The 57,671-nt window shown below is 50.6% G+C and carries 58 protein-coding genes, 1 pseudogene and 1 other annotated feature (2 of these 60 only partly in view); of the genes and pseudogenes, 28 read left to right on the top strand and 31 right to left on the bottom strand.

Annotation, left to right across the window (positions count from 1 at the left end; translation table 11 throughout):
• From oppA to OGX92_RS16605, 6 genes are all read left to right on the top strand, one after another.
• Positions 1-1,145, top strand: partial view of an oligopeptide ABC transporter substrate-binding protein OppA gene (gene oppA / locus OGX92_RS16630; RefSeq protein WP_191215717.1) — the 3' portion only. Its footprint begins 487 nt before the window's first position; only the last 1,145 of its 1,632 coding nucleotides appear in the window; its start codon lies beyond the left edge, outside the window; the stop codon is at positions 1,143-1,145.
• 233 nt (positions 1,146-1,378) lie between these two features.
• Entirely contained in the window at positions 1,379-2,299 is a 921-nt protein-coding gene (gene oppB, locus OGX92_RS16625) for an oligopeptide ABC transporter permease OppB (protein WP_003020708.1), read from the top strand.
• Positions 2,300-2,313: 14 nt separating this feature from the next.
• A complete protein-coding gene (gene oppC / locus OGX92_RS16620; RefSeq protein ID WP_003833365.1) occupies positions 2,314-3,222 on the top strand; it encodes an oligopeptide ABC transporter permease OppC in 909 nt (302 codons plus the stop codon).
• A gap of 11 nt (positions 3,223-3,233) precedes the next feature.
• Positions 3,234-4,247, top strand: a complete 1,014-nt coding sequence (gene oppD / locus OGX92_RS16615) for a murein tripeptide/oligopeptide ABC transporter ATP-binding protein OppD (protein ID WP_003833364.1) — start codon at positions 3,234-3,236, stop codon at positions 4,245-4,247.
• The gene (gene oppF / locus OGX92_RS16610; protein WP_003833363.1) at positions 4,244-5,248 is read left to right on the top strand and encodes a murein tripeptide/oligopeptide ABC transporter ATP-binding protein OppF; all 1,005 of its coding nucleotides are present in this window, start codon (positions 4,244-4,246) and stop codon (positions 5,246-5,248) included. Before oppD ends, oppF begins: the two co-directional genes overlap by 4 nt.
• A gap of 45 nt (positions 5,249-5,293) precedes the next feature.
• Positions 5,294-6,130, top strand: a complete 837-nt coding sequence (locus OGX92_RS16605) for an ion transporter (RefSeq protein WP_003833361.1) — start codon at positions 5,294-5,296, stop codon at positions 6,128-6,130.
• 37 nt (positions 6,131-6,167) lie between these two features.
• On the opposite strand, the gene OGX92_RS16600 is transcribed toward OGX92_RS16605, so the two are convergent.
• The gene (locus OGX92_RS16600; protein WP_003020691.1) at positions 6,168-6,497 is read right to left on the bottom strand and encodes an HI1450 family dsDNA-mimic protein; all 330 of its coding nucleotides are present in this window, start codon (positions 6,495-6,497) and stop codon (positions 6,168-6,170) included.
• A 34-nt stretch (positions 6,498-6,531) separates the two neighbouring features.
• The gene (gene cls, locus OGX92_RS16595; protein ID WP_003020687.1) at positions 6,532-7,992 is read right to left on the bottom strand and encodes a cardiolipin synthase; all 1,461 of its coding nucleotides are present in this window, start codon (positions 7,990-7,992) and stop codon (positions 6,532-6,534) included.
• A 142-nt stretch (positions 7,993-8,134) separates the two neighbouring features.
• Here cls and OGX92_RS16590 point away from each other — a divergent pair, with 142 nt between their 5' ends.
• Positions 8,135-8,308 (top strand): YciY family protein, encoded by a 174-nt coding sequence (locus OGX92_RS16590; protein WP_003020684.1) that lies wholly within the window; start codon positions 8,135-8,137, stop codon positions 8,306-8,308.
• A gap of 51 nt (positions 8,309-8,359) precedes the next feature.
• Here the strand turns inward: OGX92_RS16590 and OGX92_RS16585 are convergent, their stop codons facing one another.
• Positions 8,360-8,656, bottom strand: a complete 297-nt coding sequence (locus OGX92_RS16585) for a YciI family protein (protein ID WP_003020675.1) — start codon at positions 8,654-8,656, stop codon at positions 8,360-8,362.
• Positions 8,657-8,871: 215 nt separating this feature from the next.
• Between OGX92_RS16585 and tonB the strand changes: the two genes are divergently transcribed.
• Complete coding sequence (tonB, locus tag OGX92_RS16580) at positions 8,872-9,600, top strand: TonB system transport protein TonB (protein WP_286586847.1); 729 nt, start codon at positions 8,872-8,874, stop codon at positions 9,598-9,600.
• A 64-nt stretch (positions 9,601-9,664) separates the two neighbouring features.
• Here tonB and yciA read toward each other — a convergent pair whose 3' ends face one another.
• The 4 genes and pseudogenes from yciA to OGX92_RS16560 all read right to left on the bottom strand — a co-directional run.
• Positions 9,665-10,066, bottom strand: a complete 402-nt coding sequence (gene yciA / locus OGX92_RS16575; RefSeq protein ID WP_003020670.1) for an acyl-CoA thioester hydrolase YciA — start codon at positions 10,064-10,066, stop codon at positions 9,665-9,667.
• Between the two features lie 165 nt (positions 10,067-10,231).
• On the bottom strand, positions 10,232-10,771 hold the full coding sequence (locus OGX92_RS16570; protein ID WP_003020667.1) for a septation protein A: 540 nt from the start codon (positions 10,769-10,771) through the stop codon (positions 10,232-10,234).
• A 54-nt stretch (positions 10,772-10,825) separates the two neighbouring features.
• Positions 10,826-11,569, bottom strand: a complete 744-nt coding sequence (locus OGX92_RS16565; protein ID WP_003020663.1) for a YciC family protein — start codon at positions 11,567-11,569, stop codon at positions 10,826-10,828.
• A gap of 28 nt (positions 11,570-11,597) precedes the next feature.
• Positions 11,598-11,675: pseudogene (locus tag OGX92_RS16560) on the bottom strand (YkgJ family cysteine cluster protein); the annotation flags it as partial.
• Between the two features lie 299 nt (positions 11,676-11,974).
• Between OGX92_RS16560 and ompW the strand changes: the two are divergent.
• Entirely contained in the window at positions 11,975-12,613 is a 639-nt protein-coding gene (ompW, locus tag OGX92_RS16555; protein WP_003833354.1) for an outer membrane protein OmpW, read from the top strand.
• A 426-nt stretch (positions 12,614-13,039) separates the two neighbouring features.
• Complete coding sequence (locus OGX92_RS16550) at positions 13,040-13,756, top strand: YebC/PmpR family DNA-binding transcriptional regulator (RefSeq protein ID WP_063940825.1); 717 nt, start codon at positions 13,040-13,042, stop codon at positions 13,754-13,756.
• Positions 13,757-14,189: 433 nt separating this feature from the next.
• Here OGX92_RS16550 and OGX92_RS16545 read toward each other — a convergent pair whose 3' ends face one another.
• Complete coding sequence (locus OGX92_RS16545) at positions 14,190-14,627, bottom strand: hypothetical protein (RefSeq protein ID WP_240389314.1); 438 nt, start codon at positions 14,625-14,627, stop codon at positions 14,190-14,192.
• Positions 14,628-14,886: 259 nt separating this feature from the next.
• Between OGX92_RS16545 and OGX92_RS16540 the strand changes: the two genes are divergently transcribed.
• Both OGX92_RS16540 and OGX92_RS16535 read left to right on the top strand, forming a co-directional pair.
• The gene (locus OGX92_RS16540; RefSeq protein ID WP_063940823.1) at positions 14,887-15,162 is read left to right on the top strand and encodes a hypothetical protein; all 276 of its coding nucleotides are present in this window, start codon (positions 14,887-14,889) and stop codon (positions 15,160-15,162) included.
• 186 nt (positions 15,163-15,348) lie between these two features.
• Complete coding sequence (locus OGX92_RS16535; protein ID WP_286586841.1) at positions 15,349-16,821, top strand: GGDEF domain-containing protein; 1,473 nt, start codon at positions 15,349-15,351, stop codon at positions 16,819-16,821.
• Positions 16,822-16,853: 32 nt separating this feature from the next.
• On the opposite strand, the gene trpA is transcribed toward OGX92_RS16535, so the two are convergent.
• The 6 genes from trpA to trpL all read right to left on the bottom strand — a co-directional run bounded on the left by trpA (position 16,854) and on the right by trpL (position 23,522).
• Positions 16,854-17,660 carry a tryptophan synthase subunit alpha gene (gene trpA / locus OGX92_RS16530; protein ID WP_063940822.1) on the bottom strand — a complete coding sequence of 269 codons (807 nt, stop codon included), beginning with the start codon at positions 17,658-17,660 and terminating at the stop codon, positions 16,854-16,856.
• Positions 17,660-18,853, bottom strand: coding sequence for a tryptophan synthase subunit beta (gene trpB / locus OGX92_RS16525; protein ID WP_003020645.1), 1,194 nt, complete (start codon positions 18,851-18,853; stop codon positions 17,660-17,662). The genes trpA and trpB overlap by 1 nt, the downstream gene beginning before the upstream one ends.
• 10 nt (positions 18,854-18,863) lie before the next feature.
• A complete protein-coding gene (trpCF, locus tag OGX92_RS16520; protein WP_482889981.1) occupies positions 18,864-20,225 on the bottom strand; it encodes a bifunctional indole-3-glycerol-phosphate synthase TrpC/phosphoribosylanthranilate isomerase TrpF in 1,362 nt (453 codons plus the stop codon).
• Positions 20,226-21,821 (bottom strand): bifunctional anthranilate synthase glutamate amidotransferase component TrpG/anthranilate phosphoribosyltransferase TrpD, encoded by a 1,596-nt coding sequence (gene trpD, locus OGX92_RS16515; RefSeq protein WP_003020639.1) that lies wholly within the window; start codon positions 21,819-21,821, stop codon positions 20,226-20,228.
• Positions 21,821-23,383 (bottom strand): anthranilate synthase component 1, encoded by a 1,563-nt coding sequence (locus OGX92_RS16510; RefSeq protein WP_279275902.1) that lies wholly within the window; start codon positions 23,381-23,383, stop codon positions 21,821-21,823. The genes trpD and OGX92_RS16510 overlap by 1 nt, the downstream gene beginning before the upstream one ends.
• 23 nt (positions 23,384-23,406) lie before the next feature.
• Positions 23,407-23,501 (bottom strand) — a sequence feature (Trp leader region).
• On the bottom strand, positions 23,478-23,522 hold the full coding sequence (gene trpL / locus OGX92_RS16505) for a trp operon leader peptide (RefSeq protein WP_012905981.1): 45 nt from the start codon (positions 23,520-23,522) through the stop codon (positions 23,478-23,480). (Overlaps the previous feature by 24 nt.)
• Before the next feature lie 135 nt (positions 23,523-23,657).
• On the opposite strand from trpL, the gene rnm reads away from it, so the two are divergent.
• From rnm to rluB, 3 genes are all read left to right on the top strand, one after another.
• On the top strand, positions 23,658-24,536 hold the full coding sequence (rnm, locus tag OGX92_RS16500; protein ID WP_286586839.1) for an RNase RNM: 879 nt from the start codon (positions 23,658-23,660) through the stop codon (positions 24,534-24,536).
• Positions 24,533-25,153 carry an L-threonylcarbamoyladenylate synthase gene (locus tag OGX92_RS16495; protein ID WP_003833336.1) on the top strand — a complete coding sequence of 207 codons (621 nt, stop codon included), beginning with the start codon at positions 24,533-24,535 and terminating at the stop codon, positions 25,151-25,153. The genes rnm and OGX92_RS16495 overlap by 4 nt, the downstream gene beginning before the upstream one ends.
• A 100-nt stretch (positions 25,154-25,253) precedes the next feature.
• Positions 25,254-26,129: a 23S rRNA pseudouridine(2605) synthase RluB gene (gene rluB / locus OGX92_RS16490; protein ID WP_003020625.1), complete on the top strand. Its 876-nt coding sequence runs from the start codon at positions 25,254-25,256 to the stop codon at positions 26,127-26,129.
• Positions 26,130-26,212: 83 nt separating this feature from the next.
• On the opposite strand, the gene cobO is transcribed toward rluB, so the two are convergent.
• Entirely contained in the window at positions 26,213-26,803 is a 591-nt protein-coding gene (gene cobO / locus OGX92_RS16485) for a cob(I)yrinic acid a,c-diamide adenosyltransferase (protein ID WP_286586838.1), read from the bottom strand.
• Complete coding sequence (locus OGX92_RS16480) at positions 26,800-27,561, bottom strand: YciK family oxidoreductase (protein ID WP_003833331.1); 762 nt, start codon at positions 27,559-27,561, stop codon at positions 26,800-26,802. Before OGX92_RS16480 ends, cobO begins: the two co-directional genes overlap by 4 nt.
• A 221-nt stretch (positions 27,562-27,782) precedes the next feature.
• Here OGX92_RS16480 and sohB point away from each other — a divergent pair, with 221 nt between their 5' ends.
• Entirely contained in the window at positions 27,783-28,829 is a 1,047-nt protein-coding gene (gene sohB, locus OGX92_RS16475; protein ID WP_032934465.1) for a protease SohB, read from the top strand.
• A gap of 108 nt (positions 28,830-28,937) precedes the next feature.
• Here sohB and OGX92_RS16470 read toward each other — a convergent pair whose 3' ends face one another.
• Positions 28,938-29,189 carry a YciN family protein gene (locus OGX92_RS16470; RefSeq protein ID WP_003020616.1) on the bottom strand — a complete coding sequence of 84 codons (252 nt, stop codon included), beginning with the start codon at positions 29,187-29,189 and terminating at the stop codon, positions 28,938-28,940.
• Between the two features lie 398 nt (positions 29,190-29,587).
• Between OGX92_RS16470 and topA the strand changes: the two genes are divergently transcribed.
• From topA to acnA, 5 genes are all read left to right on the top strand, one after another.
• Complete coding sequence (gene topA / locus OGX92_RS16465; RefSeq protein WP_003833325.1) at positions 29,588-32,185, top strand: type I DNA topoisomerase; 2,598 nt, start codon at positions 29,588-29,590, stop codon at positions 32,183-32,185.
• Between the two features lie 208 nt (positions 32,186-32,393).
• Positions 32,394-33,368, top strand: coding sequence for an HTH-type transcriptional regulator CysB (cysB, locus tag OGX92_RS16460; RefSeq protein WP_003020610.1), 975 nt, complete (start codon positions 32,394-32,396; stop codon positions 33,366-33,368).
• 314 nt (positions 33,369-33,682) lie between these two features.
• Entirely contained in the window at positions 33,683-33,823 is a 141-nt protein-coding gene (locus OGX92_RS16455; protein ID WP_213194281.1) for a YmiA family putative membrane protein, read from the top strand.
• Between the two features lie 2 nt (positions 33,824-33,825).
• On the top strand, positions 33,826-33,996 hold the full coding sequence (locus OGX92_RS16450) for a YciX family protein (protein ID WP_286586836.1): 171 nt from the start codon (positions 33,826-33,828) through the stop codon (positions 33,994-33,996).
• Positions 33,997-34,304: 308 nt separating this feature from the next.
• On the top strand, positions 34,305-36,980 hold the full coding sequence (acnA, locus tag OGX92_RS16445; RefSeq protein ID WP_164562740.1) for an aconitate hydratase AcnA: 2,676 nt from the start codon (positions 34,305-34,307) through the stop codon (positions 36,978-36,980).
• 49 nt (positions 36,981-37,029) lie between these two features.
• Here acnA and ribA read toward each other — a convergent pair whose 3' ends face one another.
• Positions 37,030-37,620 (bottom strand): GTP cyclohydrolase II, encoded by a 591-nt coding sequence (gene ribA, locus OGX92_RS16440; RefSeq protein WP_003020601.1) that lies wholly within the window; start codon positions 37,618-37,620, stop codon positions 37,030-37,032.
• A gap of 201 nt (positions 37,621-37,821) precedes the next feature.
• Between ribA and pgpB the strand changes: the two genes are divergently transcribed.
• The 5 genes from pgpB (at position 37,822) to yciH (ending at position 41,474) form a co-directional block, all read left to right on the top strand.
• Positions 37,822-38,586 (top strand): phosphatidylglycerophosphatase B, encoded by a 765-nt coding sequence (gene pgpB / locus OGX92_RS16435; protein WP_003833318.1) that lies wholly within the window; start codon positions 37,822-37,824, stop codon positions 38,584-38,586.
• A gap of 149 nt (positions 38,587-38,735) precedes the next feature.
• A complete protein-coding gene (locus tag OGX92_RS16430; RefSeq protein ID WP_003020595.1) occupies positions 38,736-39,044 on the top strand; it encodes a LapA family protein in 309 nt (102 codons plus the stop codon).
• Positions 39,045-39,050: 6 nt separating this feature from the next.
• Entirely contained in the window at positions 39,051-40,220 is a 1,170-nt protein-coding gene (gene lapB / locus OGX92_RS16425) for a lipopolysaccharide assembly protein LapB (protein ID WP_003833317.1), read from the top strand.
• 189 nt (positions 40,221-40,409) lie between these two features.
• Positions 40,410-41,147: an orotidine-5'-phosphate decarboxylase gene (gene pyrF, locus OGX92_RS16420; protein WP_126319799.1), complete on the top strand. Its 738-nt coding sequence runs from the start codon at positions 40,410-40,412 to the stop codon at positions 41,145-41,147.
• Positions 41,148-41,474, top strand: a complete 327-nt coding sequence (yciH, locus tag OGX92_RS16415) for a stress response translation initiation inhibitor YciH (protein ID WP_003833315.1) — start codon at positions 41,148-41,150, stop codon at positions 41,472-41,474.
• 91 nt (positions 41,475-41,565) lie between these two features.
• Here the strand turns inward: yciH and osmB are convergent, their stop codons facing one another.
• The 7 genes from osmB to fabI form a co-directional block, all read right to left on the bottom strand.
• Positions 41,566-41,784, bottom strand: a complete 219-nt coding sequence (osmB, locus tag OGX92_RS16410) for an osmotically-inducible lipoprotein OsmB (protein ID WP_043016156.1) — start codon at positions 41,782-41,784, stop codon at positions 41,566-41,568.
• 268 nt (positions 41,785-42,052) lie between these two features.
• Positions 42,053-42,805, bottom strand: a complete 753-nt coding sequence (gene yciT / locus OGX92_RS16405; RefSeq protein ID WP_003020580.1) for a DNA-binding transcriptional regulator YciT — start codon at positions 42,803-42,805, stop codon at positions 42,053-42,055.
• Positions 42,806-42,900: 95 nt separating this feature from the next.
• A complete protein-coding gene (locus tag OGX92_RS16400) occupies positions 42,901-43,083 on the bottom strand; it encodes a YciZ family protein (protein ID WP_003833313.1) in 183 nt (60 codons plus the stop codon).
• Positions 43,084-43,265: 182 nt separating this feature from the next.
• Entirely contained in the window at positions 43,266-45,257 is a 1,992-nt protein-coding gene (gene pdeR / locus OGX92_RS16395) for a cyclic di-GMP phosphodiesterase (protein ID WP_063940813.1), read from the bottom strand.
• A 265-nt stretch (positions 45,258-45,522) separates the two neighbouring features.
• On the bottom strand, positions 45,523-47,457 hold the full coding sequence (locus tag OGX92_RS16390) for an exoribonuclease II (protein ID WP_057067367.1): 1,935 nt from the start codon (positions 47,455-47,457) through the stop codon (positions 45,523-45,525).
• Positions 47,458-47,546: 89 nt separating this feature from the next.
• Complete coding sequence (locus tag OGX92_RS16385; RefSeq protein WP_003833301.1) at positions 47,547-48,692, bottom strand: carboxymuconolactone decarboxylase family protein; 1,146 nt, start codon at positions 48,690-48,692, stop codon at positions 47,547-47,549.
• A gap of 213 nt (positions 48,693-48,905) precedes the next feature.
• Complete coding sequence (gene fabI / locus OGX92_RS16380; protein ID WP_020996373.1) at positions 48,906-49,694, bottom strand: enoyl-ACP reductase FabI; 789 nt, start codon at positions 49,692-49,694, stop codon at positions 48,906-48,908.
• 442 nt (positions 49,695-50,136) lie between these two features.
• On the opposite strand from fabI, the gene OGX92_RS16375 reads away from it, so the two are divergent.
• Positions 50,137-50,829, top strand: a complete 693-nt coding sequence (locus OGX92_RS16375) for an EAL domain-containing protein (protein WP_286586835.1) — start codon at positions 50,137-50,139, stop codon at positions 50,827-50,829.
• 38 nt (positions 50,830-50,867) lie between these two features.
• Here OGX92_RS16375 and sapF read toward each other — a convergent pair whose 3' ends face one another.
• Genes sapF through sapA form a run of 5 tightly spaced genes read right to left on the bottom strand, consistent with a single transcriptional unit; the run spans position 50,868 to position 56,150 of the window.
• Positions 50,868-51,674 (bottom strand): peptide ABC transporter ATP-binding protein SapF, encoded by an 807-nt coding sequence (gene sapF / locus OGX92_RS16370; protein ID WP_003020558.1) that lies wholly within the window; start codon positions 51,672-51,674, stop codon positions 50,868-50,870.
• 1 nt (position 51,675) lies between these two features.
• Positions 51,676-52,668, bottom strand: coding sequence for a peptide ABC transporter ATP-binding protein SapD (gene sapD, locus OGX92_RS16365; RefSeq protein ID WP_003020556.1), 993 nt, complete (start codon positions 52,666-52,668; stop codon positions 51,676-51,678).
• The gene (gene sapC, locus OGX92_RS16360) at positions 52,668-53,558 is read right to left on the bottom strand and encodes a peptide ABC transporter permease SapC (RefSeq protein WP_003833291.1); all 891 of its coding nucleotides are present in this window, start codon (positions 53,556-53,558) and stop codon (positions 52,668-52,670) included. The genes sapD and sapC overlap by 1 nt, the downstream gene beginning before the upstream one ends.
• A complete protein-coding gene (gene sapB, locus OGX92_RS16355) occupies positions 53,545-54,510 on the bottom strand; it encodes a peptide ABC transporter permease SapB (protein ID WP_286586832.1) in 966 nt (321 codons plus the stop codon). Before sapB ends, sapC begins: the two co-directional genes overlap by 14 nt.
• A complete protein-coding gene (gene sapA / locus OGX92_RS16350) occupies positions 54,507-56,150 on the bottom strand; it encodes an ABC transporter substrate-binding protein SapA (RefSeq protein WP_003833288.1) in 1,644 nt (547 codons plus the stop codon). The genes sapB and sapA overlap by 4 nt, the downstream gene beginning before the upstream one ends.
• A gap of 533 nt (positions 56,151-56,683) precedes the next feature.
• Here sapA and OGX92_RS16345 point away from each other — a divergent pair.
• The gene (locus tag OGX92_RS16345) at positions 56,684-57,136 is read left to right on the top strand and encodes an SgcJ/EcaC family oxidoreductase (protein WP_063940811.1); all 453 of its coding nucleotides are present in this window, start codon (positions 56,684-56,686) and stop codon (positions 57,134-57,136) included.
• 41 nt (positions 57,137-57,177) lie between these two features.
• On the opposite strand, the gene OGX92_RS16340 is transcribed toward OGX92_RS16345, so the two are convergent.
• Positions 57,178-57,671: the 3' portion of a quinolone resistance pentapeptide repeat protein QnrB78 gene (locus tag OGX92_RS16340; protein WP_065825699.1), read on the bottom strand. 151 nt of this gene lie beyond the right edge of the window; the window shows 494 of its 645 coding nt (coding positions 152-645); its start codon lies beyond the right edge, outside the window; it ends in the stop codon at positions 57,178-57,180.

Here is a 57,671-nt window from a genome sequence, read left to right as displayed (position 1 = left end):
AAGCTCTCGACGATCATACTTTTGAAGTTACCCTCAGCGAACCAGTTCCTTATTTCTACAAACTGCTTGTGCACTCCTCCGTTTCACCGGTTCCCAGAGCGGCTGTTGAAAAATTCGGCGAGAAGTGGACCCAGCCCGCTAACATCGTTACTAACGGTGCGTATAAACTGAAAGACTGGGTTGTCAACGAGCGCATTGTGCTTGAGCGTAATACCAACTATTGGGACAACGCCAAAACGGTTATTAACCAGGTAACCTACCTGCCTATTTCTTCTGAAGTGACTGACGTTAACCGCTATCGCAGCGGTGAAATCGACATGACCTATAACAACATGCCGATTGAGTTATTCCAGAAACTGAAAAAAGAGATCCCGAACGAAGTCCACGTTGACCCCTATCTGTGCACCTATTATTACGAAATCAACAACCAGAAAGCACCGTTCAACGATGTTCGTGTTCGTACCGCCCTGAAGCTGGCGTTGGATCGTGACATTATCGTCAATAAAGTGAAAAACCAGGGTGACCTGCCAGCATATAGCTTTACTCCTCCATACACCGATGGTGCGAAACTGGTTGAGCCAGAGTGGTTCAAGTGGTCTCAGGAAAAACGTAATGAAGAAGCGAAGAAACTGCTGGCTGAGGCCGGATATACCGCTGAGAAACCGCTGACCTTTGATCTGCTGTATAACACCTCAGACCTGCATAAGAAGCTGGCTATTGCCGCGGCATCTATCTGGAAGAAAAATCTGGGGGCTAATGTGAAGCTGGAAAACCAGGAATGGAAAACGTTCCTCGATACGCGCCATCAGGGCAACTATGATGTTTCACGTGCGGGCTGGTGTGCGGACTATAACGAACCGACGTCCTTCCTGAATATGGTGCTGTCCGACAGCTCCAATAATACCGTCCACTATAAGAGCCCGGTATTTGATAAGCTGATTGCGGATACGCTGAAAGTGACGGATGAAGCGCAGCGCAGCGAACTGTATTCGAAAGCGGAACAGCAGTTGGATAAAGATTCTGCGATTGTACCGGTTTATTACTATGTTAATGCCCGCCTGGTGAAACCATGGGTTGGCGGATACTCCGGTAAAGACCCGATGGATAATATCCACGTTAAAGACTTGTATATTATCAAGCATTAATGGCAAGACGTGGGGCGATCAAAGTTGCCCCACAGTGTCTTTTTCTTCGAACTATAAATACCTCTTTAGACAAAGAGAGGTATACCCTAAACACTTCACGTTGCAGGAAGGCGGCAACGCAGCGAATCGCCAGGAGCTTACTTAAGTAAGTGACTGGCGTGAGCGAGTAAAGCCAACGCACCTGCAGCTTGAAGTATGACGGGTATAAAGGCACACGCCAGAAGGTACGGGCAATGTTAAAATTTATATTACGTCGCTGTCTGGAAGCGATTCCGACTCTGTTTATTCTTATTACGATTTCATTCTTTATGATGCGCCTTGCGCCCGGAAGCCCATTCACCGGAGAACGCGCGTTACCGCCAGAGGTGCTGGCGAATATCGAAGCGAAATATCATCTTAACGATCCCATCTCGACGCAGTACTTCAGCTATCTGAAACAGCTGGCGCACGGTGATTTTGGACCATCCTTTAAATATAAAGACTACACGGTTAACGACCTCGTTGCCTCGAGCTTTCCGGTTTCTGCGAAGCTGGGTGCGGCAGCCTTTATTCTGGCGGTGCTCGTCGGTGTTAGCGCCGGAGTGATAGCCGCGCTGAAGCAAAATACACGTTGGGACTATACGGTGATGGGGGTGGCTATGACCGGGGTGGTTATCCCCAGTTTCGTGGTCGCTCCCTTATTGGTCATGATATTTGCCATAACCTTGAAATGGCTACCCGGCGGGGGCTGGAACGGCGGGGCGCTGAAATTTATGATCCTGCCGATGGTGGCCTTGTCACTGGCCTACATCGCCAGTATCGCCCGTATTACTCGCGGTTCGATGATTGAAGTACTGCACTCTAACTTTATTCGTACCGCGCGCGCTAAAGGGCTGCCGATGCGGCGGATTATTTTCCGTCATGCGTTAAAACCAGCGCTGTTGCCAGTGCTGTCCTATATGGGACCGGCATTTGTCGGCATTATCACCGGTTCGATGGTTATTGAAACCATTTATGGTTTGCCGGGTATTGGCCAGTTGTTCGTCAATGGGGCGTTAAACCGCGACTATTCGCTGGTTCTTAGTCTGACCATACTGGTGGGTACGCTGACCATCGTGTTTAACGCGATTGTCGATGTGCTGTATGCCGTTATCGACCCGAAAATTCGTTACTGATACTGGAGCTCGCTATGATGTTAAGTAAGAAAAACAGCGAGGCGCTGGAGAATTTCAGTGAAAAGCTGGAGGTCGAAGGCCGTAGCCTGTGGCAGGACGCGCGTCGACGCTTTATGCATAACCGCGCGGCGGTAGCAAGCCTGGTGGTGCTGATAATTATTGCGCTGTTCGTAACGCTGGCACCGATGTTGTCGCAGTTTACCTACTTCGATACCGACTGGGGCATGATGTCCAGTGCGCCGGATACGGAATCAGGCCACTATTTCGGTACTGACTCGTCGGGACGCGACCTGTTGGTGCGTGTGGCAATTGGCGGGCGCATTTCGCTGATGGTCGGCATTGCGGCGGCGTTAGTCGCGGTGGTTGTTGGTACGCTGTACGGTTCTCTGTCGGGCTACCTCGGCGGAAAAATCGACTCGGTGATGATGCGTCTGCTGGAAATCCTCAACTCCTTCCCGTTCATGTTCTTCGTGATCCTGCTGGTCACCTTCTTTGGGCAAAATATTCTGCTGATTTTTGTCGCTATCGGGATGGTCTCCTGGCTGGATATGGCGCGTATCGTGCGTGGGCAAACGCTAAGTCTCAAGCGCAAAGAGTTTATTGAAGCGGCGCAAGTGGGTGGGGTGTCTACCGTGCGTATCGTTATCCGCCATATTGTGCCGAACGTGCTGGGTGTGGTGGTGGTTTACGCTTCATTGCTGGTGCCGAGCATGATCCTATTTGAATCCTTCCTGAGTTTTTTGGGATTAGGTACGCAGGAGCCGTTAAGTAGCTGGGGCGCGTTGCTCAGTGATGGTGCCAACTCTATGGAAGTCTCACCATGGCTGCTGCTGTTCCCGGCTGGTTTCCTGGTGGTCACTTTGTTCTGTTTTAACTTTATTGGCGATGGCCTGCGTGATGCCCTCGACCCGAAAGACCGTTAAGGAGTGCAGCCATGAGTGTAATTGAAACCTCAACCGCGCCGCTCGCGCAACAACAGGCTAACGCACTGCTAAACGTAAAAGATTTGCGTGTGACGTTTGCGACCCCCGACGGCGATGTAACTGCGGTCAACGATTTAAACTTTTCTCTGCGAGCTGGAGAAACGCTGGGTATTGTCGGTGAATCCGGTTCGGGTAAATCGCAAACGGCCTTTGCCCTGATGGGCCTGTTGGCGGCAAATGGTCGTATCGGGGGCTCCGCAACTTTCAACGGGCGTGAAATTCTGAATTTACCGGAACGTGAACTGAACAAACTGCGCGCCGAGCAAATCTCGATGATTTTCCAGGACCCGATGACGTCCCTCAATCCATACATGCGGGTCGGGGAGCAGTTGATGGAAGTTCTGATGCTGCATAAAGGCATGAGCAAAGCGGAAGCTTTTGAAGAGTCAGTCAGAATGCTGGATGCGGTGAAGATGCCGGAAGCGCGTAAGCGTATGAAAATGTATCCGCATGAATTCTCCGGTGGTATGCGTCAGCGCGTAATGATCGCCATGGCACTGTTGTGCAGGCCCAAATTACTGATAGCCGATGAACCGACCACTGCGCTTGATGTAACGGTACAGGCGCAAATTATGACGCTTCTGAATGAACTGAAAAGCGAATTCAACACCGCGATTATCATGATCACCCACGATCTGGGGGTCGTTGCCGGTATTTGCGATAAAGTCCTGGTGATGTACGCCGGACGTACTATGGAATACGGCAGTGCGCGGGATGTCTTTTATAAGCCCGTTCATCCGTATTCGATTGGTTTGCTAAATGCCGTACCTCGTCTGGATGCAGAAGGGGAAGAGATGCTCACTATACCGGGTAACCCACCGAACCTGCTGCGTCTACCAAAAGGCTGTCCATTCCAGCCGCGTTGCCCGCATGCGATGGAAATCTGTAGCAGTGCTCCGCCACTGGAGGAGTTTAGTCCAGGCCGCCTGCGTGCCTGCTTTAAGCCGGTGGAGGAACTGGTATGAATGCGGTGACCGAACAACGTAAAGTGCTCCTTGAGATTGCCGACCTTAAAGTCCATTTTGATATTAAAGATGGCAAACAGTGGTTCTGGCAACCGACTAAAACCCTGAAGGCGGTTGATGGCGTAACCCTGCGACTGTATGAGGGCGAAACCCTGGGCGTGGTCGGTGAATCAGGCTGCGGAAAATCGACCTTTGCCCGTGCGATTATCGGCCTGGTGAAGGCCACCGATGGAAAGGTTGCCTGGCTGGGTAAAGATTTACTGGGCATGAAACCCGATGAGTGGCGGGAAGTACGCAGCGATATCCAGATGATTTTCCAGGATCCTCTGGCATCGTTAAACCCGCGCATGACCATTGGTGAAATCATTGCTGAACCGCTGCGAACTTATCATCCGAATCTTCCTGGTCAGGAAGTCCGCGACCGTGTGAAGGCGATGATGATGAAGGTTGGACTATTGCCTAACCTGATTAACCGCTACCCACATGAGTTTTCCGGTGGCCAGTGTCAGCGTATTGGTATTGCCCGCGCGCTGATCCTCGAACCGAAGTTGATTATCTGCGATGAACCGGTTTCAGCGCTGGATGTATCAATCCAGGCCCAGGTGGTTAATCTTCTGCAACAGCTTCAGCGCGAAATGGGATTATCGTTAATCTTCATTGCTCACGACCTCGCTGTGGTTAAACATATCTCCGACCGTGTGCTGGTTATGTATCTCGGACACGCGGTGGAATTAGGGACCTATGATGAGGTGTACCATAACCCGCTGCATCCTTATACCAAAGCGCTGATGTCTGCGGTGCCAATCCCCGATCCGGATCAGGAAAGGAATAAGGTTATTCAGTTGCTGGAAGGCGAGTTACCGTCCCCGATTAATCCTCCTTCCGGTTGCGTGTTCCGTACGCGCTGCCCGATTGCTGGACCGGAATGCGCAAAAACGCGCCCGGTTCTGGAAGGAAGTTTCCGACATGCAGTTTCCTGCCTGAAAGTAGACCCGCTATAATCCTGAGGGCTGACAAAGGTCAGCCCTTTTTTTGGTGAGGTATCTGTGCCAGGTTTAGTCTCTTCTGTCCGCCGTGCGCTCTATCGCAAATTATTTGATTTAAATACCCGTTCAGGGCGTCGCTTTGAAGGTATGTGTGCACTATTTGCCTTGCTCAGCGTTATCGTTATCTTCATTGAGTCCGGAGTAGGGACGCAATACCATTTAACCTTTGAGGAATGGCGCGTTTTTGTCTGGCTGGAGATCTTTATTACTCTGGTCTTCACCCTCGAATATCTTCTGCGCTTATGTTGCTGGGCCAACCCCGCTAAATATGTGTTCAGCTTCTGGGGGATAATTGACCTTGCCACCATTCTGCCGCTGTATGTGATGTGGCTATGGCCGGAAATCAGTCTGAGCTATGTTTTCGCCTGGCGAGCGATGCGTGTCCTGCGCGTTCTGCGTATTCTCAAGCTGCTGCGCTTTATGCCTTCTCTGCGGGTGTTCTGGAATGCGTTAAAAAGCGCCCGACATCAGCTGATGCTGTTCTATTCCTTTATCGCCATCCTGATGGTGGTTTTTGGCGCGATGATGTATCTGATTGAAGGGCCAAAATATGGGTTTACTACGCTGAATGCGTCGGTGTATTGGGCGATTGTTACTGTAACCACCGTCGGCTATGGCGATATCACGCCACACACACCGTTGGGGCGCATGGTGGCGTCTGTGCTTATCCTGATTGGTTACTCGGTGATTGCAATACCGACGGGATTGATTACCACGCACATGAGCAGTGCGTTCCAGCAGCGCGGGCACCAACGAAAATGTCCGCAGTGCCAGCAGGCGCAGCACGAACATAGTGCGCAATTTTGTAACCGCTGCGGAAGTAAACTACCGGGCTAAAAATGAAAAAAGCTGCGAGAGCAGCTTTTTTGTTTGATTATTCGCGCCAGAGAATATGGCAGAGCTTATGATCTTTTTCGCGACATAATAAAACGCGCGCAAAAATATCGTTAATCTCGCCGTCTTCTGTATCTGCCAGACCAATCACCACCTCGGCAAAGAAGTCAGGGTTCAGGTCAAAATCAACATGCTCCTGCCAATCTTCTGCCGGATCGAACAACTCGGCACCGCCACGCTCTTCAAACTGCAAATTGAACAGAATGATGTCGGCTGGATCCAGATTGTCCGCAGCCAGTTCGAGAAAAATGTCGTAAGCCTGCTCAAGCGTTTCGTCTTCGGTCAGGCGATTGTTCAAATCCATATCCATAATGACTACCTGTTTACTGTCTGATGGGCACGTTTTACAGCAACGGACTAAAGAAGTAAAACAGTCGCTCTGCTATCCGCTGCCAGAGTGGTCGTTTTACCCACAAGCGGGCATCAAGCAGGCGGGAACGCGAAATATAATCATCCTGCACTGCCGCGAGATCGCCACCGAATCCGGCATCATCAATGACCAGCGTGATTTCAAAATTGAGCCACAGGCTGCGCATATCCAGGTTAACCGTCCCGACCAGGCTCAGCTCGCCATCGACCAGTACGCTCTTGGTGTGCAGCAAGCCACCTTCGAACTGATAAATTTTAACGCCAGCTGCCAGCAGCTCGGTGAAAAAGGCCCGGCTTGCCCAGCCAACCAGCAGGGAGTCATTTTTACGTGGAAGAATGATACTGACGTCAACCCCACGCTGCGCTGCCGTGCAGATCGCGTGCAACAGATCGTCGCTGGGGACGAAGTAGGGGGTGGTCATAATTAAATATTCACGCGCTGAATAAGCAGCGGTTAGCAGCGCCTGATGAATCAAATCTTCAGGGAAACCAGGTCCCGAGGCGATAGTGTGAATGGTGTGGCCGCTGGCCTGCTCAAACGGCATGATATTGACGTCTGGTGGCGGAGGCAAAATGCGCTTTCCGGTCTCAATTTCCCAGTCGCAGGAATAGACAATGCCCATAGCAGTGGCGACAGGACCTTCCATTCTCGCCATTAAATCAACCCATTGCCCGACACCCGCATCCTGTTTGAAGAAACGCGGGTCGACCATGTTCATGCTGCCGGTATAAGCAATGTAGTTATCTATCATGATCATTTTGCGGTGCTGACGCAGGTCCATACGGCGTAAAAATACACGCATCAGGTTCACCTTCAGCGCTTCTACAACCTCGATACCTGCGTTACGCATCATCGCCGCCCAAGGGCTGCGAAAGAACGCCACGCTGCCAGCGGAGTCCAGCATCAGGCGACAGTGAATGCCACGTCTCGCGGCAGCCATTAACGACTCGGCTACCTGATCGGCCATACCGCCAGGCTGCCATATGTAGAACACCATTTCGATGTTGTGGCGCGCCAGTTGAATATCACGGATCAGCGCCTGCATCACGTCATCTGAACTGGTGAGCAACTGCAGTTGGTTTCCCTTAACCCCGGCTATTCCCTGACGGCGCTCGCACAGTTTAAATAACGAAGAGGCGACGCTGCTGTTTTCCTGGGCAAAAATATGCTTGCAGGCCTTGAGATCGTTCAGCCATTTGGCCGTTGACGGCCACATTGCCCGGGCGCGTTCGGCACGTCGCTTACCCAGGTGGAGTTCACCAAAGGACAGATAAGCAATGATCCCTACCAATGGCAGAATATAGATGATCAACAGCCAGGCCATTGCGGAGGGCACTGCGCGTCGTTTCATTAGAATGCGTAATGTTACGCCAGCAATGAGTACCCAGTAACCCAGAATGACCAGCCAACTCACCACGGTGTAGAAGGTTGTCATAAATTTAAAAATCCTTTTGAAAGCGTATTGTTAAGAGTTTACGCATCAGGATTAATCTGGCAAATAAAAACAAGGGAAAACCACTGGTCTGCATTCGGTCTGGCGTTATAATGGCCGCTCAGTGACTGAAAGAGTAGTAAACATGAAGCGTAGTAGAACGGAAGTGGGACGCTGGCGGATGCTGCGTCAGGCTAGCCGCCGTAAAGCACGTTGGCTTGAAGGACAATCGCGTCGTAATATGCGTATCCACACTATCAGAAAGTGCATTCTCAACCACCAGCGTAACTCGTTGTTGTTTGCGATCCACAGCATCTGATCCCAAAAGGGCACCGCTGGCGGTGCCCAATGTCTGCTTTGCGTTCTGTTTTTAAAATACTTTCTTGTAAGGTTTTACTGAAACCTGCGCATACACGCCCGCCGCGACATACGGATCGGCTTCCGCCCACGCCTGTGCCGCCTCCAAAGATTCAAATTCGGCAATCACCGTCGAGCCGGTAAAACCCGCCGCACCGGGATCGTTACTATCGACCGCTGGCATGGGGCCCGCCGTGAGCAAACGACCTTCGTCATGAAGGAGTTGCAGGCGAGCCAGATGAGCAGGGCGCACGGAGAGACGTTTTTCGAGAGAGTCTGCAATATCTTGAGCGTAAATAACATACAGCACGGGTAGAGCTCCTTGAACGGTAAAAGTCGTTAATAACGTTATTGGAAAGGCCTAACAACTGCAACGGAAAGATAACTGATATGTTAAGGCCATACTCTGAAAGCGGTTTTTTATCATAAAATCGCGTTTTAAATGTCAGTTACCGCCACGGGCTTATTGAATATGATTGCTATTTGCATTTAAAATCAGGGCCTGGTTTTTTTACTGAAACGATTATGACTTCAATGACCCTTGATTTACCTCGTCGCTTTCCCTGGCCAACGTTACTGTCTGTCGGCATTCATGGTGCCGTAGTGGCTGGTTTGCTGTATACCTCGGTACATCAGGTTATTGAACTGCCTGCGCCAGCGCAGCCGATCTCTGTCACGATGGTCGCGCCTGCCGACCTTGAACCGCCTCAGGCCGTTCAGCCGCCGCCGGAACCCGTTGTCGAGCCTGAACCGGAACCAGAACCGATTCCAGAGCCACCAAAAGAGGCACCGGTGGTGATTGAAAAACCGAAGCCCAAGCCTAAACCGAAGCCAAAACCGGTGAAAAAGGTGGAAGAGCAACCGAAACGCGATGTTAAACCAGCAGAACCGCGCCCGGCCTCCCCACTGGAAAATAGGGCACCTACTCGCACAATGACCAATACCGCGCCGGCAACTACCAGCAAACCGGTGGTCAGTGCGCCATCAGGTCCACGCGCTTTAAGCCGTAATCAGCCTCAGTATCCGGCGCGAGCTCAGGCGCTGCGCATTGAAGGACGGGTAAAGGTCAAATTTAACGTAACGCCGGATGGTCGGGTTGAAAATGTGGAGATCCTGTCTGCGCAGCCTGCCAATATGTTTGAGCGTGAAGTGAAAAATGCGATGCGTAGATGGCGTTATGAGGCAGGTAAACCCGGTTCCGGACTCGTGGTGAATATTGTTTTCAAATTAAACGGCACAACGCAAATCGAGTAAGCATCAGGCCGTCCGGCAATCATCACTCTTGATCATTGCCGGATAGCATTACTGGCGTGTGCTATCAGGCCAACGTGGGAATTGGACGCGGTTTCCCGTCTTTATCAACGGCAACGTAGATAAACAGAGCTTCGGTGGCTTTATAGCGCTGCCCAATAGGTTCAGAAGCGACTTTCTTCACCCAAACTTCAATATTGATGCTGATTGAGGTTGTCCCGCGTTTCACACAGCGCGCGTAACAACACACTACATCACCTACGGCGACCGGCCGCAAAAAGCTCATTCCTTCAACCCGCACCGTTACCACACGACCATGTGCGATCTCTTTGGCCTGAATCGCGCCACCTATATCCATTTGTGACATCAGCCAACCGCCAAAAATATCACCATTCGCGTTGGTATCTGCAGGCATGGCCAGAGTACGTAAAACTAGTTCACCCTGGGGAGTGTTATTCGTTGTTGTCATTGTAGAACCGACTATAGAGAAAGATTACAGGCGCGATGCTACTAGAATTTGTGCGTTGAGAATAGAGGGGATGCGGCGTGCAGAGCAGATGTAAGCCAGGTTGTCAGCACAATGGAACGCGAGGGGATAAAAATTCGCCAGATCCGCAGATCTGGCGAGCATGTATTACGATTTATCTTCTTGCGGCAGATGACGGTAAATATAGACTCCACTCAGCAGCGTAAAGAATAAAGTCAGGGCGGTCAGGCCGAACACTTTGAAGTTGACCCAAATGTTCTGCGGTAGCCAAAATGCAATATAGATATTCGCCAGACCACACAGGATGAAAAAGACGGCCCAGGCTAAATTAAGTTTCGACCACACCGGCTGCGGCAGGGTCAGCTCTTTACCTAACATGCGCTGAATTAGCGGCTTTTTCATTACCCACTGGCTAACCAACAGAGCACCAGCAAACAGCCCGTAAATCACCGTTACTTTCCACTTAATGAATTCATCGTTGTGGAAAAAAATAGTCAGGCCACCAAATACGGCCACCAGGACAAAGGTGATTAACGCCATCTTCTCGACCTTGCGATAGCGAACCCAGCTGTAAATCAACACTACAGCCGTCGCGACAATCAGCGCCGAGGTCGCCGCATAGATGTCATAAAGCTTATAAAAAGCAAAAAAGACAACCAGCGGTAAAAAATCAAGAAACTGCTTCATTCTTCGATTCCGTCATCAAAAGCACCGGGTACAAGCCCGGAATGCGTTCAGGGTTTATTGGCGAATCAGCATGTACAGGCGGAACAAATAGATCAGCAACACGGCGGAGATCATATTGCTCAGCGTATTCGCCAATACCGCGCCTACATTCGGCGTAAGTACTGCAAAACTTGGCGCAAAAAGCAACAGCAGCGTTTTTGCCAGCAACCAACCGATCACTGCCGGCGCAACCAGTCGCATATTCGACCACGCCAGACGCATACTGTTGCGCATCGCGGCAAAGACACCCATTTTGTCCTGTACCAACATCACAGGGGCGAGTGCCAGCAGGATCGCCAGCAGAATACCGGGTACAACAACCAGCATAATACCGATTTGCACCAGCAGAGTAGTCAGAAAAATCAGAATAAACAGCTTCGGTAACACTGGCGCACTGGCGCCGATGGCACGTAATGCGCTGACGCGATGACCTGCTGAAATCAGCTGAATCATCAGGATGACACCCCCGGCGAGGATGGCATTACCAATCAGACCGGAAAACGTCGACGCTGCGGAAGCGCGTAGCAAAATTTGCTGTTGCTCCGGGGTCATGTTTTGCACCAGATCGAACAGCCCCACGCTGCTGGTTAACTGATCGCCTTCACTGAGTTGCGCAATTTGTGCGTCAGTGGGGGAAAAGGCATGCCCTAACACCACTGTGATAAACGCGCACAACAACGATACCAGCAAGATGGTAATGAATTGATTACGGAAAAAGTTTCCCGTGTCACGGTAAACGGATTTCGCCGTGATAGACATGCACTCTCCTTGAGTTTTGCAGGTGTTCATTTGCGGGCAATTGTACCCTGGATAACTCTACAGTGGCAGCATCGCGCGATGTATGGAAAAGCATATCTTTGTAAAGCTGCAGTAATTTTTGGCTATGACTTCAGCGTCGAGCATGAACGCTGTTTGTTATCTGCGCATCACGCGCAGATATCCATCATCCATCACCCATCAGCAATGAGCTGGAGGTACTTGCACATTGAAAATATATCAAAATTGATCTGAATTAATTTAACCAGGATTTTGAATGCAAGTTCTAACTTAATCTGGATCAATAAATGTTAAATTATCAAAGTCAATGTGATCCATGTTAGATCACTTATTACTCCAATGTGGGTATATTCGTTCCGCTTTTATAACCATAACGATGGAGCGGACATGAAAAAATTAACAGTTGCAGCATTGGCTTTAACAACTCTTCTCTCTGGTAACGCATTTGCGCATGAAGCTGGAGAGTTCTTTATTCGTGCAGGTTCTGCCACCGTCAGGCCGACGGAAGGTGCAGGTGGTACGCTGGGCAGCTTAGGTGGCTTTGATGTCAGCAATAACACGCAGTTGGGTCTGACATTTACCTACATGGCAACCGACAATATCGGTGTTGAATTACTGGCAGCTACGCCGTTCCGCCATAAAATCGGTACTGCTGCAACGGGTGATATTGCCACCGTACATCATTTACCGCCGACGTTAATGGCGCAGTGGTACTTCGGTGACTCCAGCAGTAAACTGCGTCCGTACGTAGGTGTTGGGGTGAACTACACGACCTTCTTCGATGAAGGCTTTAACGATAACGGTAAAGAAACAGGGTTATCGGACCTGAGTCTGAAAGATTCCTGGGGCGCAGCAGGGCAAGTTGGTATGGACTATCTGATTAACCGTGACTGGCTGATTAACATGTCGGTGTGGTACATGGATATCGACACCACCGCAAGCTATAAAATGGGCGGTGTACAGCAGCGAGACAGCGTACGCCTTGATCCGTGGGTGTTTATGTTCTCTGCGGGTTATCGTTTTTAAGTTTTTCTGCAAACCCCCTGCAAAACTGGTCATCAAATGGCCAGTTTTTCCATTCTTTTCCACAAGTGTCGTTGTCTTGAGCGGCCATTATTTTGCGCCTCTGGCCTGACAAAATTTGTGTGTCGATACCTCGCTATAAGCTGTACTGCGCTAACTTTAATAGCAAGTGTGTTTATCTGGAATATCACTTTTGTTTCTCTTTTCTTATGCATTATTGTTGCGGTTCATTTATTACGCACAAAAAACCTGAAGATAGTCAGGGGATAATTTATCCAAAATGTTAACTATTAATAAAATTAAAGTAACATATCGTAAAATTTGGATATTTTATTTTTCATGGACGAGGATTTATACGTCATGATATAATGTAATGCTAGGTTATTTACCTGTCGGCTATGTAAATGAATTTTTGAGGAGATCATTCCAGTGGGACGTAAGTGGGCAAATATTGTTGCTAAAAAAACAGCTAAAGACGGAGCAACGTCTAATGTATATGCAAAATTCGGTGTAGAAATTTATGCTGCTGCTAAACAAGGCGAACCAGACCCAGAATTAAATACATCTTTAAAATTCGTTATTGAACGTGCTAAACAAGCGCAGGTTCCAAAACACGTTATTGATAAAGCTATCGATAAAGCCAAAGGCGGCAGCGATGAAACGTTCGTGCAAGGGCGTTATGAAGGCTTTGGTCCCAGTGGCTCACTGATTATCGCTGAAACATTGACTTCAAATGTTAACCGTACGATTGCTAATGTCCGCTCAATTTTTAATAAAAAAGGCGGGAATATCGGAGCAGCTGGTTCTGTCAGCTATATGTTTGACAATACCGGAGTGATTGTATTTGAAGGGACAGATCCTGACCACATTTTTGAAATTTTGCTTAATGCTGAAGTAGATGTTCGTGATGTAACCGAAGAAGAAGGAAACATCGTTATTTATACGGAATCTACAGATCTTCACAAAGGCATTGCAGCTTTAAAAGCCGCAGGGATTACTGAATTCACTACCACAGAATTAGAGATGATTGCTCAATCAGAAATTGAACTTTCACCAGAAGATTTAGAAGTCTTTGCAGGGCTTGTTGATGCCCTTGAAGATGACGATGATGTTCAAAAAGTATATCATAACGTTGCAAATCTCTAATGATAGATTAAAAGAATCTGTCATTATGGCAGATTTTTTTAACTCATAGGGTTGTTATGAAGAAGAATGTCTGGCCAGATATGTTTATTCTAAAAAATAGATAAAAACCACTATCTTAAAAAAGAAAATGTAATAATTAAAATCACTGGCCTTAACTTCTTAGGTACGCGATAAACGTTATACGTCCAATACGCCCCGCGATATCCTGAATCCACTCAGCGCTGCTATGAACAATTGAGATGTTAACTCCATCATTCCAGGTCATCCTGATGCAAGCACAACGTGAGTTCCTCGCTTATCGCTGTCCCGACATTATGAGTGAAGCTTTTCATCAGACTTTTCATCAGATAGTCTGGTCCGCTTCACGCTCAGAGTCGTCCTGCGATTGACAGTCTCAGGCAGTATGGAAACAATGTGTACAAGTACACTGTTATTACAAACTCGGATATTTTCCATCGTCATCAACTAAAAAGATCTGAGATAGATACCAGGTATCATTTTCTTTGGACAATTGATATTCATAAATAGGTGAATAATACTGCCTTGATAATTTGGTCGTTACGACCGCTATTTTTTCAGTAATCTGAACCGATATGATCTTCTCTTGCTCAGGGTCATGACTAGACTCAGAACCAAAAGCTATAGGCTCGCCCTGAAAACCAGGTTTTGTATATTTTTTCAAAAGCTCATTCCAACCCTTCTGGGCCTGGAGCATAACTTCTTGCTTTCCATCGTTCTGATTTCTCAGGAATGACTGGTCATTCCAATATTTATAATCCCTCTGGAAAGCGGTGACTACCTGTTCCGGAGTATTTGCCAGTATGTCCCCAGCGCTTAAAAATCCAACGCTTAACACAACTAATTTAATCAACAGATGTCTCAACAAGTTCACCCATATTTGGTATGCTTTAAAGCAGTGTCTCGCAAGGGACTTTTTGAAGTCAACTTAATTAATAGCTGCACAACCAGGATGATTGAACTGTATAGATTCCGAGCATGCCTGACAGTAGTTAGCAACCAGGAAACATTCCCCTCGTTCTTCATTTAAACATTCTGGGGAAAACATCGTGCCTTTCTCCCCTTTGATGTAGTGCTACTCTTTAAGCAAACCAACTTTGAGGGTATTGCTGATGATGTTGACCCGCCATCTGCTACAGCAAAAAATCACACTTCTGGAACCGTTCTCCGAAGATCAAACGGCAGCGTTTGCCGTGAGTGCTGCACGTGAGTTATTACTTTACATGGATAAAATTGAGGTGCTGGAGAAAATTATTGCGACTCCAGTTACACTACCTTATTGCAGCGCAAGTCCGGTTTGCGAGATTGAGGCGGGCTATGCCGCAGGCGTAAACGACTGCCGCGAGGCCATCCGGCGGGCAGGATATCCTATCGAAGGTGATGATTAGTTTGCATTTATGTTAACAAATATGTGATTTTATTGTATAAATATGTAATCTAAGCGCGCGACTGCGGGCTACATCAACTTACCTGCTTCGGAGTGGCAAACATTCTCTATCAACGTACAACGCTGTTATGCAACAACATAAACGGGTAACCGATTTGGCAATACTGTTAACTATCAGGGTGGACTCGTGAAGATTGTGCAGGATAAGCTCAGAAACAGGCAGGCACTGCTGGTATCAGGGCTCATTACGTTGATATTTACTTCGTTGTTTCTGTTTATTATTTATGAACAGCGAATGGCCGCTGCCAGCGAAGGTGTCAACCGCCTGCAAGCGCGCATGATGGACATTTTTAACGATAACGAACTGATCGCCGATGCGATTGGTGAGCGTTATCACCATATCAAAACGGGGGAACAATGCGGCGATATTTCAAAATTTGTTCTCCGGGATGAGGATGAATGGGGAATTAACGCCGATCCAAAGCGACTGCATTCGGCGACGGGGACAATGGTTGCCCAGCAAACCAGTCACAACGCGCTGTGTATGTATACGGCGGCTGAATTTATTCGCGGTATGGTCAATGAGCTAAACCCGGGCAGCTTCGATGCACATCGTTATATCATCGCCAAAAATTCAGATTATTTTTACTGGTTTATGGCTTCCGATTCACGCAATTTCAGTTTCTCAAATTCTGAAATGGCGCGGGATATCACTCAATTTTTCTACCCGCCCGTCGATTTCTATACCCGATTACTGCAAAAAAACGTCAAAAACAAAGCCCTTAGTTCGACGAATTTTTATACCGATAAAATTACCGGTGAAAAAGCTTACAGCGTGGTGAGTTATATCTACGATCTGTCTGGCAAAGAGATATCAGACCAAATCGTAGCCTATCTGGTCTATGACCATTCAAAGCCCGAATTGCAGGAAGCGTTAGCCCAGGCATTTGACAACCAAATTCCACCGGAGCTGAACGTGGAGTTGGTGAATTTAACAAACAATGAGAGTCTCTGTTTATCCGGCAAATGTACAAGTCAATCCCGCTTTATGGTGCGCAATTTTTCGGAGAAATATGCACTGCACTATTCGCTATCATTAGGTCGTTTTATGGTACGCGACACACATGCTGGGATCGTGATTCTGCTGGCGCCGTTCTTTTTCATCATGATCAGTTTCTCACTCAAATCATGGCTGAATGAAAGCGACCTCAAGGTTTATATCGATACTCTGACCGGCTGTTTTAACCGCCGAATACTCGACATTATCAAGCGTCGGGATTTATCACACTGTTCGGTGGTGCTACTGGACTGCAATAAATTCAAGGCCGTCAATGATACCTGGGGCCACGCGGCAGGCGATCGCGCGCTGCAAATTATCGCCAACAGGATGCTGTCAAACACCCGCACCAGCCACGATATTGTGATTCGTACCGGCGGGGATGAATTTATGATCCTGCTGTTTCGATCACAGGCAACTGACGCTATAGCAATCGCGCAACGTATTAGCGGGCAGGTGACCAGTCATGTGTTCGTTGTGGACGGCCATACCGTGCCATTGTCAGTATCGTGGGGAATTGCAGAGGTGAACGATGAACTGGATGTGGCCATTCAGAATGCGGATAGCGCTATGTATAGAATGAAGCACACGAAAGAAGGGTGAAACCGCCAGCTGTCACTGGCGGTTGATTTAACTTACTGTTGGGTGGCGGTTTTCATCGCGCTGACAAACGCTTTCAGCTCAGCCAGCATCTGATCCGGTGCCGCAACATTTTTCTCAATGATCTTCACAATTGCCGAGCCGGAAATTGCGCCGGCAGCACCGGCTTCAATAGCACCAGCGACCTGTTCAGGCGCAGAAATACCAAAGCCCTGTAAAGAAGGCGGAGCATCATACTGTTTCAGCTTTTCAACCAGATGATACAGCGGTAATGCCGCACGATTTTCTGCACCGGTCACACCTGCACGTGAAAGCAGATAAGTGTAGCCACGGCCATAAGAGGCAATCTGGCGTAGCAGTTCTTCATCAGCGTTCGGAGGGCAGATGAAAATTGGTGCAATATTGTGGCGGAGCGCTGCAGTTCTGAACGGAGCTGACTCCTCAACAGGCACATCGGCCACTAACACAGAATCCACACCCACTTTTTCGCACTGGGCGTAAAACTCGTCAATGCCCTTGCTGAAGACCAGGTTGGCATACATCAGCAACCCAATGGGAATCGTCGGATGCTTCTGGCGAATCAGCGCCAGCATTTCAAAGCATTGCGACGGTGTAACGCCGGCGGCAAACGCTCGCAGGGTGGCTTCCTGTATGGTCGGACCGTCTGCCAGCGGATCGGAGAACGGAATGCCGAGCTCAAGCGCGTCGGCACCGGCTTCAATCAGCGTATCAATGATTTTCAGTGACTGCTCAACAGACGGATCGCCCAGGGTTACGAAGGGGACAAAAGCGCCTTCTTTGCGGTCCTTCAGCTGTGCAAACAGGTTTTCGTAACGTTCCATCAGATTTCCCCTCGCGCTTTCAGAATATCGTGTACGGTGAAAATGTCTTTGTCGCCGCGACCGGAGAGATTAACCACCAGTAACTGCTCTTTTTCCGGATTTTCACGCATCATTTTCAACGCGTGCGCCAGGGCATGGGAGGACTCCAGTGCCGGAATAATTCCTTCATGCAGACACAGCGTTTTGAAGGCTTCCAGTGCTTCATCATCGGTGATTGAAACATAATCTGCGCGGCCAATGCTGTTCAGGTACGCGTGCTGTGGCCCAACCGATGGGAAGTCCAGCCCTGCAGAAATAGAGTAAGATTCTTCGATCTGTCCTTCTTCGGTCTGCATCATCGGGGACTTCATGCCGAAGTAAATCCCGACACGACCATGTTTCAACGGCGCGCCGTGTTCTCCAGACTCAATCCCGTGACCGCCTGGCTCTACGCCAATCAGACCGACGCTGGTTTCATTGATAAAGTCGGCGAACATACCGATGGCATTAGAACCGCCGCCTACGCAGGCGATAACGGCGTCCGGCAGACGACCTTCTTTTTCCAGAATCTGCGCCTTGGTTTCTTCACCGATCATGCGCTGGAATTCACGCACAATGGTCGGGAAGGGGTGCGGGCCAGCCGCCGTACCGAGCATGTAGTGCGCGGTATCGTAGCTGCCAGACCAGTCGCGCAGCGCTTCGTTACAGGCATCTTTCAGGGTGGCGGAACCGCTGTGAACCGGGATGACTTCAGCACCCATCAGACGCATACGGAAAACGTTAGGCGACTGGCGTTCAACGTCTTTCGCACCCATATAAATACGGCATTTCAGACCCAGCAATGCGCTGGCGAGAGCAGATGCAACACCGTGCTGACCCGCGCCGGTTTCGGCGATAATTTCCGTTTTACCCATGCGCTTCGCCAGCAACGCCTGACCCAGCACCTGGTTGGTTTTGTGCGCGCCGCCGTGCAGTAAATCTTCACGCTTGAGATACAGCGTTGTGTTGGTGCCTTGAGTAATGTTCTGGCACTTGGTCAGTGCGGTTGGGCGACCTGCATAGTTTTTCAGCAGGTCTGTAAACTGCGCCTGAAATTCAGGATCCTTTTGTGCGCTGACAAAAGCTTCTTCCAGCTGGCGCAGGGCAGGCATCAGAATCTGTGGCACATACATACCGCCAAATTCACCAAAGTACGGATTGAGTAATGTTGTCATGTCCTTTTCCTTAATATGCGCGCAGCGTCTGAAAGACCGAAGCCAGAAGACGTGCATCTTTGATGCCCGGCTGTGACTCTACGCCAGAATTGAAATCGAGACCGGCACAGCCGGTTTTTGCCGCGTCAACGCAGTTATCTGCGCCGAGTCCGCCAGCCAGTAAAACGTTATCCAGCGATTGTCCACCTAAAAGTGTCCAGTCGAAGCGTTGACCGCTGCCGCCCTGGCCGTTGTCGAAGACGTATTTATCGACATGCTGATAATCACGGGCTGGCAACGTCTCGCTGACGCTGAGCGCCTTCCAGATTTGTACCTGTGCGGGCAGCACCTCGCGCAGGGCGTCAACATAGACCTGGTCTTCGTTACCGTGCAGTTGCACTGCAGCTAGTCCCAGCTCCGCCGCTGTTGCGCTCACGTCGGTAATATCTGAGTTGCGAAACACCCCGACGTATTGCAGCGGCGCGCCGGTCATGACCTCTCGCGCTTGTTCAACGTTGACCGCGCGCGGTGATGTGGGGACAAAAATCACGCCGCCGTAAATGGCACCCGCTTCGTATGCCGCATTTGCATCCTGAGCCCGGGTTAAACCGCAGACTTTATTCTCGCCGAGCAGTACGCGACGCACGGCGGCGTGCAGATCATCATGCGACATCAGCGCGGAGCCAATCAGAAAACCGTTGGCGAAGTGGCTGAGCTCGCGCACCTGACCATAGGTGTTGATCCCGGACTCGCTGATGACGGTAACACCGTGACCCAGTCGCGGTGCCAGTTGACGGGTACGATTCAGATCAATCGACAGGTCGCGTAAATCACGGTTGTTGATACCAACGACTTTGGCGCCCAGTGCGATAGCACGCTCCAGCTCTTCTTCGTTGCTGACTTCGGTCAGTACGCCCATTTTCAGACTGTGGGCGACGGCGGCGAGTTGACGATATTGCTCATCATTGAGCACCGACAGCATCAATAAACAGGCGTCCGCCTGGTAGAAACGTGCCAGGTAAATCTGGTAAGGATCGATAATAAAGTCCTTGCACAGAATCGGCTGCGGTGCGATGCGGCTGACGATGGGCAGGAAATCAAAGCTCCCCTGGAAATACTTCTCATCGGTCAGTACAGAGATCGCGGAAGCATAATGTTTATAGACGCCAGCAATTTGAGCCGGGTCGAAATCATCACGGATCACGCCTTTTGATGGAGATGCCTTTTTGCACTCCAGAATAAAGGCGGTGCGCGCACCTTGCAGCGCATCGTAGAAATCACGTGAGCCAGGCTGAACATCATTTTGAAAGCTGGCCAGCGGTTGTTGCTGTTTACGGGCTTCTACCCAAATCGCCTTGTCTGCGACAATTTTCGCTAAAACGGTTTGCATCATTTACCCTCTTGCTGCCAGTGCAGTGACGCGGTCATAGGCCGCACCGCTACGCAGTACATTAATCACGGTTTGCGCATTGGCTTTTAAATCTTCTTCACCGTGCAGGCGCATTAACATGGCGACATTTGCGGCAACAGCAGCCTCATGAGCGGCTTCACCTTTACCTTGTAACAAGCGACTAAGAATGTCACGGTTTTCTTCCGGCGTGCCGCCAGCCAGCTGTTCCTGGTGGTAAGGCGTCAGACCAAAGTCTTCTGCCGTCAGTTGATAACTCTTGATTTCCCCATCGTGCAGCTCTGCCACAATGGTCGGCGCATGCAGCGAAACTTCGTCCATGCCACCACTGTGAACCACGGCTGCTCGTTGATATCCCAGCACGCGCAGCGTCTCGGCAATAGGTAGCACCAGTTCCGGGCTGTAAACGCCGATCAGCGCCAGCGGCGGATGCGCCGGGTTAATCAACGGGCCGAGCACGTTAAACAGCGTGCGGGTTTTCAACTGCTGGCGTACTGGCATGGCATGGCGAAAACCGGTGTGATATTTCGGCGCAAACAGGAAGCACACCCCGAGGTCGTCTAGCGCCTGACGGGATTTATCAGCGTTCATATCCAGATTGATGCCAAATGCCGCTAACAGATCCGAAGAGCCAGACTTGCTGGAGACGCTGCGGTTGCCGTGTTTGGCAACTTTCAGTCCGCAAGCCGCCGCAACAAAGGCGCTGGCGGTAGAAATATTGATACTGTTGCTGCCGTCACCGCCGGTACCGACAATATCGGCAAACAGATAATCAGGACGCGGGAACGGCGCGGCATTTTCCAGCAGCGCGGTTGCTGCACCGGCAATCTCATTCGGGTGTTCGCCACGAATTTTCATGCTTACCAGCGCCGCAGCCAGTTGTTCCGGCTTCAGTTCACCGCGTACCACAGCAGAGAACAACTGGTGGCTTTCCTGCTGGGACAGCGTCTGGGCCTGATACAGTTTCTCCAGAATGGGTTGCAGCGTATTGGTTTGTTCAAGCTTCTGTTGCGCCCAGGCCAGCGTTTGTTCCAGCAAACGCGCGCCCTGGGTGGTCAGAATTGATTCCGGATGGAACTGGAAGCCGCAGACACGATCGGTATCGTGACGCACCGCCATCACCATGCCGTTAAAGTGGGCGTTAATGGTCAATCCAGCAGGAACGTTGCTGCCAACCAGTGAATGATAGCGTGCCACCGGCAGCGGATTCGCCAGACCAGCAAACATCGCCTGACCGTCGTGTTCAATGCTGGACGCTTTGCCGTGCAGGATTTCTCCAGCCTGGCCCACATATCCGCCATAGGCCTCAACAATGGCCTGGTGTCCCAGACAAATACCGATGATCGGCAGCTTGCCGCGCAGGCGGGTTAACAGCTCCGGCATGCAACCTGCTTCGCTTGGCGCACCAGGGCCTGGAGAGAGCATCAGCACCGGATTTTTCATCGTTGCTAAGCGGTCAATCAACGTCTGGGCCGGAATATGGTTGCGGTAAATCACCACGTTGTGACCATTAGTACGCAGCTGATCCGCCAGGTTATAGGTAAAAGAGTCGATATTATCGAGCAGCAGAATGTCAGCCATTAGAAGGTCTCCTGTGCGTGGTGCGCGGTAGCGATTGCACGCAGAACCGCGCGCGCTTTATTACGGGTTTCATCGGCTTCAGACTGCGGTACAGAATCCAGAACAATCCCGGCACCGGCTTGTACGGTGGCAATACCGTCTTCCACGAGGGCGGAGCGAATGACAATACAGGTATCCAGATCGCCATGCGCCGTGAAGTAACCTACCGCACCGCCGTAGCTGCCACGGCGACGACCCTCTGCCTCGGCGATAAGCTGCATGGCGCGAACTTTTGGCGCTCCGCTTAACGTGCCCATATTCATACAGGCGCGGTAAGCGTGCAGCACATCCAGATCGCTACGCAATTCGCCGACCACGCGCGAAACCAGGTGCATAACGAAGGAGTAACGATCGACCTTGGTGAGGTCAGCAACATAGCGGCTGCCAGGCGTACAGATGCGCGCCAGGTCGTTACGCGCAAGGTCAACCAGCATCAGGTGCTCAGAAAGCTCTTTATGGTCGGTACGCATCTCCAGCTCGATACGGCTGTCGAGATCGCGATCAAGCGAACCGTCCGCACGACGACCGCGCGGGCGAGTACCAGCAATCGGGTAGATCTCAATCTGGCGGCTGGTGGCATCGTATTTCAGCGAGCTTTCCGGGGAGGCGCCAAACAGCGTGAAATCGTTGTCCTGCATGAAAAACATGTATGGGCTGGGGTTACTTTTCTTCAGCACATAGTAGGCCGCCAGCGGAGATGGGCAGGGCAGCGAGAAACGGCGGGATGGCACCACCTGGAAAATTTCGCCCGCGCGAATCGCCTTTTGCATGCCACGAACTACGGCGCCAAACTCTTCATCGCTCTGATTGCACTCGCAGCGCATCTGTGGGACTTCAGTGACCGGCAATGGCGGCGCAGGCTCGGTAAGCTGCTGGCTCAACTGCGCCAGACGAGCGTTAATACGCTGTTTTTCCGCATCATTAGGGGAAAAAATACTGGCCTGAATACGGGTGCTTTTTTTCTGGTGGTCGATAACCATCAGCGTTTCTGCCAGATAGAAGCAATAGTCAGGGCAACGGTTGCCCGCTTCAAGCTGTGGCAACTCTTCAAAACCGGCAACCAGATCGTAAGAAAACAGACCGCCGAAGAACATCGCTTCACGTTCTTGCGCTGGAACATTCACCAGCTCCTGCAGTAAGCGAAAAGCGTCAAATACGGAAAGAGAACATAAGCGGGCGTCTTCATCCAGCAGCGGGCTGACGGCGGGGAATCGCAGATGACGACCATTCGGCTGTTGTTCGTTCTCAACGCCAGCGGGCAGGGCAGCATCCAGCAGGGGCAGCAGCGATGCGCCGTTTGCGGACAACGCCTGAATAGTGACAGTGTCACCTAGAGCGGTAATGCGTAATGCGCTGTCGACCAGCAGCAGGCTCTTCAGATCGTCTTTGCTGTCGATATCTGCAGATTCCAGCAGCAGTGTTGCTGGACGTGCGCCACACACCTGATGAAACAGCGCCGTCGGATTCTCACGGTAGGCGGCATCGCAGGCAAGCAGTTCGAGTGTCGGTTTTTGAGTTTGCATCGTTATTCTCATTAATTTTGTTCAAAAAAAAGCCCGCTCATTTGGCGGGCCGGGTATCTGGTTGCATATTGCAGACGTAAGACACTGCCCGAAATCAGGAAGTGCGCCACCAACCGTGCAGAACAAATGTTGCTTTCATCTCAGATACCTTCTTCATGTGAACTTGCGTACTAGTTAACTAGTTCAATGGAATAAAGTCAACACCTGATTTCAGTATATTTGTCGAAACCGCTATGATGGGCGTGATACGACATTTATTGAAACGGGAGCCGCCTTGAGCGACACGAATTACGCAGTGATTTATGACCTGCACAGTCATACTACAGCCTCCGATGGGCGGTTAACGCCAGAAGCCTTAGTACACCGTGCGGTAGAGATGCGAGTCGGTACACTGTCGATCACCGATCATGACACCACGGCCGGCATTGCGGCGGCAAGAGAAGAAATTTCACGTTCAGGTTTAGCCTTAAATTTAATCCCTGGCGTCGAGATATCAACGGTCTGGGAAAACCATGAGATCCATATAGTGGGTCTGAACATTGATATCGCCCATCCCATGATGTGTGAGTTTCTGGCGCAACAAACGGAACGTCGTCAGCAGCGTGCGCGCCTGATTGCCGAACGACTCGACAAAGCGCATATCCCCGGCGCGTGGGAAGGGGCGTTACGCCTGGCTGATGGCGGGGCGGTTACGCGGGGCCATTTTGCGCGTTTCCTGATGGAATGCGGAAAAGCCACAACCATGGCGGATGTCTTTAAAAAATATCTTGCCCGTGGGAAAACCGGTTACGTTCCGCCACAGTGGTGTACAATAGAACAAGCTATTGATGTCATTCATCATTCTGGCGGTAAGGCTGTTCTGGCTCATCCTGGGCGGTACGATCTTAGCGCTAAGTGGCTGAAAAGACTGGTTGCGCATTTTGCTGAACATCGCGGCGACGCGATGGAAGTAGCACAGTGCCAGCAGTCTCCCAATGAACGCACCCATCTGGCGACGCTTGCGCGTTCGCATCAACTGTGGGCATCGCAAGGGTCTGATTTTCATCTACCCTGCCCATGGATTGAGTTGGGTCGTAAACTTTGGTTGCCCGCAGGCGTAGAAGGCGTCTGGCAACTTTGGGAGCAGCCCGAGATCACAGAGAGGAAAGTATGAGCCAGTTTTTTTATATTCATCCCGAAAACCCGCAGCAGCGACTGATCAATCAGGCCGTTGAAATCGTGCGTAAAGGTGGGGTGATCGTCTATCCAACCGATTCCGGCTATGCGTTGGGCTGCAAAATTGAAGATAAAGGCGCCATGGAGCGCATTTGCCGCATTCGTCACCTGCCGGACGGGCACAACTTTACGCTGATGTGTCGTGACTTGTCTGAACTGTCGACCTATTCGTTTGTCGACAACGTGGCCTTTCGTTTAATTAAAAACAACACGCCGGGCAACTACACCTTCATCCTGAAAGGGACGAAAGAAGTTCCGCGCCGTTTGTTGCAGGAAAAACGTAAGACCATCGGCCTGCGTGTGCCATCGAATCCGATTGCGCTGGCGCTGCTGGAAGCACTGGGCGAGCCGATGCTCTCTACATCGCTGATGCTGCCGGGTAGTGAATTTACTGAGTCAGACCCGGAAGAGATTAAAGACCGTCTGGAAAAACTGGTGGATTTGATTATCCACGGTGGCTATCTCGGTCAGCAGCCGACCACGGTCATCGATTTAACCGACGATTCCCCGGTGGTGTTACGTGAAGGCGTCGGCGACGTTAAACCTTTCTTATAAGGGCGCGAACCGCTATACTACGCGGCCTTAAAATGGCGCTGACTGGCGCCGTTGATTCTCCTGTTCGACGCCTGTGAAGGCGACATCTAAAGGAAGCTCTATGAGCGAAAAGTTACAAAAAGTGCTGGCGCGCGCTGGCCACGGTTCTCGCCGTGAAATCGAATCTATTATTGCCGCGGGTCGCGTGAGCGTTGATGGCAAAATTGCTACGCTCGGCGATCGCGTTGAAGTCACTCCGGGTCTGAAAATCCGTATCGACGGTCATCTGATTTCGGTTAAAGAGTCTGCGGAGCAAATCTGCCGCGTTCTGGCCTATTACAAGCCAGAAGGTGAACTGTGTACCCGTAACGACCCGGAAGGTCGTCCGACCGTGTTCGATCGTTTACCAAAACTGCGTGATGCGCGCTGGATTGCCGTAGGGCGTCTGGACGTGAATACCTGCGGTTTACTGCTGTTTACCACCGATGGTGAACTGGCTAACCGTCTGATGCACCCAAGCCGTGAAGTTGAACGTGAATATGCGGTACGTGTTTTTGGTCAGGTTGATGATGCAAAACTGCGCGATCTGAGTCGTGGCGTACAGCTGGAAGATGGTCCGGCGGCATTTAAAACGATCAAGTTCAGCGGTGGTGAAGGGATCAACCAGTGGTATAACGTCACGCTGACCGAAGGGCGTAACCGTGAAGTCCGTCGCCTGTGGGAAGCTGTAGGTGTGCAGGTAAGCCGTCTTATTCGTGTTCGTTACGGTGATATCCCGCTGCCGAAAGGCCTGCCGCGTGGTGGCTGGACCGAGCTTGACCTCGCGCAGACCAACTATCTGCGTGAACTGGTGGAGCTGAAGCCGGAAACGACATCTAAAGTTGCCGTCGAGAAAGATCGTCGTCGCATGAAGGCAAATCAGATCCGTCGTGCGGTGAAGCGCCACTCACAGGTCGGTAGCAGCCGTCGTCCGGGTGGTCGTAGCAACAACGGTTAATCATGACCAGGCCTGATAAGCAAAGCGCTATCAGACGTTAGCGTGGAGCCGGATGCGGCGCAAGCGCCTTATCCGGCCTGGTGTCAGTAATCGATCCCTATCTGGGCCTTCACGCCCGCTTCAAACGCATGCTTGACCGGGCGCAGCTCGCTGACCGTATCCGCTAACTCCAGAATATCGCGATGACATCCACGGCCGGTGATAATCACCGTTTGATGGGCAGGGCGCGCATTTAGGGCAGTGATGACCTCTTCAAGCGGCAGATAGTCGTATGCCACCATATAGGTCAGCTCGTCCAGCACCACCATATCCAGTTCATCGTCGGCCAGCATCCGCTTGCCGTGTTCCCACACGGCCGTACAGGCCGCGGTGTCGGACTCACGGTTTTGCGTTTCCCAGGTAAATCCTGTTGCCATAACCTGAAACTCTACGCCGTGGGGTTCAAGTAAGTTACGTTCTCCGTTTGGCCACGTACCTTTAATAAATTGTACGACACCGACTTTTTTACCGTGGCCCACCGCGCGTGTGGCGGTACCGAATGCGGCGGTGGTTTTACCCTTACCATTTCCGGTGAACACGATGATGATCCCGCGCCCGTCCGTAGCGGCGGCAACGCGTGCGTCAACCCGATCTTTTACGCGCTGTTGACGTTGCTGATAGCGTTCTTCACTCATTGGGCAATTCCTGGTTTACGGCCCGGCTGGGCGTCAAAAGTCATACCGGTTTTACGGCGGCTGTCATCGCCCATCAGCCACAGGTAGAGCGGCATAATATCGGCGGGGGTTTTCAATTTTTGTGGATCTTCCGTGGGGAATGCGCTGGCTCGCATGCCAGTACGTGTTCCACCAGGATTGATACAGTTTACGCGCAGATGACGGTTTTGATACTCATCAGCCAGCACCTGCATCATCCCTTCGGTAGCAAATTTTGAGGTAGCATATGCTCCCCAATTGGCGCGTCCCTGGCGGCCGACGCTGGAAGAGGTAAAGACCAGCGATCCGGCATCGGATTTGAGTAACAACGGCAGCAATGCCTGAGTCAGCATAAAAGTAGCATTCACATTTACCTGCATTACATCCTGCCAGACCTGCGGGTTTTGTTCACTCATTGGGCAAATATCGCCGAGTAATCCGGCGTTATGCAGTACGCCATCCAGACGCGGGAAATGTGCGGCAATGCGCTGCGCAAGCTGGTGACATTCTTCAGAGGTACAGGTCAGTAAATCCAGTGTAAACCACTGTGGTTGTGTTCCGTTTTCATTGGCGATAGTGCGGGCAACCTGACGCAGTTTTTCTTCATTACGCCCAAGCAGGATAACGGTCGCGCCATAGCGTGCATAGGTCTGCGCGGCTTCGCGTCCGATACCATCGCTGGCACCGGTGACAAGAATAATGCGGCCCTGTAAAAGGTCTTGTTTAGGTTGGTAATGCACGGCTACTCCTCGGCGACGCCCTGGCCATCTCGTTCGCAATAACTTTTGGGCTTTATGCCTTAAACCCTGTTCTTTTTCAATCAGCCAAAGGCAATAACACCGCAAAATGAACGCTTTGTCATGCTTTTTACTGATTCAGCACTGGATGTATGAAGCAAGACGAGGTGACACGCCTGTTGTACACTGAGCGGAAGTCGCGTTGTTTAACCAAGGTGGGTCTTGTGGAATTGTTGTCTGAATATGGGCTGTTTTTGGCAAAAATTGTCACTGTCGTGGTGGCTATTGCAGTGGTGGTGATGCTGATCGTAAACGCGACACAACGCAAACGTCAGCGTGGGGAATTGCGGGTTATTAACCTCAGCGATCAATATAAAGAGATGAAGGAAGATCTGTCGCTGGCCTTATTGGATGGGCATCAGCAAAAATTCTGGCATAAGGCGCAGAAAAAGAAACAGAAGCTGGAGGCGAAGGCCGCCAAGGCAAAAGCGAAACTGGGTGACAGCACGTCATCTGATAAACCTCGTGTATGGGTGCTTGATTTTAAAGGCAGTATGGATGCCCATGAGGTCAGCGCATTACGCGAAGAGGTGACGGCGGTGCTGGCGGTTGTTAAACCTCAGGATCAGGTGGTGGTTCGTCTGGAAAGCCCGGGTGGTGTGGTACATGGCTATGGCCTGGCTGCATCGCAATTGCAACGTCTGCGCGATAAGCAGATACCGCTAACCGTCACGGTGGATAAAGTCGCTGCGAGCGGCGGATATATGATGGCCTGCGTGGCAGATAAAATTGTCTCGGCGCCGTTTGCTATCGTCGGCTCAATTGGCGTGGTGGCGCAGATCCCGAACTTTAATCGCTTCCTGAAAGGGAAAGATATTGATATCGAACTGCACACCGCCGGACAGTACAAGCGTACGCTGACCTTACTCGGTGAAAACACGGAAGAAGGGCGGCAGAAATTCCGCGAAGATCTGAACGAAACGCATCATCTGTTTAAAGACTTTGTGCATCGCATGCGTCCGACTCTGGACATTGAACAGGTTGCCACGGGTGAACACTGGTTTGGTCAACAGGCGCTGGCAAATGGGCTGGTGGATGAGATCAATACCAGCGATGAGGTGATCCTCGGGCTGATGGAAGGTCGTGAAGTGTTGAACGTTCGCTATCTGCAGCGTAAAAAGCTGATGGATCGTTTTACCGGTAGTGCGGCGGAGAGTGCCGATCGTTTGCTGATGCGCTGGTGGCAGCGGGGGCAGAAGCCACTGATGTAAAATTGTCATTGCCGGATAGCGCTGCTCACATATCCTATCCGGCCTACAAATATGCATCAATGTAGGCTGGATAAGGCGTTGCTGCCATCCGGCAAATTATTTCTCGTATTAATCGATCAAGTGATACTTTTCAGAAAGTACGTGCGCCAGGTGTTTAAACATATTAAACACAGCCGTACTTTTGGGCGTTGGTAGCCCTTGCTCGTCTAAAAAGTAATCTCCGCTGAAAACCAGCACGCCGTTTCGCTGCGTAACGCCGGTGGCGACAATCCCCGCCAGCGTGTCCTCATGCTCACGAATGATTTTGTTGGCTTCAATCAGCAGTGTTTCGCGATCGATGGGTTGAGTGTCTTTATGCATGATTTACTCCTTAAACAAGGACATTAGTCTACGCTGAGCCCGCCTTATGGGCAAATATTCCCTGACATAAATGAAGGTTTTACAACAGTGTTACAACTGGCGAGATTTGTTTTTGCATGCTAATAAAGTTGCGTAACGCATTTTATCAGGTACAGTGTGACGCTTTCGTCAATCTGGCAACAGATTTGCTTGACATTCGACCAATACTTCGTCGTGCTAGAGCGTTTGTGAGCAAAAAAGCCTGTTAACTCAGTTACATGAGAGTTACATTACAAGCGCAAATCAGTTTAAGGGGTTGATATCCGCCGACGCAGAGACTATATCGATGTCTCGTCGCCAGTGGAAGGTGAATCAACGTGCGACGCATTCTGGAAGAATCAAATTAGGTAAAGGTGAATATGGGTAAAGCTCTTGTCATCGTTGAGTCCCCGGCAAAAGCCAAAACGATCAACAAGTATCTGGGTAATGACTACGTGGTGAAATCCAGCGTCGGTCATATCCGTGATTTGCCGACCAGTGGCTCAGCAACTAAAAAGAGCGCCGACTCAACCTCCACCAAAACGGCTAAAAAGCCCAAAAAGGATGAACGTGGCGCTCTCGTCAACCGTATGGGTGTTGACCCGTGGCACAACTGGGATGCGCGCTATGAAGTGCTGCCTGGTAAAGAGAAAGTTGTTTCTGAACTGAAGCAACTGGCTGAAAAAGCCGACCACATCTATCTCGCAACCGACCTTGACCGCGAAGGGGAAGCCATTGCATGGCACCTGCGGGAAGTCATCGGTGGCGACGATACCCGCTACAGCCGCGTGGTGTTTAACGAAATTACCAAAAATGCTATTCGCCAGGCGTTTGAAAAACCGGGCGAGTTGAACATCGATCGTGTTAATGCGCAACAGGCGCGCCGCTTTATGGACCGTGTTGTGGGCTATATGGTGTCGCCACTGCTGTGGAAAAAAATTGCGCGTGGTCTGTCTGCCGGTCGCGTACAGTCTGTGGCTGTGCGTCTGGTGGTTGAGCGTGAACGCGAAATCAAAGCATTTGTTCCAGAAGAGTTCTGGGAAATTGATGCTAACACGACCACGCCGGGCGGCGACGCGTTGCCGCTTGAGGTGACGCATCAAAATGATAAACCGTTCCGTCCTGTAAATCGGGAACAAACGCTTGCCGCTGTTAGCCTGTTGGAAAAAGCGCGCTATAGCGTCCTGGAACGTGAAGATAAACCGACCAGCAGCAAGCCGAGCGCACCGTTCATTACCTCCACGCTACAGCAGGCTGCGAGCACGCGTCTGGGCTTTGGTGTGAAGAAAACCATGATGATGGCGCAGCGCTTGTATGAAGCGGGTTACATCACTTACATGCGTACTGACTCAACCAACCTGAGCCAGGATGCTGTCACCATGGTTCGCGATTACATCAGTGATAATTTTGGCAAAAAATATTTGCCGGAGAGCGCGAACCAGTACGCCAGCAAAGAGAACTCGCAGGAAGCACACGAAGCTATCCGTCCTTCCGATGTCGCCGTACTGGCGGAATCGCTGAAAGATATGGAGGCCGATGCGCAAAAACTGTATCAGCTGATCTGGCGCCAGTTTGTAGCTTGTCAGATGACGCCAGCGAAATATGACTCTACCACCCTGACCGTGGGGGCGGGTGATTTCCGTCTGAAAGCGCGCGGTCGTATTCTGCGCTTCGATGGTTGGACCAAAGTGATGCCCGCGCTGCGTAAGGGCGATGAAGATCGCATCCTACCGGCGGTGGACAAAGGCGATACCTTGACGCTTATCGAGCTGACACCTGCGCAGCACTTCACCAAGCCGCCTGCACGCTTCAGTGAAGCTTCGCTGGTTAAAGAGCTTGAAAAGCGTGGCATTGGTCGTCCATCCACCTATGCGTCGATCATCTCTACGATTCAGGATCGCGGTTATGTTCGCGTTGAAAACCGTCGTTTCTACGCTGAAAAAATGGGTGAAATCGTCACCGATCGTCTGGAAGAAAACTTCCGTGAGCTGATGAACTACGATTTTACCGCGCAGATGGAAGACAGCCTCGACCAGGTGGCGAATCACGAAGCCGAATGGAAGGGCGTACTCGACAACTTCTTCACTGATTTTACTCAGCAGCTGGATAAAGCCGAGAAAGATCCTGAAGAGGGCGGTATGCGTCCGAACCAGATGGTACTGACCAGCATTGATTGCCCGACCTGCGGACGCAAGATGGGTATTCGTACTGCCAGCACTGGCGTTTTCCTTGGTTGCTCCGGCTACGCACTTTCCCCGAAAGAGCGTTGCAAAACCACCATCAACCTGGTGCCGGAAAACGAAGTATTGAACGTGCTGGAAGGCGACGACGCGGAAACGAACGCATTGCGCGCCAAACGCCGCTGCCAGAAGTGCGGTACGGCAATGGACAGTTATCTCATCGATCCTAAGCGTAAATTGCATGTGTGTGGTAATAACCCAACCTGCGACGGCTACGAGATCGAAGAGGGTGAATTCCGTATCAAGGGTTATGACGGTCCTATCGTAGAGTGCGAAAAATGTGGTTCTGAAATGCACCTGAAAATGGGACGTTTCGGCAAGTACATGGCGTGTACCAACGACGAGTGTAAAAACACCCGTAAGATCCTGCGTAACGGTGAAGTTGCTCCGCCGAAAGAAGATCCGGTTCCGCTGCCGGAACTGCCGTGTGAAAAATCTGACGCGTATTTCGTGTTACGTGATGGTGCTGCAGGTATCTTCCTGGCGGCCAATACGTTCCCGAAATCACGTGAGACTCGTGCGCCGTTGGTGGAAGAGTTGTATCGCTTCCGCGATCGCCTGCCGGAAAAACTGCGTTATCTGGCAGACGCACCGCAAACTGACCCGGATGGTAACAAGTCCATGGTTCGTTTCAGCCGTAAAACCAAGCAGCAATACGTTGCCGCTGAGAAAGACGGTAAGGCGACGGGCTGGTCCGCGTTCTTCGTTGACGGCAAATGGGTAGAAGGGAAGAAATAACAGCATTCTGGCTGAGTTCCTCCTCAAAGGGTCGCGTAAGCGGCCCTTTTTGTTTATGGCATATTATTTTTTGTCATACCTATACAGCGTACATATAAATGATATAGTGGTTATAGTTAACAAGCTTTTTATTATTAAATCGTATTAGCAGCGCCCACGAGCCTGCACAGAAACGATGATTTGATGGCGCAAATCGGGATGGCATAACATGAAATTACAGCAGCTTCGCTACATCGTTGAGGTGGTGAACCACAACCTTAATGTCTCCTCAACGGCAGAAGGGCTCTATACCTCCCAGCCCGGTATCAGTAAGCAAGTTCGTATGCTGGAAGATGAACTTGGCATCCAGATTTTCGCCCGTAGCGGTAAGCATCTGACCCAGGTTACGCCAGCGGGGCAGGAAGTTATCCGTATTGCGCGCGAAGTACTGTCTAAGGTAGATGCTATTAAGTCCGTTGCTGGCGAACATACCTGGCCGGACAAAGGCTCGCTGTATATTGCCACCACGCACACCCAGGCACGTTACGCATTGCCGAACGTGATTAAAGGTTTTATTGAGCGATATCCTCGAGTTTCATTGCATATGCACCAGGGATCGCCAACGCAAATTGCCGAAGCCGTCTCGAAAGGGAATGCGGATTTTGCTATTGCGACGGAAGCCTTGCACCTGTATGACGACCTGGTGATGCTACCTTGCTATCACTGGAACCGTTCGATTGTCGTCACGCCGGACCATCCGTTGGCGGGCAAATCCTCGGTTTCTATTGAGGAACTGGCGCAGTATCCGCTTGTCACCTACACCTTTGGATTTACCGGACGTTCGGAGCTGGACACCGCGTTTAACCGTGCGGGTCTGGAGCCGCGTATTGTCTTTACCGCGACCGATGCTGATGTCATTAAAACCTATGTTCGTCTGGGGCTCGGCGTGGGTGTGATTGCCAGTATGGCGGTTGATCCTGTTTCCGATCCTGACCTGGTACGTGTGGATGCGCATGATATTTTCAGCCATAGCACCACCAAAATTGGTTTTCGTCGTAGCACCTTCTTACGCAGTTACATGTATGATTTCATTCAACGTTTCGCGCCGCATCTGACGCGTGATGTGGTGGACACGGCGGTGGCGCTGCGTTCCAACGATGATATTGAAGCCATGTTTAAAGATATTAAATTGCCTGAGAAATAATAACGGCTGTAACCTCGTCGGTATCCATAAGCATAAAGCGATACCGACGCAGCGTTTGTATTTAATCATTATTTCTCCCCACATATATTAACCATATATTATTTATGGAAAAAGTTCTCTAAAGTAGTTTCAAATTAGTCAGCTTGCCAAAAATCACTCTCAAATATTCATAATTGATCAAACAATTGATTTATTTATCAGATTGAGTCCGAAAATTAACTGGCTTTTTCTCACCTTTTTTATTAGGATTCCTCCTATCTGATGATTAATTGTACCAATTGTTTGGTGCCTAAATGATAAGTGATTTCGATAGTATGAGGTTAGCGATGCCTTCAGGAAACCAGCCAGCACGCCGGGATCCCGCGATGAAACGTAAAGCCTGGTTCGCCGTGTTTCTTGGCTCTGCCGTATTCTGGATTATTGTCGCGCTCGTGGCCTGGAACGTGTGGGGGTAAGTATGTCCGCACCGAAGCAGCACTCTACTATGACGCCAGCGTCTCATGAACATGAACACGAGAGCAAAACCGTCGCCGAGAAGGGGCCGATGATACCCGAATCCTGGAAACTTTCTCCTGAACAACGGGCGTTTATTGATCTGTTAACCGATGATGATGAACAGAAACAATAGTTCGTACGTATTTTATAATAATAACGATTACCTCGCGGTCTTAAATATCGAATCGTTTATCCCATGTATTCACCATCAGCCACCTAATCAACGTATTATCGATTGCGCTATTGCCTGCTGAATATCCATCCTATTAATCTACACGGCTAGACCTTCCTCCCTACCATTGACCTCACTTCGCGCTTTTGTATCGCGCGCTACTTTTATCAATTTGAGTTGTTATCAAAGCGTTACATTTTGTTTGTGTTATCTTTAATACTAACCCTGAGGAAATCAGGGGATCCAACCCTGTCATTTAAGGAGGAGCTATGTCGTCGACCCTACGAGAAGCCAGTAAGGACACATTGCAGGTTAAAGATAAAACCTACCGCTACTACAGTTTACCTCTGGCCGCTAAATCACTGGGTGATATCACCCGACTACCCAAATCGCTGAAAGTGTTGCTGGAAAACCTGCTTCGTTGGCAGGATGGTAATTCCGTAACCGAAGATGATATTTATGCGCTCGCGCATTGGCTGAAGACTGCCCATGCCGATCGTGAAATTGCCTATCGACCCGCTCGTGTTCTGATGCAGGATTTTACCGGCGTGCCGGCGGTGGTCGATCTGGCCGCCATGCGCGAAGCGGTGAAACGTCTGGGCGGAGATACAGCAAAAGTGAATCCGCTTTCGCCAGTGGACCTTGTCATTGACCACTCGGTAACGGTGGACCGTTTTGGTGATGATGATGCTTTCGAAGAAAACGTTCGCCTGGAAATGGAACGTAACCATGAGCGTTATGTGTTCCTGAAATGGGGACAGCAGGCATTTAGTCGCTTCAGCGTTGTGCCACCGGGAACGGGGATTTGCCACCAGGTTAACCTTGAATACCTGGGCAAAGCCGTCTGGAGCGAGTTACAGGACGGTGAGTGGGTGGCTTACCCTGACACGTTGGTCGGAACTGATTCCCATACGACAATGATTAATGGTCTCGGTGTGCTGGGATGGGGCGTTGGAGGCATTGAAGCTGAAGCAGCAATGCTGGGTCAACCGGTTTCTATGCTTATCCCGGATGTTGTGGGCTTCAAACTGGTGGGCAAACTGCGGGAAGGTATCACCGCTACCGACCTGGTTTTAACCGTCACCCAGATGCTGCGTAAGCACGGCGTGGTCGGTAAATTCGTTGAATTCTACGGTGATGGGCTGGACACCTTACCGCTGGCCGATCGGGCAACCATTGCGAACATGTCACCGGAATACGGCGCAACCTGCGGTTTCTTCCCGATCGATAGCATCACTCTTGAATATATGCGTCTGAGTGGGCGCAGTGAGGAGCAGGTTGAGCTGGTCAGCGCCTATGCCAAAGCGCAGGGAATGTGGCGTAATCCTGGGGATGAACCCATATTTACCAGTTCACTGGAGCTGGATATGGGCAGTGTAGAAGCTAGTCTTGCCGGACCGAAGCGTCCGCAGGATCGGGTAGCACTGGCTGATGTCCCGAAAGCGTTTTCGGCGAGTAATGAACTCGAAGTGAATAGTTCGCTGAAAGATCGCCAGCCAGTGGACTATACAATGAACGGTCACCAGTACCAGCTGCCGGATGGTGCTGTGGTTATTGCGGCGATAACTTCCTGTACCAACACCTCTAACCCAAGCGTATTGATGGCGGCGGGGCTGCTGGCGAAAAAAGCAGTGACGCTTGGTCTGAAACGTCAGCCATGGGTGAAAGCCTCGCTGGCGCCAGGATCGAAGGTGGTGTCTGATTATCTGGCGCAGGCAGGATTCACGCCGTACCTTGATGAGCTGGGATTTAACCTTGTAGGTTATGGCTGTACCACCTGTATTGGTAACTCGGGCCCTTTACCCGATCCTATCGAGACAGCAATCAAAAAAGGCGACCTCACCGTTGGTGCTGTGCTTTCCGGCAACCGAAACTTTGAGGGGCGTATCCATCCGCTCGTGAAGACCAACTGGTTGGCGTCTCCGCCGCTGGTGGTGGCCTATGCGCTGGCGGGGAATATGAATATCAATCTGACGAAAGATCCGTTAGGGCATGACAGAAAGGGCGATCCCGTATATCTGAAAGATATCTGGCCGACGGCTCAGGAAATTGCACGTGCCGTGGAGCAGGTTTCTACCGCCATGTTCCATAAAGAATACGCTGAAGTCTTTGAAGGCACGCCAGAATGGAAAGCAATCCAGGTCGATCGGGCTGATACCTATGGCTGGCAGTCTGACTCAACCTATATCCGCTTGTCGCCGTTCTTCGATGGTATGCAGGCGACGCCGGATCCGGTCCAGGACATTCATGGTGCGCGTATCCTTGCAATGCTTGGAGATTCCGTCACCACCGACCATATTTCTCCTGCAGGTAGTATTAAGCCGGACAGCCCGGCGGGGCGTTATCTGCAAAGCCACGGCGTAGAGCGTAAAGATTTTAACTCCTACGGTTCGCGGCGCGGGAATCATGAAGTAATGATGCGCGGTACCTTTGCCAATATTCGTATTCGCAATGAGATGGTGCCCGGCGTGGAAGGTGGGATGACGCGTCATTTGCCGGGAACTGAGGTAGTGGCTATCTATGATGCGGCTATGCAATATCAACAGGAGAATATTCCCTTGGCGGTTATTGCCGGGAAAGAGTATGGCTCTGGCTCCAGTCGCGACTGGGCGGCAAAAGGCCCGCGCTTGCTGGGGGTTCGCGTGGTTATTGCTGAATCCTTTGAGCGAATTCACCGTTCTAACCTGATTGGTATGGGGATTTTGCCGCTGGAATTCCCACAGGGCGTCACGCGTAAAACGCTGGGACTAACCGGTGAGGAAGCGATCGATATTACGGATCTGCAAAACATCAAACCGGGTGCAACAGTGCCGGTGAGTATGGTTCGCTCGGATGGACGTAAAGAAGTTGTTTTATGCCGCTGCCGTATCGATACCGCGACGGAGCTAACGTACTACCAAAACGATGGCATTCTGCACTACGTGATTCGTAATATGTTGAGCTAGAATGTAAAAAGCCTGCGAGAGCAGGCTTTATTATCGGCGGTAACAACTATTACTTGCCCAGCAAATGTCCCATCTTGGCGGCTTTGGTGTCCAGGTAATGTTCATTGTTCGGGTTACGACCCACAATCAGCGGCACGCGTTCAACAATATTGATTCCCGCTTCGGTCAGAATTTCCACTTTTTTCGGGTTATTGGTCAGCAAACGAACTTCGTCCACACCAAGCAGCTTGAACATATCCGCACACAGCGTGAAATCACGCTCATCTGCCGCAAAGCCCAACTGATGGTTAGCTTCAACGGTATCATAACCCTGGTCCTGCAACGCGTAGGCGCGGATTTTATTGAGCAGGCCGATATTGCGTCCTTCCTGACGATGATAAAGCAGGATACCGCGCCCTTCTTCAGCAATATGGGTGAGAGCCGCTTCGAGCTGGAAACCGCAATCGCAACGCAGGCTAAACAATGCATCGCCAGTCAGACATTCGGAGTGGACACGGGCCAGGACAGGCGTTTGGCCTGTGATATCGCCAAAAACCAGTGCGACGTGATCGTGTCCGGTTGCCAGTTCTTCAAATCCCACCATCAGGAAATCACCCCAGGGGGTTGGCAGTTTGGCTTCTGCCACACGTTTAAGCTGCATGTAATTCTCCAGATTATGCTGGCACTGTCGTGCCGTCGCCTGTTGGCTTCTGTTCTATATTGCACTATTTTGCCATAAGGCAACGATGTTCACCTAATCGCGACAACGGATTCGCTTTTGGAATGGCACAAAATTGTCAATTTCCCCGGCATGCGCTTTTTTCAGTTATGATTGTGAGACTTATCGACGAAAGGAGAGGCAATGCTGTCAATTGCAAAGCGCACTGCGGTCGGGGCCGGGCTGCTACTTATTATGCCGGTTGCCGTATGGGTATCGGGCTGGAGCTGGCAGCCGGGACATAACGTTTGGTGGCTAAAATCTCTGTACTGGATAACGGAAACGGTGACGCAGCCGTGGGGTATTATCACTCACGTTGTTCTCTGTGCATGGTTTCTGTGGTGTCTGCGTTTTCGTCTGAAAGCTGCGGTAATGCTGTTTGCGATCCTGGCTGCGGCAATTTTAGTCGGTCAGGGCGTAAAGTCCTGGGTTAAAGACAGGGTGCAGGAACCTCGGCCCTTTGTCGTGTGGCTGGAAAAAACGCACCATATCCCTGTTGATGAGTTCTACACTTTAAAACGTAAAGATCGTGGTCACTTAGTTAAAGAGCAATTGGCCGAACAACAGGATATTCCGACGTTTCTACGTAAGCACTGGCAAAAAGAAACAGGGTTTGCCTTTCCGTCAGGGCATACGATGTTTGCCGCCAGTTGGGCTTTACTGGCCGTAGGGCTGTTATGGCCACGCCGACGTACGCTGACGATTGTGTTTTTACTTATCTGGGCTACGGGTGTTATGGGCAGTCGCTTGCTATTAGGCATGCACTGGCCCCGTGATTTGGTCGTTGCAACGCTGATTTCATGGTTGCTGGTAACACTGGCGACATGGCTTGCGCAGCGGGTATGCGGACCATTAACGCCGCCTGTGCAGGAGGAAAAAGAAATCGCTCAGCGTGAACAAGAAAGTTAGCCATGATTGATTTTTCGAATTTTGCCCTTAAATCAGAAAGGGGAAAGCGCTTTTCCGTTTCGCACTCGTTGTGAAAATGGTAATTTAAAGGGCTCAACGCGGTAAGTTGTACACGATTTATTCGCTCAAACCACATAACGGGAAGTAATGTGAAATATTTACTCATTTTCTTACTGGTGTTGGCGATTTTTGTTATTTCGGTGACATTAGGTGCGCAAAACGATCAACAGGTTACGTTTAATTACCTGCTGGCTCAGGGTGAGTATCGTATCTCTACGCTGCTTGCTGTATTGTTTGCCGCAGGTTTTGCGATTGGTTGGTTAATTTGCGGCCTTTTCTGGCTGAAGGTTCGTGTGTCTCTTGCGCGCGCCGAACGTAAAATCAAACGACTGGAAAACCAGCTTACGCCTGCGACCGACGTTGCGGTTTCTGCCGATTCGTCGGTTGTGAAGGAATAATTATTTATGTTGGAGTTGTTGTTTCTGCTTTTGCCTGTAGCCGCTGCCTATGGGTGGTATATGGGTCGCAGAAGTGCGCAACAAACCAAGCAGGATGAAGCTAACCGTCTTTCCCGTGACTATGTCGCCGGGGTTAACTTCCTCCTGAGCAACCAACAAGACAAAGCGGTGGATCTGTTCCTCGATATGCTAAAAGAGGATACGGGCACCGTTGAGGCTCATCTCACCCTCGGAAACCTGTTTCGCTCGCGCGGTGAAGTCGACCGCGCAATCCGCATCCATCAAACGTTAATGGAAAGTGCTTCGCTGACCTACGAGCAGCGTTTGTTGGCCGTGCAACAGCTGGGGCGCGACTACATGGCCGCAGGTCTGTACGACCGCGCGGAAGACATGTTTAATCAGCTTACCGATGAAACAGATTTTCGCGTCGGTGCATTACAGCAACTGCTGCAAATTTATCAGGCGACCAGCGAATGGCAGAAAGCGATTGATGTCGCAGAACGCCTGGTGAAGCTCGGTAAAGATAAACAGCGTATTGAGATAGCTCACTTCTACTGCGAACTGGCCTTACAGCAGATGGGTAGCGACGATATGGATCGCGCCATGACGCTGTTGAAAAAAGGGGCTGCGGCAGACAAAAACAGTGCCCGTGTTTCCATCATGATGGGCCGTGTGTACATGGTGAAAGGCGATTACGCGAAGGCCGTCGAATGTCTACAACGCGTGATTTCTCAGGATAAAGAACTGGTCAGCGAAACGCTGGAAATGCTGCAAAGCTGCTACCAGCATCTGGGGAAAAACGATGAGTGGGCCGAGTTTTTACGTCGGGCTGTTGAGGAGAATACTGGCGCCGCCGCCGAGCTGATGCTGGCCGATATTCTTGAAGCGCGTGAGGGGACTGATACCGCTCAGGTTTATATTACCCGCCAGCTACAACGCCATCCTACGATGCGCGTGTTCCACAAGTTGATGGATTACCATCTTAACGAAGCAGAAGAAGGGCGCGCGAAAGAGAGCCTGATGGTTCTGCGCGATATGGTCGGGGAGCAGGTGCGCAGCAAGCCTCGGTATCGTTGCCAGAAGTGCGGATTTACCGCATATACACTGTACTGGCACTGCCCATCCTGTCGCTCATGGTCAACCATTAAGCCTATTCGCGGACTTGATGGGCTGTAATTTTTAAAAAACCTCACTTTAGTTACAACATACTAATGATCTATAACAGATCCTTCCTCAACCTCCGTTGCCAAATTTGCCTGGCAGAAATGTAATCGCGCCTGTTAATTTTCTATTGCCGCAGGTAGAATGCACGCCGTTTACCCATTTTGCGCCGCCGATGGCGCCCATCCTCAGGAAGGTCTGGTCATGACGTTTACTGCTTCATCTTCTTCTCGTGCTGTTACTGATTCTCCTGTCGTTGTCGCTCTCGATTATTCCAATCGTGATAAAGCATTAGCTTTTGTCGACAGAATTGATCCTTGTGATTGCCGTTTGAAAGTGGGCAAAGAGATGTTCACGCTTTTTGGACCTCAGTTGGTTCGCGATTTACAACAGCGTGGCTTTGACGTTTTTCTTGATTTGAAATTTCATGATATTCCCAATACTACCGCGCATGCCGTTGCGGCGGCGGCTGAGCTTGGCGTATGGATGGTTAACGTTCATGCTTCTGGTGGGGCGCGTATGATGACCGCCGCACGTGAAGCCCTGGTGCCTTTTGGCAAGGATGCGCCGTTGCTGATTGCAGTAACAGTTCTGACCAGTATGGAAGCCAGCGATCTTGCCGACCTTGGCGTGACGTTGTCACCTGCGGAGCATGCGGAAAGGCTGGCGCGCTTAACCCAACATTGTGGTTTGGATGGCGTCGTATGCTCCGCGCAGGAAGCAGTGCGATTCAAGCAGGCATTTGGCCAGGCATTTAAACTGGTAACGCCCGGTATTCGTCCTGAAGGCAGCGAGGCAGGCGACCAGCGTCGTATTATGACGCCGGAACAGGCACAGTCAGCTGGCGTCGATTATATGGTTATTGGTCGTCCGGTCACACAGTCGGCAGATCCGGCTCAGACGCTGAAGATGATCAATGCCTCCCTGAAACGAGGTGCGTAAATGAACGACTCAAATTCTCGTCTGGTCTACTCAACTGACACCGGGCGTATTGATGAACCAAAAGCCGTCCCAGAGCGTCCCAAAGGCGATGGCATTGTCCGCATCCAACGACAGACCAGTGGCCGCAAAGGTAAGGGTGTGTGCCTGATTACTGGAATAGATCAGGACGATGCTGAACTGACCAAATTAGCTGCGGAACTGAAGAAAAAATGTGGTTGCGGCGGGGCAGTGAAGGATGGCGTGATTGAGATACAGGGTGATAAACGCGACCTGATTAAATCGCTGCTGGAAGCCAAAGGAATGAAAGTTAAATTGGCTGGCGGTTAATAAAAAAAGCCACGGAATTTTTCCGTGGCTTTTTAATAATACAGACCTGAAAAAGTAAACGTATTATTATATCGAGCCGTTTAACCGTAAATTATTTACCCACCTGGTGGCCAATTATACCACCTACTGCAGCACCACCCAGCGTACCCAGCGCGCTGCCATCAGTCAGGACTGCACCACCTACTGCACCCGCACCAGCACCGATAGCGGTGTTTCGGTCACGTTTGGACCAGTTAGAGCAGGCGCTCAGAGACATTGCCAGAGTAATCGCCAAAATGGCAGCGGTCATTTTTTTGCTCGTTACTAACATAATACTTTCTCCTGAATTATTGATTCACGGAATCCAGTGTTCTTTAAGAATAGCGCTAAATTAAGACTATAGAAGATATTTCCGTGAAACCGTTTAGCGAAGGCATTACAAACACTATCCTGAAGTTGGATGTTCGTTCCTGTTATATCGCTAACATTAATTTTACGACTTTATCCTGTTAACGACAGGTAAAAAGTCTTAATTGGACTGTCAGATAACTCTCAGAGAGGAGATGATTTGCCGACTGACAAATCATCTGCTGAAGATTTTATGCGTGCGCATCAATGATATTGACGGTTAAACCCGAGTGCTCGAGCTGCATTTGTACGCTGGCGCTGAGTCTGGAATCCGTGACTACGCGGCTGAATCGCTCTAATGGACCCAGCGTGTAAGGGTGAATGGCTTCGAATTTTGAGCTGTCAGTAAGCACAATAACTTCTGCACCTTTTTCCAGCACCGCGTTAACCACATCAGAACGCATCATGTCGCGTCCGGTGAAGCCGGTGTCAGCCTGCCAGCCATCAATGCCGATAAAGGCCTTGCTGAAGTGTACCTGCTGGATAAACTGGCGAGTTAAGGGCCCCACCATGCTTTCGCTTTTTTTCTGATAGATGCCGCCAAGGAGAATCACTTCGCAGGGGGTTTCTTTCAGCAGATGGGCTATATAGCTGCTGACGGTAATGATGGTGACATCTTTTTGCTCCGCCAGCGTTCTGGCCAAGAGCGCATTGCTGCTGCCGTTTTCAATGAATACGGACTCGCCTGGGCTTACCAGCGATGCGGCGAATTCGGCCAGCTCACGCTTCAGCGTAAAATTAGTCATCATGCGCGTTTCCACATCATCGCTGTTCAATGAAACAGCAAAACCGTGCGCACGGCGTAAATAACTCTGTTTTTCCAGTGTGTTCAGATCCTGTCGAATCGTCACTTCTGAGACACCGGTGATTTTTGCCAGTTCGGCAACGCTCATCTGACCTTTATCAGTCACCATCTGCAAAATAGATTGTTGTCGGGAATTCATAATATTAATTTTATTGCGATATCGTATCGGAAATTAAACGGAAACTGCCTCATATGCAGTTTGCTGATAGCAGCGACATTAAAGGGTTAATGTCATCAGATCTCCCAGGGAGCCTTGTGCTTTTTGGGCAAAGACTCGGCATCTTCTTTGGCCGTGTCTAGCAGCTCAGCCTTCAGAATTTCGAGATTGTGGATGGCTGAGTGGTAATCACCTGCAACGAGGATATCCAGCACGGTATCAATGCGTTCGGCCAGACGCTGAGCGTCGATATCAGACATGGTTATCATCCTAATGGCAATAGAGTTTGAATTTCATGATGCAGAATTTCATGGCAAAAGAGAAGGGAAAAATAGTATTAACTTCAATGATAGAAGAATATTATATATTCTGTGATTACATGCAGATAGGATCGTTAGGTAATGTCCATTTATGGCTATTTTCAACGTTTGATCCCACTGCATTAGCGTGTTTTTTTATTCAGGTGCCGTCGATACCAACGTTCAAATGCAACTGCTGGCATTGGTTTGGCAAACAAAAAACCCTGACGCTCGTTGACACCATTTTTGGTTAAAAACGCATCCTCTTTCGCGCTTTCAACACCTTCGGCGATGACCTGCAGATTGAGTGCCTGTGCGACCGCAACAATGGCACGTACCAGCGACTGCGAAATAGGTTGTTTGTGTACATCCCTGACAAAGGTTTGATCCAGTTTAATTGCATCAAGCGGGAAGCGTGCCAGTTGAGACAGTGACGAATATCCGGTACCAAAATCATCCAAATGGATTTGTGCCCCCAACTGGCTAAACTGCTGAATGACGGACAGTGCCAACTGCTCATTTTCAATCAAACTGCTTTCCGTTAACTCGACATCAATGGGGCAATATTCAAAGTCGAGTTCATGAAGCACCTGTTTGAGATCGGTAAATAGCGTCTGATCGGCGAGTTGGCGGGCAGAAACGTTTACCGCCACGCGCAGATTGATTCCCTTGGCGCGCCATTTTGCAACCTGACGCACAACGTCCAGAATAACCCAGCGCCCCAGCGGAACAATAAGCCCTGATTCTTCGGCGTAGGAGATAAATTCCAGTGGTGGAATGAGGCCGCGTTCCGGAGACTGCCAGCGTACCAGCGCCTCCAGGCTGCGCACTTCGCCTCGCCAGGTTATCTTTGGCTGATAATGGATAACCAGTTGATCGTTTTCCAGTGCCTTGCGCAGGTTAGTATCCAGCCACAGGTATTCAAAAACCCGCTGATTCATTTCCGGAGAGAAAACACAAAACTGTCCGCGGCCGCCTTCTTTCGCGGTGTACATGGCCGTATCGGCGTTACGAATGACGCTTTCGCAGTCCTGACCATGCTGTGGAGCGAGGGAAATACCAATAGAGCAGCCTGTATAGACTTCAATCAGGCCAATGCGAAAGGGTTGACGCAGGCGTGTCAGAATGCGCGATGCGGTAGCCTCCAGTGTGCTCTGGGATGTTTCGGTGGCAAGGACGATAAATTCATCACCGCCAAACCGAGCTAATAGCTGGTTGTCGTCAAGACAACTGAGGATTGCAAGCGACACACTCTGTAGTAGCTGATCGCCAAACATATGCCCGTAGGCATCGTTCACCTTTTTGAAGTTATCAAGATCGAGATATACAATCCCAACCTGAGTATCACCTGCGTTCTCAATCGCGTCGCTTATCAGTTCATGAATGGCGTTACGGTTCGGTAATCCGGTGATGGAGTCGGTATTAGCCAACATCCGCAGGCGTTCCTGCGCGCGGCGTTCTTCAGTGATATCGGTGCCGGAACAGATCAGAAATATTTCGTTCTTGCCGCTACCGTTATGTACAAACTTATTGCGAAAAAGAAACAGGCGCTGACCTTTGCAGGTCTTCACCCAACGTTCGACCTCATATGAGTTGCCTTCGCGAAAAAAGACCTCGATGTTACGTCTGGAGGCTGCGGCTTCACGTCGACTCATAAACAGTGTGAATACGCTTTGGCCAATGACTTCACGTTCTCTGAGTCCGGTGTACTCTTCGCACAAACGGTTAAAACGCTGAATGTTGCCCATTCGGTCAAGAATGACAATAACGGAATTGGCTTCTGAAACCACCTGTTCGGCAAAAGAGAGACCTTGAGCCAGGTCGCGTGCGACGGAAGGGGTGTCATCCCAGGCTGATGCGCTACCGGCCCATTCGCGCTTATTGATTTTCCGCCCGACCAAATGTACCGGAATATCGTCATCTTCAATGGGTAACGTCATCAACAGGCTTGACGTAATTACCGTCATCTCGCGAATACGGTCGGCCTGTTCGGGTGATAATTCGATGGTCTGCTCAGCTTCTGCTGTTTCATCAATAGAGAAATGCAGGATGTTGCAATCCTCTGACAAACGCCAGTAGGGGTTATGAGTGCCCACATAGCTATACAACGTAACCAGCTCCCGGACGTCTTTCATGATGTGTACTATCCCGTTTAAAGCGCATAAAGCCTCAAAAGTAAGGGTAGCCATGATTCATTCAGGGTGATTATGGCTGAACGTATTGTTTTATTTATATATTTATATGTAATCCAGAATCCATAAAAAGCAAAGCCAGCGGAACTGAAAAATAGTAAAAAAAAATTTTGACTGGATGAGAGAAGTGTAGTGTGTGGTTGAAATTTGGTCGGTAAAAAAAGAAAACGACCTTTCAAAAAAGAGAAAGGTCGTTGGATTTGTCAGTTTACGCTGCTGGACGTGCGATAACGCTACGGGTTTCCATGCGAACTTCGGCGATAGTTACGTCAATCACATCAGTGACTTTGTAAACCACTTCACCTTTGATTTGTACGGTACCACTTTCCTGGCTGCAGACCAGTTCGTCACGCACGGCGTGCAGGAAGGGGGCAGGAATAAAGGCAACAGCGCCATTATCAACCAAACGTACGCGCATGCCGCCGCGGCTGACGTCGATGATCTCGGCCGCAAAGCGGGTGTCGGTTCCGGCTTTATCACTCAGGAAACGGGCGTATAGCCAGTCACCCACATCACGCTCAGCCATCCGGTTCAGGCGACGACGTTCTGCCATCTGCACGGTGGTATCATCCTGAGGTCGGGCGACGGTTTCGCCTTTGATGACGGCCTTAAGCAGACGGTGGTTGATCATATCGCCATACTTACGGATTGGGGAAGTCCAGGTGGCATATGCCTCCAGACCCAACCCAAAGTGTGGACCTGGCTCAATACTAATTTCAGCGTAAGACTGGAAGCGGCGAATTCGGCTGTCGAGGAAACCGGATGGCTGTGCATCCAGTTCGCGGCGCAGTTTGCAGAAACCTTCCAGTGTCAGTACTTCTTCGGCATCGACGTGCATACCGTGGGTTTTCAGCAGCGCGGCCAGAGCGTCGGCGTTGGCCGGGTCGAATCCCATATGGACGTTATAAATACCGAAGCCCAGCTTGTCGCGAAGCACACGGGCGGCGCAAATATTTGCCGCAATCATGGATTCTTCCACGATACGGTTTGCGATGCGGCGTGGCTCAGCGACGATGTCCAGTACTTCACCTTTTTCACCGAGAACGAAACGGTAATCCGGGCGATCTTTAAAGACCAGCGCGTGGTTATGACGCCACTCTCCTCGGCTCAGGCAAATACGATGCAGCAGACGGATTTGTTCCGCAATCGCGTCGTTTTCTGGTTGCCACTCGCCTGTACCTTCCAGCCAGTCGGAAACATTGTCATAGGCCAGCTTCGCTTTAGACTCGATGGTTGCGGCGAAGAAGGTGATGTTGTCTTCAATCGTGCCATCGGCAGTAATGCTCATACGACAAGCTAAAACCGGGCGCACTTCGTTCGCGCGCAGAGAACAGAGATCGTCAGACAATTCACGTGGTAACATCGGGATATTGAACCCCGGTAAATAATTGGTGAACGCGCGAATTTTTGCCGTTTTATCCAGCTTGCTGCCTTCTGCAATCCAGGCTGTTGGGTCGGCAATGGCGACGGTTAATTGTAGTGTGCCGTCAGCTTGTTCTTCAGCATACAGCGCATCGTCCATATCTTCGGTGCTGGCGCTGTCGATGGTGACGAAATTGAGGGCGGTTAAATCTTCACGAACCAGGCCTTCGTCCAGCATTTCGGTTGCTACACCGTCTGGGGCTTCTTTTTCCAGATTATGGCGTGCCAGTGTGACCCACCACGGGACAAAGTGGTCATCAGCAAAAGTGATAAATTGGGTTAACTCGGCGTAGAAGGTGCGATCGCCTTTCAGCGGGTGGCGGCGCATTTCTGCAACAGCCCAGTCGCCTTCTTTAAATTCATGTTCAACGCCGCGGGCTGCACGACAAGGAATAGCATCTTTCAGTAACGGATGATCCGGCACAATGGACAGACGGTCATTTTTGCCCTGAACTTTACCCACGAAGCGCGTCAGGAAGGGTTCGATCAGTTCTTCCGGCTCAGCAGACTCACGATCTTTTTCTGTATGGATAACCGCAACAATACGGTCGCCATGCATCACTTTTTTCATCTGCGGCGGTGGAATGAAATAGCTTTTTTGTGCATCGACTTCCAGGAAGCCAAAGCCTTTTTCCGTGGCTTTTACCACCCCTTCAGCACGTGGCGTCTGGGAATGTAGTTGCTGTTTAAGCTGCGCTAGCAGCGGGTTGTCCTGAAGCATAATTGTCTATTTTCGTGGCTAAAAGAGCGGCTGACAGTTTTACGCGATTCTGCCAGTGGCAGCAAGCGCTCTTTCAGTAAGTGGATCGGTTAATCAGTGTCGCCCAGCGCGATTTTCAAGCGATTCAACCATCCGCACAATCCACTCCAGGCTAGCAGGTTAATGGCCTGCTCTGAAGAGATTCCCTGATCGAACAAAGGCGTTAACAGTGCGGTGCTAAAGCGGTCGGGCGCCCGGGTCAGCCATTGTACCGCCTGTAGGGTAACGCGCTCAACCGGATGTCGTTGTTCCCAACGTTGTAATTCACGTTCATCCTGGCGAAGAACGGTAATGGCCTCGGTTAATTCATGAGCTGAATACGCATGTTCATTAAAACAGGCCACGCTGCCATTAATCCGTGAAGTCATCAGCGTCGCCAATGAAAATGCCTGTACCGGTATCCCGCTACGTTGCGTGCTGGAAATGAGCGACCCGAGTAAATCCAAAATGACGGGGGAATGTATCAGTAATGGCAGTAACGCTTGCAGTTCCTCGGGATAACGTCTGTCTACCGACTCATCATGATTAAGATGTTTTTCTATCGGGAATGGCGCAGCGTGCCAGGTTGTGTTTGTTGCATTAAATGGCGCAGCGTGAGCGAATTGTTGTATATCGAGACCCGGAATTCGGCGCACCGGATGTCCACACCAGGCCTGAAACAGGGCCACGATACGGGCCTGAAAACCGACGAATCCGATAATTTGATTCATCAGAATGCTATCGCTGGTGGTTAGCCCGACAGCATCCAGATGCTGGCGATCGCGCGCGCCTATCACGGCAGGAGAGCTGGCAAGTTGACGAGCATATTGGGTGATTTGCGCCAGTCGATGGTTACTTTCCCGCGAGGAGTCCGGCCCAGGAAGCGGTGTTAGACGCGCGGCATAGTGATTACATAATCGCTGGACGCCATATACCTGAGCGACGGTTAACGCCGTACTCATCCGTTCATAGGCGCTGAATGTGTGCATCTGACTCAGGTTTACGTGGGTCGGGAAGAGAATCTGTGCAAGTTTACGGGCAGGGATTAACCAGGATTGAAAAGGTAAAAGGGCGTCATCAGATATCGCTAGATCCAGTAAAAAGCAGTCGTCGACATGAGCGGCTTCCGGCACCAGCGGCAGAACATCTTGTGGATACATGCTGGATTGCGTCTCATGATACCAGTGGCTTTTGCCTTCAATTCGGCGTTGTTCCATGGGCGGTCCTTGGTCTAAAAAGTGGCGACCCGGACACGTCGTCATACCACTCGCCGGATCGTTTGCGCTGCAATATCCTGACGTAAGCAGAAGGGGGGATGAAAGATTGTTACGTGATAATAAATATCAGAAAAGCATATATGGGACAGGATAGAGGGGAATTAAAAACGAGCATCATGGGCGACAGCGGGCCGCCCAGAGAACAGTGGAAGATTATTTCAGTTCTAGTTCATTCATTGCAGCGATGCTGAAACCACCGTCAACGTGTACGACTTCACCAGAGATACCGGCAGAAAGATCGGAACACAGGAATGCCGCAGAGTTGCCCACATCTTCAATGGTAACAGTGCGGCGAATCGGCGTAACAGCTTCGCAATGGGCCAGCATTTTACGGAAATCTTTGATACCGGAAGCGGCGAGGGTGCGGATTGGACCTGCGGAAATTGCATTTACGCGTACGCCTTCAGGCCCCATTGCGTTAGCCATATAACGGACGTTTGCTTCCAATGAGGCTTTCGCCAGGCCCATCACGTTATAGTTAGGGATTGCACGCTCTGCGCCCAGATAGGACAACGTCAGTAGCGCAGAGCCAGGGTTTAGCATGGAACGACATGCTTTTGCCATCGCAACAAAGCTATAAGCGCTAATGTCATGCGCAATTTTAAATCCTTCGCGGGTAACTGCGTTCACATAATCGCCATCCAGTTGGTCAGCAGGTGCGAAGCCGATGGAGTGTACGAAACCGTCGAATTTCGGCCAGGCTTTGCTCAGTTCAGCAAACATGGCGTCAATGCTGGCATCTTCAGCCACATCACACTGCAAAACAATGTTGGAGCCTAATTGCGCTGCAAATTCTTCCACACGACCTTTCAGCTTGTCGTTCTGGTAGGTGAACGCCAGTTCGGCACCTTCGCGATGCATCGCCTGAGCGATTCCCCATGCGATAGACAATTTACTGGCAAGGCCTGTCACCAGAATGCGCTTACCTGATAAAAAACCCATGGCTTTAATCCTTTTGGCTAACACTTATATTATATCAATCAATGAGTTATGATTGACGCATTAAACACACTCGAAATTGACCTGAAATTATATCCCACGCTTTTTCCCGGGAGAATGGTTATCCGCCTCACGTGACCTGTCACGTCATTACATGTGAGGAGTATATCATCCCCCTCCGCTTGTGCTTCGTTCAGGCATCTAACGTCGGTGAATCAGAGAAAATACGAGGTTTCAAAGGCATTGAAATGGTATTATTTCATTGCTAGCTGATGTTAATAAACATAGCAAGGTAGGAACTTTCTTAAAACAATAAATGTGACAATATTCAGCTTGTTATGATATATTGTTTTTATCGATCAATATCGAATCATTGATCGATATTATTGATTGATTGTGATTAGAAGTGCATTATCAGGATGTTATGATCAATTGGAGTGGTCTTATGCACTATCATTTCATCGCGGAACCGATGAGAGACACAACAGATAAATTACTGGGTGTGGAGATTAACGCCCGGTTTACTTCAGATACGGTTCACCCGTTGCATCCAGATTTCATCATTTCAGCGTGGGATAGCGAACAAAAGCGTAATTTCATGCTCGAGCAAATTCGATTAATTGCCGAAAAGCGTGACTGGTTTGAGCACAACAGCCTTATTTGCACCCTGAACCTCATTGACGAAATGGCACTGCTGGCGATTGGTGATCCAGCCATCAAGTCGGCCTTACATGCTCTACCATTTATTGCACTGGAACTTTCAGAACGTTTTCTGTCGAATACCATGTGCCTGAATAATCTGCTGATTAATTCACTTCGCGACGGCCCAAACGCATTGTGGTTGGGCGATCTTGGCTCCGGCAGCGTAGGGGCCAGTCCACTGGTTTGCGGTCATTTTGACGTTGTGAAACTGGATCGCGGTATCTTCCTGGAACAGGTAGAAAAACCGATGTTCCCGGTGCTGATCAAAAATATCAGGGAATATTGCGACCGTGTTGTGGTGAAGGGAGTAGAAACAGTACGACTTATCGACGAGGCCAGTACCGCAGGTGTCTGGGCAATGCAAGGTGGTGCCCTTTACCCGTCAGTCGCGTTTACCGAAGTTGATACGCTGCTCTTACCCACATTGTGTCACTGATGGCAGAATGCCCCCCGGTTGAGGAGGGCAACCGTTTGTTAACGATCTTTTCGCCAGGCATCAGCGGTAAGCGCTTCGCCGAAATGACCTGCAATCAGGCGGCGGGTAAGCTCATGAAGAGGGGACGCCAGAACATCCGCTGTACTGCCGCGTTCTACCACTTCGCCCTGATGCATGACTAATACCTGATCGCTGATGTGCTTCATCATGCCAATATGTTGGGTCACATAGATATACGAAATCCCCTGTTTTTCCTGCAATTCCAGCATCAGATTGATGAGCTGCGAACGCATCGACATGTCCAGAGAGGCCAGGGCTTCGTCGGCGATAATGACTTTGGGGCGTAAAATGAGCGCGCGGGCAAGGCCCAGACGCTGTTTTTGCCCTGGGGCCAACATATGTGGGTAATAACTTACGTGATCGGGCAGCAATCCGACCATGCGCATGGTCTCCACGATCTGTTTACGACGCTGCTCAGGCTCGAGGTCGGTATTCAGACGTAGCGGAAAATCGAGGATCTGCGAGATACGTTGCCGAGGATTAAGCGATGTTGACGGATCCTGGAAAATCATACGGATCCGCTGACTACGAAATGAATAATCGCCATATTTTAACGGATGATCGTCAATCAGCAGCTCACCGCTGGTGGGTTCAATCATACCCGCCAACATTTTTGCCAGCGTAGATTTCCCCGAGCCGTTTTCACCAATGACGGCGAGCGTCTGACGTTCGCGCAGGGTGAAACTCAGGGGCTTAACGGCCTCAACGGTCTGGCGGCGAAATAAACCTGTCCGGTAGCGAAAGGTTTTGCTTAGATTACGAACTTCGAGCAGGGTTTCTACCATCTCACTCTCTCTCCATGTTCAGCGGGAAATGACAGGCGTAGAGATGATTCTTTGCTCCGGTCAGTCTTGGGGTTTCAATACATTCGCGTTGTGCATAAGGGCAGCGTGGCCCCAGACGACAGCCGATGGGTAATTGTTCCAGCAATGGAATAGCTCCTGGCATGGTATTCAGGCGGCTTTTGTGCGGCATTGCGCTACCAAAATCAGGAATAGCGCGAATCAACGCTTGAGTATAAGGATGATGTGGAATGGTGACCAAATCTTTACTTGGCGCGGTTTCGACCGTTTGTCCGCAGTACATCACGTTGATTTTGTCAGCCCACTGGCTGAGCATTTGCAGGTCATGGCTTATCAACAAAATGGTGGTATTGCTGTTTTGATTCAGACGGGTTAGCAGACGGAAAATTTGCGCCTGGGTGGTTGGCTCCATCGCGTTCGTTGGTTCATCGGCAATCAGCAAACGCGGCTGATTCGCTAATGCAATAGCGATCATGACCTTCTGGCATTCGCCATCGGTCAGCTCATATGGGAAGCTGCGCATGGCATCTTTATGGTCTTTTATCCCGACGCGGTGCAAGAGTTCAATCGCACGGCGTTTGCGCCAACCGATGCGCTGCCACCAGCGACCTTTGTAGGTCCATGCCGGAATATTTTGCATCAGTTGACGTCCGATACGCTCGGACGGATCGAGACATGACTGCGGCTCCTGAAAGATCATGGAGACGTTATGACCGACCAGTTTGCGTCGTTCACGCGCGGAAAGGCGTAGCAGATCGATATCATCAAAACGCATACGGTCTGCGGTTACGCGCCAGTTATCTTTAGCGACACCGCAAATGGCCTTAGCGATCAGACTCTTGCCGGATCCAGATTCGCCGACGAGCCCGCGGATTTCACCCTCATTCAATGTCATGCTGACACGATCAACAGCCTTTACCCAGTCGTCACCGGTCCTGAATTCAATGGTTAGGTTGCGGATATCCAGTAATGGCATTACTCCACCCCCGCAATAATTGCGCGGCGCACGCCGTCACCCAGTAGGTTAACCAGCAACACGCTTATCATAATTGCCGCGCCTGGCAGCATCACCGTCCAAGGTGCGACATAAATCAGCTCCAGCGCGTCGCCGAGCATGGCTCCCCATTCCGGGGACGGCAGCTGTGCGCCAAGGTCGAGAAAACCCAGCGCGGCGATATCCAGAATCGCCATCGACAGTGCGCGGGTGATTTCAGTAATAAGGCCAGCGGTGATATTGGGCAGAACGGCGAACCACAGAATATTCAGTGTAGTTGCACCGTCCAGGCGAGCGGCAATGACGTACTCTTTCTCCAGCTCGTCATGCACCATGCTGTAAACGGAGCGCACCATGCGCGGCAGCAGCGCCAGCCAGACGGCAAACATGGCGTGTGTCAGATGCGGCCCGGCAAAGGCCACCACAATAATCGCCAGCAGCAGAGAAGGGATCGACAGTAGGGTGTCCAGAATGTGGTTCAGCACCGCAGAGCGCAATCCGTGCGTCGCACCGGCAACTACGCCCAATACCAGGCCACACAGCGTGGCGGCAAGAGTAACGACAAACGCGCCGCCAACGGTCGGGGCCGCGCCGCTGAGCAGACGACTTAAAACGTCACGTCCCAGATCGTCAGTCCCGAGGAAGAATGAGACTTCGCCATAGCGCGACCATGACGGCGGTAAAAGCTGATAGCCGAGAAATTGCTGATCGATACCGTAAGGGGCAAACCAACCACCAAAAATACACAGAATAGCCAGTCCCGCACAGCCGTACAGGCCGATCATCGCAGTCGCATCACCATAGAAATTGCGCCATGCGGTGCGCAACGTACCCGGCGGGCGTTTTTCGCTATAGACGCTATCGTAAGGCATACCATTCCTTATGTTTCAGAGGGTTAGCCATAGCACCCAAAATATCAGAGATGACGTTAACGATGATAACCAGGGAACCAATCACCATCACGCCCGCTGAAATCGCCGCGTAATCCTGCTGGCGAATCGCGTTAATCAGCCAACGGCCAAGACCTGGCCAGCTAAAGACCATCTCGGTGATCATCGCCAGCGTCAGCATGGTGGAAAACTGTAAGCCCAGACGCGGGATCACCGGCGGAAGAGCGTTGTGCAGGACGTGACGACGCAGAATCGTTAATCGTGACAAACCGCGTGTGGCCGCCGCTTTGACGTAGTTCTGGTCAAAGACCTCAATGGTGCTGATACGCATCAGGCGGATGACTTCGGTGGTGGGCGCAACGGAGAGCGTCAGCACCGGGAGCACCATATGACGGATAGCGCTGACCAGCATTTCATCGCGCCAGGGCGAGTCGGAGATCCACGCATCAATAATGGCAAAACCGGTAACAGGTTTCACCTCGTAGAGAAGATCAAAACGCCCGGAAACGGGTAACCAGCCGAGGGTCAGTGAGAAGAGCAATGTTAGCAGCAGCGCCAGCCAAAAAACGGGGATAGAAAACCCCATCAGAGCCAATGCGCTGATGCAGCGGTCCTGCCATTTGTTCCGCGTGATACCGGCCAGCATACCAACGGGGATCCCAACCATTAGTGCAAAACCAAAGGCAAGAATGCACAGTTCCATTGTGGCCGGGAACACCTCTTTCAGCTGCTCTGAGATCAACTGACCGTTAATACTGGATACGCCGAAATCCCAGTGAATGAGACCATTGAACCAGAATACCCAGGCGTTCCTCAGCGATGCACCCTGTAACGGCGCATGAGGCGTAAAGTAGCTCAGACTGAAGCCAATAAAGGTCAGGAAGAACAGGGTTACCAGTAGCAATAAAAATCGACGCAAGGTGAAGATAATCATGGTTTTTTCACCTCATCTTTCTTTTCCCTGGACACGCCGGCAAAAGAGGCATTACCGAATGGACTGAGCACCAATCCTTTGATGTCGTAGCGATAAGCCTGTAGACGCAGTGAAGAGGCCAACGGCAGAATAGGTAACTCTTGTGCAAGAATATTTTGCGCTTCGTCATAGGCATCTATTCGCGATGAAAGCTGCTGCGAAGAGAGGGCCTTGCGCAGAATGCTGTCAAACTGCGGATTACACCAGTGGGCAAAGTTGGTCTGCGAATTGATGGCGGCACAGCTGAGCAACGGCCGGAAAAAACTGTCAGGATCGTTACTGTCCGTCGCCCAGCCGGATAACGTCAGATCATGGTTCATATCCATTAATCTCGCCTCCTGAAAACGACCTTCTACCGGGATGATCTTCACTTTCACACCCACCTGAGCCATATCTGCCTGAATCAACTCGGCGGTTTTCAGCGGACTGGGGTTCCAGGCCTGAGAGCTGGTAGGGACCCAAAGTTGTAATGTCAGATTCTCCAGCCCCAGCGCTTTTAGCTGCTCGCGCGATTTTGCCGGGTTGTATTCTGTAATTTTAGCTTCGTTATCATAAGCCCACGAGGCGCGAGGCAAAATAGATGCCGCGGTTTCTGCCGTCCCGTAGTAGATAGACTGCATTAAGCGCTGGTTGTTAATGGCCAGCGCCAGCGCATGCCGCACGGCAGGGTTATTCAACGGCGGTTTATTGGTGTTGAACGCCAGATAGGCAATGTTCATCCCCGGGCGCAGCGTCAGGCGCAGGCGAGGGTCATCACGCAATATGCTGAGCTGGCTGGCGGCAGGCCAGGCCAGGACGTCGCACTCGCCAGTGAGTAATTTCGATAAGCGTCCGGTTCCACCAGAGCCGAGATCCACTACGACCTGCGGCATCAGGGGGGTACCACGCCAGAATTTTTCATGTCGCTGCAACCGAATATATTGGCCGGCACGATTCTCCGAAAGCTGGTACGGGCCTGTGCCGACGGGTTGTCTGTCGAGCAACTCCTGGCGATCCTGTTTTGCCAGATTAGCGGCATATTCGGCCGACATTACGGAGGCATAGTGTGTGGCAAGGTGCCACATAAAGGAGGCATCCGGTTGCGTTAAGCGGAATTCAACGGTGTTGTTGTCCAGTTTGCGCACGCTTTGGACGTTATCGGCAAACTGCAGGCTGTCGAAGTAGGGGAAACTGCTACCGTTCACATTGTGCCACGGATGGTGGCGATCAAAGATGCGCTCGAAGGTAAACACCACATCGTCCGCATTTAGTTTGCGGGTGGGGGTGAACCAGGCAGTCTTCTGAAACTGAACGTCACGACGCAGATGGAAACGGTAGGTTGCGCCGTTATCCAGCACTTCCCAGCTTTCAGCCAGCTCAGGCACCAGCCGATAGGTGTAGGGATCTACATCAAGCAGTCGGTCATACAATTGGGCCGCTAACGTGTCGACGATGAGACCGCTGCTCGTTTTTTGTGGGTTGAACGTATTGACCTGCCCGCTGACGCAATAGACAAACCCGCTGTCACGGATATCAGCGTGCGGAGCTTGCTCAGGCGCAGCAGCAGCCTGACCACTCAGAAATCCAGCCATCACGATCAGAGATGATAAAACCAGGCGCATAATTTTAATGGATTATATAAAGAGGCTATCTTACTAATACTTAATGACATTTGCCATTACCGTTTGTTTTTGGGAGTAACAGGCTCGATAAGCGCGAGTTCAACACCGCGACATGGTCAAAATTCATACCTGCTATCTACTTTGAATCTACTCTGTTAACTATCTTAGCATTTTCATGGCCCATCTGACTTGCTATAAACGTGGGGGCGTCCTGTCGTTGTTTACTGATTGATATCAGTGTGTACTCGGAAGATGGAGTATGGCATCGATAACGAAGTGTGGAGCGAGCATTTAGAGTGTCACTATCAATGCTGAACTATAATCATTCAGGAAGTAGTACACGTTATGTGAGTTGTAATAGCTAAAGTATCTATAATTATTTCAATATGTTAATTCCATTTTTTCTTCATGGCATCTTAATCTTCTCACCCATTTATGGTGATGATTTCCATTGGTTATTAAATGCATTTTGGCTTTGATCCTGGTTATGAACGGTTTTCTGTTGCCATATAACCTCTAATGGAATGAATTGTATGAATAAATTACTGAGCCTTGTTGTTTCACTTGCCCTATTGCCTGGAGCCGTTTTTGCTGCGTCGACTCCAGACTGTGTGAAGGTGAATAAAGCGCAAATCGAAGCGCTATTTGATAAGTGGAACGAGTCATTGAAAACAGGTAACGCGCAGACGGTATCTGAAAATTATCTTAGCGATGCGGTATTGCTGCCTACTGTATCCAATAAAGCGCGTTTAACGGACGCTGAGCGTGTTGATTATTTCGAGCATTTTCTTGCGAAAAAGCCGACCGGGAAAATTGACATGCGTACCATTCGCCTGGGGTGTAATAAGGCGATAGACACCGGTACCTACACATTTACCTTCGCGGACAAATCAACGGTTTCAGCCCGCTACACATTCACTTATACATGGGACGGTAAAGAGTGGAAAATTTCCACACACCACTCTTCAGCGATGCCTGAGGGGTAAAAAGCAGTGCAGGGGGCGGAATATTCACCGCTCCCTGAAGACTAGCCAATAATCGCGATGCCAAGACGTTCCATGAGCAACGATGCCTGGTAGTTGTCCAACTTAACGCCTTGTAAATCAACGCTCCGAATATCTAAGTCACCCAACTCCGAATTGGTCAGATCGCAATGTGTGAAGTTTGCTGCTCGCCAGTCGAAAGTCGAAAACTCGCCGCCGGAGAGATCTGAACCACTGAACGTCGCGCCCAGTACCTGGGCACCCATCCAACGGTTTTCCCACAGCTCACACTTTTCCAGCACGACTTTCGAAAAATTGGCGTAGCTTAGATTTGTGTTAGTGATATATGCGCTGCAAAACCAGGTACGTGTAGTGATCATATTCATAAAGCTTGCGCCGCGGAAATCTGCGCCTTGTGCGCGGCAGTGGCGAATTTCAATGCCCAGCGCACTGGCATTGCGAAAATCCGCCATGGATAAATCACAGCTTTTAAAAATGGCATCTTTCAGCATTGCACGACTAAAATTGCACCCTTTCT

The organism is Citrobacter sp. Cpo089 (assembly GCF_030332695.1).
Lineage (GTDB): Bacteria > Pseudomonadota > Gammaproteobacteria > Enterobacterales > Enterobacteriaceae > Citrobacter > Citrobacter portucalensis.
The sequence above is the reverse complement of the archived record's forward strand: the minus strand, read 5'-3'. Positions and strand labels throughout refer to the sequence as shown.

What these genes read in the sequence shown, in the direction of transcription:
- OGX92_RS16470 (WP_003020616.1), bottom strand. Translation starts at nt 29,189, where the DNA reads ATGCATAAAGACACTCAACCCATCGATCGCGAAACACTGCTGATTGAA.
- sapD (WP_003020556.1), bottom strand. Translation starts at nt 52,668, where the DNA reads ATGCCATTACTGGATATCCGCAACCTAACCATTGAATTCAGGACCGGT.
- fabI (WP_020996373.1), bottom strand. Translation starts at nt 49,694, where the DNA reads ATGGGTTTTTTATCAGGTAAGCGCATTCTGGTGACAGGCCTTGCCAGT.
- trpA (WP_063940822.1), bottom strand. Translation starts at nt 17,660, where the DNA reads ATGGAACGTTACGAAAACCTGTTTGCACAGCTGAAGGACCGCAAAGAA.
- sapF (WP_003020558.1), bottom strand. Translation starts at nt 51,674, where the DNA reads ATGGTAGAAACCCTGCTCGAAGTTCGTAATCTAAGCAAAACCTTTCGC.
- yciA (WP_003020670.1), bottom strand. Translation starts at nt 10,066, where the DNA reads ATGACAACAACGAATAACACTCCCCAGGGTGAACTAGTTTTACGTACT.
- pgpB (WP_003833318.1), top strand. Translation starts at nt 37,822, where the DNA reads ATGCTGTCAATTGCAAAGCGCACTGCGGTCGGGGCCGGGCTGCTACTT.
- oppD (WP_003833364.1), top strand. Translation starts at nt 3,234, where the DNA reads ATGAGTGTAATTGAAACCTCAACCGCGCCGCTCGCGCAACAACAGGCT.
- OGX92_RS16565 (WP_003020663.1), bottom strand. Translation starts at nt 11,569, where the DNA reads ATGTCTATCACGGCGAAATCCGTTTACCGTGACACGGGAAACTTTTTC.
- OGX92_RS16375 (WP_286586835.1), top strand. Translation starts at nt 50,137, where the DNA reads ATGCACTATCATTTCATCGCGGAACCGATGAGAGACACAACAGATAAA.
- oppF (WP_003833363.1), top strand. Translation starts at nt 4,244, where the DNA reads ATGAATGCGGTGACCGAACAACGTAAAGTGCTCCTTGAGATTGCCGAC.
- sapB (WP_286586832.1), bottom strand. Translation starts at nt 54,510, where the DNA reads ATGATTATCTTCACCTTGCGTCGATTTTTATTGCTACTGGTAACCCTG.
- OGX92_RS16590 (WP_003020684.1), top strand. Translation starts at nt 8,135, where the DNA reads ATGAAGCGTAGTAGAACGGAAGTGGGACGCTGGCGGATGCTGCGTCAG.
- cysB (WP_003020610.1), top strand. Translation starts at nt 32,394, where the DNA reads ATGAAATTACAGCAGCTTCGCTACATCGTTGAGGTGGTGAACCACAAC.
- OGX92_RS16385 (WP_003833301.1), bottom strand. Translation starts at nt 48,692, where the DNA reads ATGGAACAACGCCGAATTGAAGGCAAAAGCCACTGGTATCATGAGACG.
- trpCF (WP_482889981.1), bottom strand. Translation starts at nt 20,225, where the DNA reads ATGATGCAAACCGTTTTAGCGAAAATTGTCGCAGACAAGGCGATTTGG.
- OGX92_RS16540 (WP_063940823.1), top strand. Translation starts at nt 14,887, where the DNA reads ATGATGTTGACCCGCCATCTGCTACAGCAAAAAATCACACTTCTGGAA.
- pyrF (WP_126319799.1), top strand. Translation starts at nt 40,410, where the DNA reads ATGACGTTTACTGCTTCATCTTCTTCTCGTGCTGTTACTGATTCTCCT.
- yciH (WP_003833315.1), top strand. Translation starts at nt 41,148, where the DNA reads ATGAACGACTCAAATTCTCGTCTGGTCTACTCAACTGACACCGGGCGT.
- ompW (WP_003833354.1), top strand. Translation starts at nt 11,975, where the DNA reads ATGAAAAAATTAACAGTTGCAGCATTGGCTTTAACAACTCTTCTCTCT.
- OGX92_RS16345 (WP_063940811.1), top strand. Translation starts at nt 56,684, where the DNA reads ATGAATAAATTACTGAGCCTTGTTGTTTCACTTGCCCTATTGCCTGGA.
- OGX92_RS16450 (WP_286586836.1), top strand. Translation starts at nt 33,826, where the DNA reads ATGTCCGCACCGAAGCAGCACTCTACTATGACGCCAGCGTCTCATGAA.
- lapB (WP_003833317.1), top strand. Translation starts at nt 39,051, where the DNA reads ATGTTGGAGTTGTTGTTTCTGCTTTTGCCTGTAGCCGCTGCCTATGGG.
- sapC (WP_003833291.1), bottom strand. Translation starts at nt 53,558, where the DNA reads ATGCCTTACGATAGCGTCTATAGCGAAAAACGCCCGCCGGGTACGTTG.
- OGX92_RS16570 (WP_003020667.1), bottom strand. Translation starts at nt 10,771, where the DNA reads ATGAAGCAGTTTCTTGATTTTTTACCGCTGGTTGTCTTTTTTGCTTTT.
- yciT (WP_003020580.1), bottom strand. Translation starts at nt 42,805, where the DNA reads ATGAATTCCCGACAACAATCTATTTTGCAGATGGTGACTGATAAAGGT.
- ribA (WP_003020601.1), bottom strand. Translation starts at nt 37,620, where the DNA reads ATGCAGCTTAAACGTGTGGCAGAAGCCAAACTGCCAACCCCCTGGGGT.
- OGX92_RS16455 (WP_213194281.1), top strand. Translation starts at nt 33,683, where the DNA reads ATGAGGTTAGCGATGCCTTCAGGAAACCAGCCAGCACGCCGGGATCCC.
- trpD (WP_003020639.1), bottom strand. Translation starts at nt 21,821, where the DNA reads ATGGCTGACATTCTGCTGCTCGATAATATCGACTCTTTTACCTATAAC.
- tonB (WP_286586847.1), top strand. Translation starts at nt 8,872, where the DNA reads ATGACTTCAATGACCCTTGATTTACCTCGTCGCTTTCCCTGGCCAACG.
- OGX92_RS16390 (WP_057067367.1), bottom strand. Translation starts at nt 47,457, where the DNA reads ATGCTTCAGGACAACCCGCTGCTAGCGCAGCTTAAACAGCAACTACAT.
- cobO (WP_286586838.1), bottom strand. Translation starts at nt 26,803, where the DNA reads ATGAGTGAAGAACGCTATCAGCAACGTCAACAGCGCGTAAAAGATCGG.
- OGX92_RS16600 (WP_003020691.1), bottom strand. Translation starts at nt 6,497, where the DNA reads ATGGATATGGATTTGAACAATCGCCTGACCGAAGACGAAACGCTTGAG.
- sapA (WP_003833288.1), bottom strand. Translation starts at nt 56,150, where the DNA reads ATGCGCCTGGTTTTATCATCTCTGATCGTGATGGCTGGATTTCTGAGT.
- acnA (WP_164562740.1), top strand. Translation starts at nt 34,305, where the DNA reads ATGTCGTCGACCCTACGAGAAGCCAGTAAGGACACATTGCAGGTTAAA.
- pdeR (WP_063940813.1), bottom strand. Translation starts at nt 45,257, where the DNA reads ATGAAAGACGTCCGGGAGCTGGTTACGTTGTATAGCTATGTGGGCACT.
- osmB (WP_043016156.1), bottom strand. Translation starts at nt 41,784, where the DNA reads ATGTTAGTAACGAGCAAAAAAATGACCGCTGCCATTTTGGCGATTACT.
- OGX92_RS16510 (WP_279275902.1), bottom strand. Translation starts at nt 23,383, where the DNA reads ATGCAAACTCAAAAACCGACACTCGAACTGCTTGCCTGCGATGCCGCC.
- OGX92_RS16495 (WP_003833336.1), top strand. Translation starts at nt 24,533, where the DNA reads ATGAGCCAGTTTTTTTATATTCATCCCGAAAACCCGCAGCAGCGACTG.
- trpB (WP_003020645.1), bottom strand. Translation starts at nt 18,853, where the DNA reads ATGACAACATTACTCAATCCGTACTTTGGTGAATTTGGCGGTATGTAT.
- oppC (WP_003833365.1), top strand. Translation starts at nt 2,314, where the DNA reads ATGATGTTAAGTAAGAAAAACAGCGAGGCGCTGGAGAATTTCAGTGAA.
- oppB (WP_003020708.1), top strand. Translation starts at nt 1,379, where the DNA reads ATGTTAAAATTTATATTACGTCGCTGTCTGGAAGCGATTCCGACTCTG.
- OGX92_RS16400 (WP_003833313.1), bottom strand. Translation starts at nt 43,083, where the DNA reads ATGTCTGATATCGACGCTCAGCGTCTGGCCGAACGCATTGATACCGTG.
- cls (WP_003020687.1), bottom strand. Translation starts at nt 7,992, where the DNA reads ATGACAACCTTCTACACCGTGGTGAGTTGGCTGGTCATTCTGGGTTAC.
- topA (WP_003833325.1), top strand. Translation starts at nt 29,588, where the DNA reads ATGGGTAAAGCTCTTGTCATCGTTGAGTCCCCGGCAAAAGCCAAAACG.
- rluB (WP_003020625.1), top strand. Translation starts at nt 25,254, where the DNA reads ATGAGCGAAAAGTTACAAAAAGTGCTGGCGCGCGCTGGCCACGGTTCT.